Source organism: Hyphomicrobium sp. LHD-15, from assembly GCF_031157355.1.
In the GTDB taxonomy this organism is placed as follows: domain Bacteria; phylum Pseudomonadota; class Alphaproteobacteria; order Rhizobiales; family Hyphomicrobiaceae; genus Hyphomicrobium_C.
This window is the reverse complement of the sequence record NZ_JAVIFT010000005.1, coordinates 114,860-168,526: the sequence shown is the minus strand read 5'-3', so window position 1 is coordinate 168,526 and position 53,667 is coordinate 114,860. Positions and strand designations below refer to the sequence as shown.

The window sequence follows — 53,667 nt, the reverse complement described above, 5'->3', positions numbered from 1 at the left end:
TTGTGCCAGCCATGAAACAGGGCTCGGAGGCTCTGCCGGTTTGGCTCTCAAACGGCCATGGAGTCAGGGGTTTCGCGCGCTTACGCGCGGTTTTCGGGAGGGCTGCGCGACTTCGTCATTCGGCTCCTTTCGTTGCCCAAACATTGGGCCCGTGGCTTAGCTAGCGGGCATTGCAGGAAAATCGGATGGGGCGGTGGAGGAGGCCGCAGAGGAAGGATGGCCTCGCTCCACCTGGGTCGTCTCGTCTATCCCGGAAGCTGGAAGAACCAGTTCGAGATCAGCACCACGGCAAGGCCGGCGGCGAGTGTCAGGTACGGCAGGATGCCAGCCTTCTTCACCGCGAGATCGCCGGGCTTGAGGTTCAAGTCCTCCAGCATGTGAGCCGGAAACACGCCCTTGTCCTGCACGTAGTGACGGAACAGGAACACCGGAATGATTAGGGCTGCAGCGGTGAAGCCGGCCCACAGCGCGAGCGGGTTCCAGACTTTCGCGCCTGCGCCCATGAAGGCTGCGTTGACGAACGCGAACAGCGTGCCGAGGCCGAGGATCCAGGTCGGAGCGCGCCACGGACGTTCGACATGCGCGTTGTCGATGCGGTGAATCCAGCCGGCATTGAGGTTCAGGAAGTTGAAGATGATGTAGCCGACGTTCGACACGGCGAGGATGAAGAAGAAGCTCGTCGCATCGGCGCAGGCGATCGCCAGCACCACGAGGTTGACGCAGAGGTCGGTCCACATCGCGGACGTCGGAGCACCGTGTGAGTTGACGTGGCTCAGGTAGCGCGGAAGCCAGCCGTCAATCGAGCCCTGATAAAGCGTGCGCGAGGAGCCGGCCATCGCCGTCATGATCGACAGCATCAAGGCCAGGATCATCAGCATCACGAGGATGTTGGTGACGAAGCCGGAGCCGCCGACCATCGTGGCCATGGCTTCGGCAACGCCCGAGCCGTCGACGATCGGGGTCGCAAGCATGCCTTCAAGGCCGAGCACACCCTGGAACGTGAACGGCACCAGCGTGTAGAGCAGCACGCACAGGAGGCCCGAGTAGAAGATCGCCTTGAAGGTGTCAGTCTTCGGGTTGCGGAATTCGCTCGTGTAGCAGATCGCGGTCTCGAAACCGTAGGTCGACCAGGCGGCGATGAACATGCCGCCGAGGATCAGGGTCCAGCCGCCGATGTTCCAGCTACCGGGTTCGGGTGCGTAGGCGGCGGCGAGGGGGACGATGGGCGAATAGTTGGACCAGTTGATCTGGCCGGTGAGGATCGGGACGATGCCGACGATCAGCATCGGAACGATGACCAGGAGGCCGATGTACTTCTGCACGCTGGCGGTTCCGAGAATGCCGCGATGCTGGATCGCGAACACGAGCAGCATCAGAACCGCGCCGATGAAGAAGGCGACGTTGAGAGAGAACGACACGGGCCCGAGCGAATGCGTGAAGAGCGTCCAGGTGCGGGCAGCGGGCGTCAGGGCCGCGATGGCATCCTGGCTCAGCAGCGCGTCGATCGCGTCTTGCGCGGTCTTGCCGGCGTTGGCAGCCAGCCATTCGGCGATGCGCGGCGAATCCGCGGCAATGGAGCTGGCGTTGGCCTTGATCCAGGCGAGCACTTGCGGGGCGTCGGCGGCGGGGATCGGGGCGAGCGCGTTCAGAATGTAAGCCGCTGCGATCGAGCAGCCGAGCGACAGCACCGGCGTCCAGGCGACCCAGTTGCACCAGACCGAGAGTGGCGCGATGAGCTTCGAATAGCGGACCCAGGCGGCCGCACCGTAGACAGAGGCGCCGCCCGACTTGTTCGGGAACAGGCCCGCGATCTCGGCGTAGGTGAATGATTGGATGAAGCCCATGATCATGGACACAATCCAGATCAGGAACGCCACCTTGCCGGCGGTGCCGGCAATGCCGCCGATGGAAAACAGGACGAGCGCGGGAACGCCGCTCGCGACCCAGAACGCGCCGCGCCAGTCGATGGCGCGATGGAGTGTTTGGGAGCCGCTATCTGCGACTGGCGGACTGAAAGTCGTCGTCATAGGAAACATCCCCGTTTGCGAGCGTTGCTCGTTGCCTTGGCGGGCCATCGCGGCGATAGAAGATCACCGGTCGGCAGTTTCCTAAGGGGCAACTCTTGTGCCAGACATGAAACAGGCGCGAATGACGACTTCGCCACGCGCGTAAGTCTCTGCGGGGGCACGGAAAATTTTGAGCGGGGATGTGCGGAAATGCGCTTATGTAATACCACCTAGCGCTTTCTCTTAGGTGATTAAACGTAAGGCTGAGCGCTTATTCGAGTGGCACCGGTTTGCATTGGTCGTGCTGCTTTCGCTCCTGGGTTCCGCGCGGATTTCCGCGGAAGAGCGATGCGATAGAGACGGGCTAAATCTCTTCTGCTTCTTCCTCGCTCGCGGTTTCGATGACGCCTCGCTCGATCAATTCGAGAGCGATGTCGGCAATCGTGCGCTGAGCCTTCAGAGTTTCGCGGGTTCTTACGGGAGGGCCTTCGGTGAGCTCCACCACGATCGCACGGCGGGCGCGGCTCGGCACGGCTTCGAGCAGGTGCTCCTGGAACGGCTTCGGCACACCGTAGAGCGCCTTGATGACAAGGTCGGGGACAATGCTGTCGAAGACCGTGACGAGAGAAGGCTTGGGTAGCTTGATGAGGTCCTCGAACGTGAACAGCTGCTGGCGGATCAGCTCGGCGTCCTTTTCATTGTAGGTCGCCACGGCTTGCAAGCATTCCTCCATCAGCTTGCGGTCCATTTTGTTTATGACCTCGGCCAAGCGGGTGTGGGTCGGGACGTCGGAGTCGCGCCGCCGGTTGAGCAGCAGATCCTGCAGAAATGAAATCTCGAGAAGAACGAGCGGCCGCTCGCGCACGGGCCTGAGGCTCAGCATGCGGCCGACCACGTCCTTGGACAAGGCGCGCGGCAGCATCTTGAGCAGGCTGGCGGATGTTGTCGCTTCGGCGCGAGAGAGCACGAGCGCGATAATCTGCGGGTGCTCTTTCATCAGGTATTGCGTCATGGCCATTTCCGGGATTTTGCGGAGGTGTTGCCAGACGGCATGCGCCGATTTGGTGCCGGTCTGCGCCATCAGGGCCGCGATTTGATCGGGGCTCAGAACACCTTCGAGAAGTCCTTGGATTTTTTCGTTGGTCGCGGTCAGGTCCGCGCCGTTTTTGATGTCGTAGGCGAATTCCTCGATGATGGTGTCGACGGTTTCTTTCGGCACCTTGCCGAGGTCGTTGGCCGCTTGGGCGACAACCTTGACCTGCTCTTCATCGAAATGTTTGAGCACCCGAGCGGCGAGCTGCTTGTTCATCGCAAGGAGAAGCGCTGCCACTTTCGCGGTGCCGGACAATTCCGGTGCGTCCGTGCTCTCCCCCGTCCGCCTGTCTGGTGCGGGTTTCAGATCGCGTCCCCCTAAAGTCGGGTATTTTTCCTATTGGCGCGCAACCGAATCAAAAAGTTTCTGGTCTGACCATATCAGGTTGGCTGCTCCTTCGGGGTTCGATCCTGTATCAAAACGCCGTTCGTTCTCGCTGCGCTGCAGCGATATTTGGCGGTTGCAGGTTTGCTTGCTGTGGTGCGCGCGCGTGTTTTGCAGAGAGAAAAACGGGTGAATTCTCATTTCCTCTAGGGAAACTCTTGTGCCGTAGATGAAACAAGCGTTTAGTGAGTGTCGGCGTCAATCGTCATCGGACGCTTGATCGGCACTGGGGGCGGCTCGTGAAAATTCTGGTTCTGCAGCATCTCGCAGTCGAACATCCGGGCGTGTTCCGGGATTTCCTGCGGGAGGACGGTTTTACGTGGCACACCGTGGAACTTGACCAGGGCGAGCCGATCCCCGACCTCGAAGCATTCGACGTGATGATGGTCATGGGCGGCCCGCAGGACGTCTGGCAGGAAGACCTGTTTCCGTGGCTGGTTCCGGAGAAGGCTGCCATCCGCCGGTTCGTGGCCGAGCTCGGTCGGCCGTATCTCGGCATCTGCCTCGGCCATCAATTGCTCGCGGATGCGCTGGGTGGACGCGTGGGGCTGGGTGCCAAGCCGGAGGTCGGGACGCTTACGATCTCGCAAACCGATGCCGGTCGCAAAGACCCACTGTTCGCCGGTGTGCCCGATCCGATCGAGGTTTTGCAGTGGCACGGTGCGGAGGTTCAGCGGTTGCCGGATGGCGCCGTTCAGCTCGCGCACTCTGATGTTTGCGAGAACCAGGCTTTCCGCTATGGCAAGCACGCCTACGGGCTGCAATGCCATGTAGAAGTTACGAGTGAGACGGTGGCAGACTGGGCGGCCATCCCCGAATATGCGCGTGCGCTCGAAACGAGCCTCGGCGTGGGGATCGTCGATCGCCTCGCAGCGGATGTGGCGAGCCGGCTTCCGCTCTACACTTCGGTCGCGCGTCAGCTCTACACCAATTTCAAAACGCTGCTCGCGTAAGTCCCGCAGCCGTCAACTGAAGCTCCGTACGACGGAGGATGGTCACGAAACGCCATGGACAAGCTGGATGCCATGAACGTGCTTGTCAAAGTGGTGGCAAGCGGAAGCTTCTCGGAGGCCGCGCGCCGCCTCGGCGTGACGCGGTCGGCGATCAGCAAAGCGATTACGCAGCTCGAGCAGGAGCTCGGCGCGCGGCTGCTCGACCGAACCACGCGTCGCGTTGCGCCGACGGAAGCGGGGCTGGCCTACTACGAGCGCTGCCTGGCCATTCTCGCGCAGATTTCGGAAACGGAAGCGCAGATCTCGCGGCTTCATGACGAGCCCAAAGGCGTGCTCAAGGTCAATGCGCCGATGTCGTTCGGAACGCTCTACCTTGGGCGGGCGATCGCCGATTTCATGGAGCGCCACGGCGATCTCAAGGTTGAGCTGACGCTGACGGACCGCATGGTGGATCCGCTCGAGGAAGGGGTCGACGTCACGGTGCGGATCGGCGCGATGGTCGATTCAAGCCTGATCGCGCGGCGGATCTCGTCGGCGCGCGTCGTGCTGGTTGCCAGTCCGGACTACATCGCCCAGCATGGCGAGCCGAAGACGCCGCAGGATCTCATCAGTCATCGCTGCCTGCACTACGGACACTCGACGACGGTGCCGCGCTGGAGCCTGACCGAGGACGGGCAGCCGATCACGGTTCCGATCGCAGCGTGCCTCAGCTCGAACAACGGCGATACTCTGCGGGACGCGGCGGTAAAGGGGATCGGCATCGCGCGGCTGCCGAGCTTTCTTGTTAGTGGCGATCTCGATGAAGGACGCCTTGTGATCGTGCTGGCCGACTATCCGCCGCAGGACATCACGATCCACGCGCTCTATGCGCCGAACCGGTTTCTGGCCGCCAAGACGCGCCTTTTCATCGACTTTCTGGTCGAGCGTTTTGGCACGCCCGCGTGGGAGAAAACCGCCGCTGCCGTGGAGCGGGTTTAGCGGGATCTCTTTTTTGACCGGAGATCCGGAAAGATGCGCCATCAAGACGGCGCATCTTCGAGAAGGTCGTCGCGCTTCTTCAGCATGGTCTCGACCTTGGAGGGCGCAATCTCGAACTCCCAGCCCTTGGCGCGGGTTTGGATCTCGTCCGCCAGCTTCTTGGCGTCGCCTTCGCCCGACGCCTCGATGGTCGCCCAGGCTGCATCTTTTTCGCGGCTAACCTTGAACTTGATCTTGAGGCCGTCGGTGGTCTGGAAGGAGACGGAGCCGGCTTCGCCGCCAGAGGCTTGCGAAGCCTTGCGGACGCTTTCGAGATCGAGGAATGCGGACGCTTCGACGATGTTGTCGATCATGTTCACGTACTTGATCTTCTTGCCGGCCGGGATGGTTTCCAGCTCATGGGCTCCGTCGTCGGTGCGCTTGATGTCGTAGGGTTGCTCGCCCTGAACCTCGACAGTGAGGCGGGCGACCTTGGGGCCATCGACCTCGAACACGCGGGGCGTTGCCCAGTCCCGCAGCGAGGCGCCGCCTGCGATGGTCGTGCTCGCGAGCCAGCTCTGGTTTTCCGTGGGGCGGCGCACATAGGTGCCTTCTCCGGCTGCGCCCTCCTGACCCAGGCGGCGCTTTCCGGCAATGATTTCGGCGAGCGCGGTGCCGCTCGCGTCTTCGAGCTTGATCAAGCGTGCGTTGGATGTTTTTGCGGTCGGGTCATCGACTTCGAGCACAGCGAAGCGGTCCGGACGCTGGGTTTTGGGTTCGAGCAGGCTTGCCTCGGCGAGCGACACCAAAAGCGCGCGCACCTTGTCGGTCGCGGCCGGATAGCCGTCGCGGCTTTTCATGAGCCACTGGTCGCCGGACTTTTCGATGACGAGGGTTTTATCGCCCTGGGTGATCGACACGCGTGCGATCTTGGCGGCGTCGCTCTGCAGGCTCGGGAACAGCTTTCCGGCGTTCTCGGTGGGGACGGTCCAATTGGTGCGCGAGCCGTAGATGATAATTGCCGCCGCGAGCGATACGGCTGCCGTGGCCGCGAGGACTGCGAATTGTCTCGGTGTCATCGCTGGTTTCTCCAGGTTCTGTTTTTTCAGGATGCCGGGCGGTTGCGGCGGCGGTTCCGCCACAGCGACCAGCCGACGCCGCCGACCGCAATTAGCAGCGGCACCAGCGCGATGTTAGCGAACTGCAACCAGCCGTCGAGGCGATCGATGCTCTGGCGGAGCGCGAGCTTCACCTGCCGCAGCTCGCGGCGGGTCTCGATCATCTGCGTCTTGAAGCCTTCGATCGTTGCCTGTTCCTTTTCGGACATCACGATGGCGCCATCGGCGGCGGACGTCTGAAGCTTGGCAAGCTCCTGCTCGACGCCCTTGAGCCGCTCGGTCAGCACCTGCTCCTTTTCGCGGAACTTCCGCTCCGCGTCGCGGCGCAGGTCCTCGACGAGGGTGAAGGTGCGATCCTTGATGCCACGTCCGCGCAGCGCGATCAGCGCGTCGCTGCCGGTCAGGTTCTCCAGAGCGCCGACGATGAAGGCGGCGTTGCCGGCGGACGGGACTACGAACTCCTGTCCCATCATCTCGCGGCTGTCGACCCAGAAGCGGTCGGCCAAAAGATCCGTGTCGGCGATGACGATGGCGTTGACCCGGCCGGATGCCACATGGTCCGGCCCGGGCTTGGTGTCGGCGGGTTTCGCATCGGCGGGCTTTGCTTCTGCCGCCTGGGCGTCCGTAACCGGTTTTTTGTCCGGCTTGTCGGCCGTCTCGCCGGGCTTCTTGTCATCCTTTTTCGCGTCGGGCTTCGGCACGCCGGTCGGGAAAGACGATTTCGCCTCGCCCGAGATGCGCGCGGCCAGGATCAACGGCTTGCCGCCGGGCTGATAGGCGCGGATCAGGCCAAGCGGGTCGGCGCCCATGCCGACCTTGCTGCTCGGGATCTCCATCGCCTCCGAAGAGGTGGTGAGGATCGGCGTGATCGTGGCGGTTGCGCCATCGATCGGCTTCAGGATGCCGGCAGACGCGAGGTTCAAATCCTTGATCCCGTTCGAGAGCACATCGCGCTGGTCGATGTTCGATTGATCGAGGCCAAGCCAGGCGACGAACTCCGTCACCATGCCTTGATCGCCGCGACCGAACTGAACGCGGCGCGCATGGCGAATATCGGCGGCGACCTTGCTCGCGTCGAAGTCGACACCCCAGGTCTTGAGGAGCTTCGCCAATTCGGCGCGGCCCGGGCCCTGCTTCTGCATCAACTCGAACTGAGCGGCTTCAGATGCGGGATCGATCAGCACGAGAAGCTTGCCGCCCTTCAGCGTGTACTGGTCGATGGCGTAGGCGGCTTCCGGCGTCAGCGTCGTTGGTTGCGCGACGAGCAGAACGTCGATGCGGGAGGGGATCTCGGTGACGGCCTGATCGACGGTTTCAACGTCGAAGAATTCGCGGATCTGGCTCATGATCATCCACGGCGGCGTGGGCTGATCGCCCATCGGCGCCTTGCCGCCGTCGAGCGGGAGCGAGGTCATGATGCCGACGCGGCGCTTCTTAGGGTTCGCGAGCGTGTGGATCAGCTTGGTGATGTCGTATTCGACGAAGCTTTCGCGATCCGGCGAGAAGAACCCGATCACCTGGTGGTCGTCGGTGGCGTTCGAGGCGGCGAGGCCAAAATAGCCGGTCTCGCCTTCGGCGTTGAGGCGGCGGCCGGTGAGGCCGGCGGCGACGGCGCGATCCTCCGCGTCGGAGAACGGCTCAGGGTCCAGGATTTCGAGCTGGAACTTGCCGCCGGAAATGCGCTGGAATTCTTCGAGCAGCGTGCGGATGCGATCGAAGTAACGGGCGTAGGACGGGGCCAGCTCGCCAAGCTTCTTCGAGAAGTAGAGGCGCGCCTTGATCGGCTCGTCGATCGCGGAGAGCACGGTTACGGAACCGGGCGAGATCGAATAGAGGCGATCTTCGGTGAGGTCGGCCTTCCAGCCGCCCAAGGTTTCGGAGGCGATGAGGTTGATCGAAAGCAGCGTGACGGCGGCGAGCGCAAGTCCACCCCAGGCGAGGCGAGCAGGCGTGAGGCGCGAGGCGTAGGCAACCAAACCCGCGAAGGCGGAGCCGAGGTTCGAGCGCACGGAAGCGAGAACGTTTGTCATGATATGTCCCCAGACCTCAGGCGGATTTCTTCTGGCTGACGGCGATCGCGTTGGCGAGCAGCGCGAAGGCAATCAACGAGACGAAGAAGACAATGGAGCCCGCCCCGATGACGCCGCGGGTGATTTCCTCGTAGTGGGTGAGGAAACTCATGGACGCGACAGCGTCCGCCACGAGGCGCGGCGTCCAGGCGCGGAGTGCCGTCTGCACCAGCTCCATGCCGCTCGTCACGAACAGGAAGCAGACGGTCGCCGACAGGATGAAGGCGATCACCTGGTTCTTGGTCAGGGCCGAGATGAAGGAGCCGATAGCGAGGAATGCACCCGCCACCAGGAAGCTGCCGATGTAGCTCGTGAGAATGACGCCGTTATCCGGGTCGCCGAGCACGTTGACGGTGATCCACATCGGGAAAGTCAGCAGCAAGGCGAGCCCGATAAACGCCCAGGCGGCAGCAAATTTGCCGAGGATGGCTTCCAAGGGCGAAATCGGCAGCGTCATCAGCAACTCGATGGTGCCGCTCTTTCTCTCTTCGGCCCAGAGACGCATCGCGACGGCGGGGACCAGCAGCAGATAGAGCCAGGGGTGGTAGGCGAAGAAGGAATCGAGGTTCGCCTGTCCGCGATCGAAGAAGCCGCCGATGTAGAAGGCAAAGGCGCCGGTCGCGGCCACGAAAATGGTGAGGAACACGGCCGCCAGCGGTGTTGCGAAGTAGGCGGCGAACTCGCGCTTGGCGATGATGTAGGCTGTTTTCAGGGTATCTCGCATAGGTCGGGTGCCTTCGGGCTCAAGCCTGAGTGGAGGTTGTGATGTCGCGGAACACGTCGTCGAGACGGCCGTGCTCGACATAGATCTCCTCGAACGGCAATTGTTCGCGGCTCAAGCGGTCGGCGATGGCTTTGGCGGGTTGAGTGTTGGTCTTGGCGAAGGCGCGCAGGCGAATGGTGTCGCCGGTCTTGTCGAAGGTCTCGACGCCCGCCACTTCGGCAACGCCCGAAAGCGCCTTCGATACGCGTTCGGCATCTGCCAAGCGCACCTTGATGGCGATGGCGCCGTATCCGCGTCCGCGGCGCAGGAGATCCTCGGCGGTGCCGTCAGCGACGATGCGTCCTTTGTCGATGACCACGGCGCGCGTGCAGACCGCCTCGACCTCTTCGAGGATGTGGGTCGAGACGATGATCGCCTTGTGCGGCGCCATCTCGCGGATCAGCTCGCGAACATGATGCTTCTGGTTCGGGTCGAGGCCGTCGGTCGGCTCGTCCATGATCAGGACGGGTGGATCGTGGAGGATCGCCTGAGCGATGCCGACGCGGCGCTTGAAGCCTTTCGAAAGCGTTTCGATGCGCTGGTCGACGACGGCGCCGAGACCGGCGCGGGCGAGGGCTGCCGCGACGCGGCCCTTGATCTCGCTGCCTTCGAAGCCGCGAATCTCAGCGATAAAGCGCAGGAAGTTGCCGGGCGTCATGTCGCCGTAAGCGGGTGCGCCTTCCGGCAGGTAACCGAGCTGCGCTTTCGCGGCCTTCGGGTTCTCCTGCACATCGAACCCGCAGATGGCGGCTTGACCGGCATCGGGCTCGAGAAAGCCGGTGATCATCTTCATCGTGGTGGATTTGCCGGCCCCGTTGGGGCCGAGAAAACCCAGAACCTCGCCCTTCTCGACGGCGAGCGAGATGCTGCTCACGGCGGTGATCGCACCGAATGTCTTTTGCAGCCCCTTCGCTTCGATAAGCGCGGCCATGCTTCAACCTCCCCTGGGTGCCTCGCGATCGGACTGAAGGGATCGCGTCGTTCCGATCGCTCCGCCGCAGCCGTCGTTTGTGCGGCTTGCGTTAGCACAAGTTCTTCGTTTGGCGTCCGTCGCTGTCACGGGCGGGCCATTCCCTAAGGCTGCCAGGGCCTTGCGGGCGGCTACTCGTGTCCGGCGAACGCGAAGTTAGCTGGCTGGCGGATCGATTCAAGTGGGCAAAGGTCTGATAATGCTCGGCTTAACAAAAGTTCATATTGGTAAGGTGAAGGCTACGTCCGGACGCTTGCAGGACTGACAGCGAAGGTCTGTTGCGTTCGGGTTCCCATCTTGTGTGGAATACGCCGGCCAAGGACGATGCGGCCTTGTTGCGGCGTCATCTATTTGTCATGTCTTACAACACGTTCGGTATGCGTCCCTGTCGTGCTTTTCAAATGGATCGCGCTATGGCCGCCACTTCTTCTGAGCCGGGTCTCCCGCCGCCGTTGAACGTCATTCCCGCTCGCGCCTGGTCTCCGGATCGGTCGGATGCGTGGTGGTGGCTTTATCTCCCGCTCGCCGTCCTTGCGGGCGTGCTCGTGATTCATGCGACGGCACCTGCCTTCTATGAGGCGTATGTGCTGCCGGAGGGTTTCGGGTTCCTCGAACTCACGCAGTTCTTTCTCGCGGCCGCCGCGTCGGTGCTGTGCCTCACGGCCTTGCGCTTCGAGGTCGTGAAAGGCAGCACGCTGCTTTGGATCGCGGTGCTGTTCTTTGCGCTGGCGGCGTTCTACATCGCGGGCGAAGAGCACAGCTGGGGGCAGCACTTCTTCAATTGGAACACGCCGGCCTATTGGTCGGAGATCAATCGCCAGCAGGAAACCAATCTCCACAATACGTCGGTGTGGTTCAACCAGCGCCCGAAGCTCCTGTTCGACAACGCCATGTTCATCGGCGGCATTTTCGTGCCGCTCGTCCAGCTCTGGACCGGCACGTTCCGCCGCCCGCTGCTGGCGCTTTTGACACCGGTGTTGGTAATCGCCCCGGCGGCGGTAATCGCACTCGCGTTCAAGGTCGTCGACGATCTCGGGAAGGATGTTCTCGACACTCGGCTTTTCACGCGGCCGAGCGAAGTGGTCGAGACGTTCCAGTACCTCTACATGCTCTACTATGTCATCGTGCTGCGCCGGCGTCTCAGAGCGCTCGATGCGGCGGGTGTTAAGCACGTTCCCCTCTGATCCGCGCGCTTTCCTCAACTGGCTGTCCGGCCTAGAGTGCGAGGGACGCACTGGGTGCGTGTGCCCGATGCGTCCTGCACTGCATAGCCGGGCGAGGTGCGCATGGACTTCTCATCGCTGATCTTCATCGTTTTTATCGTCCTGGCGCTTCAGCCGCTGCTGATGGGGCGCTGGTTCGCGGTGCGCCGGGTGCAGGCTATCCGGGCCATCGAGAAGGCACATGGCGGCACGCGTGTCATCACGATGATCCATCGGCAGGAGCAGCGGCGCCTGTTCGGCTTCTCAGTCGCGCGGCACATCGATCTCGAGGACGCGCAGACGATCATCGCGGCGATCAAGGAAACGCCCGATACGGTTCCCATCGATCTCATTCTGCATACGCCGGGTGGTCTCGTGCTGGCCGCCATGCAAATTGCGCGTGCGGTCGAGGCGCATCCGGCGAAAGTGACCGTCTACGTGCCGGTCTATGCGATGTCCGGCGGCACGCTGATCGCGCTTGCGGCGGACGAGATCGTGCTCGGAGAATTTTCCGTGCTGGGTCCGATCGATCCGCAGATCCTCGGGTTGCCGGCCGCGAGTATCGTGAAAGCGCGCGATTCAAAGCCGGTGTCGGATGTCATGGACTTGACGCTGGTTCTCGCGGACGTCAGCGAAAAGGCGTTGGCGCAGGTGAAGCGCGGGGCGGTCGAGCTTTTGACGCCGCGTCTCGATCAGGCGGCGGCGGAAGCGATTGCGGACAAGCTTGCAGGCGGGCATTGGACGCACGACTACGCGCTGACGGCCGAAGAGGCGAAGTCGCTCGGACTGCCGGTCAAGGTCGGGATGCCGATCGACGTGATGGAGCTGATGAAGCTCTATCCGCAGCCGATCCAGCAGTCCGGTGTCGAGTTTCTGCCGATCGATCTTCCGCGTCGCGCGGGGCGGTAAACCAAATACCTCGGCGCTAGCCTGCGGCGTGGATGGGATCCGCGGTGATCGTGTTGATGGCGCCGAGTGCGAGTCGGGCAACCGCCAACCCGGACGGCGATTTTTTCGCAGCGGTTTTGAGGCCGGCCAGCTCGCGGGCGACATCCGATGGGGTTGCAGCCGGTCCGCCTGCCGGGAGATGCAACATAGCGATTGAGCAGGACAGCAGCGGGAATCGCGTCACGACGTTGTCGCGGCCAGCGCATTCGAGATAGCCGCTCAGGCGCTGCTCGGGGGCATAGAGGCTCTCGGCGGCGGAGGCGAATTTTGCTCTCACCTCGATCAAACGGCTCTGGAGGTTCTTCACGGTATTGGAGCTGCTGGTGAAGAAGTCGTCGCCCCCGATGTGGCCGAGGAACACGTCGCCGTCGTGGCCGAATTCGGCCCGCAGCAATTCAGCGAACATGATGATGGCCCGGTCTCCGACGTGGAATCCGTAGACGTCGTTGAAGGGTTTGAAAAAGTTGAAGTCGAGGTAGCAGAATGCGTGATCGACGCTGCGATCGGCGCAGGCGCGGCCGGCGCCTACGTTTCGGCATGGCCCGCCGACCGTTTGACGCGCTTCCTGAACGAAGCCGAGCTCAACGACGTGCTGCGTCCCTACGGGCTTCGCGGGCCGCTGATCACGGTTGACGACTTGCACGCGGATTAGACTATAACTTCGCCGACGCCCGCGGCGGTGCACCGGCTTGGCACGACGGATGCCGATATGAAGGGCTGGGATGAGGTTTCGAAGGGCGCGCAAGCTGCGATTAATCTGGGCGGCGGAGCGAGCGAGATCGCGATCGAGACGGATATGGGGCCGGTAACGCTGACGGGCCTGGAGTTCCAGCAGGTCCTTGTTGCGGCGACGGCCTATCGACTGTCGATCTGGCTTGCCAGTTTTGCGCTGCAGAAGCATGGTGCCGATCCCGCCCGACTACGCCGACGATAGCCGTTGGGCCTGATCGCTCAGCAATCGATGCTATGGGGCCGTTGGCCGTTATCGTTGGGGAATCAAGCGACGATGCCGTTCAGTCTCGAGTTCTTTCGAGGATGGGCGGGTAAAGAGGAGGATCCGCGATAGCCCGCGTCTGATAGCCCCCTCGGCCGCCGTCACGCCAACTGACAGAGCGGCAATCGCCACGAACGCCAGGGCCAAGGCGGAAAAGCGCTCCACTCCTGACAACACCATGTACCGGATCGCCGCCGCGCCGATGATGTCGTGCAGCAAATAAAACGGATAAGTGGCGAGACCCGCCACGGCGATTGATGGGGCGATAGGGCGGAAAATGCGCTGAACTATGCCGTCATGTTTCGCGCTCAAGTAGAGTGCGACAACGCACAGAAGCCAGACCCAAGCGGAAACGTGCGCTGCTGCGCCCCAGGACATAAAGATTGCGAGGGTCGCGCCAGTGGCGCACACGGCCGCGATCATGCCCCGCGTCCACGTCCATCGGTCGATTGCGGCATGGTAGATGACGGCGCCGAGCGCGAAGTGTGCGCCGTGCCGAAGTAGCAAGATATCCGCGGTTCGCGCGTCAATGATGCCGGCGACGGGGGATTTGATTGTGCCCGAGTAGGCCCATTGGGCAATCCACATGATCGCGATAGCACAGCCCATCGCGCCAATGATCATCTCGAGCCTCGAACGCTGATTGGCGGCAAGAGCGAGCAAAACCAGAGCGTAAAACGAAACTTCGATCGCGAGCGTCCAGTATTGCCCGTCAATGTACGGGCCGTACGGCCAGAAAGTTACGGAGCGCCAAAACCGGTTAATCAGCGCAGACAAAGGCTGCCATCCGATCAGCCACGCAACGAGCATGGTCGCGCTGGCGCAGATCATTGCGCCAGGGAACAGACGCAAAAACCTACGGCGCAGGAAATCAACGGCGGATCCGGTCGTCGCAGAGTAGGCGATGACGAAGCCGGATATGACAAAGAAAATATCGACGCCGATCCCGCCCCAGTGGGAATAGGGCACCAGTTCCGGATACGCGGCCGCGCCGAGCAGAACGCTCTTGGGGGTGCTGTTTGCTGGCGCCCATGACCAGTAGGCGAGATGAAAGAACGCTGCGAGAAATGCCGCGATTATGCGGATGATGTCGATACCGACCATTCGTGATTTCGGCATGTGTCCCCCCGTTAGGGGTAACCCTATCAACGGCCGAGCGAACCGATCAAGCGTTTCAAAAGACTACTAGCAAGGCTGGCATTCGCCGGCCTTTTTATCGGGCGTAACGATGACGACCACGGCGGTGCTGCTCCGCCTCGAAATTTTTCGAGGCTGGATCGGCGAGAAGGAGGTTCCGGGCGATCATGCGAACCCGGTCATCGCGGGCACGCCGACGAGCTGGTTTTCGCTCGTCCGCCATCCCGAGGTCACGAGCGACGAGGTTGCGAACTGTGCCGGCGCCGTCGGCGCCTCGCTCGTGCTCGAAACATTCGGCCGCGCTGGGTACGCGCTCGCCGATCTCGACAGCACCGATCCCGTGACGGCAGCGACGGCCGAGGAAGCGCTTGCCGAGGCGATCGCCCACGCGCCGTTGCCTCCGCTCGATACGCGTCTACTTGCGCGCACCTACACAAACTTCGGGATTGACGCGCGTGCCAACCCGCAGCCGGACGATATCGTCGTAGTTCCGCGCGGGGCGTCGTGGCAAGGCCACGTCATGCTGCTTGACGAGATGCAATCTGGGCTGCGCCGCTACAAGTGTGTCGGTGCCAACCAGCGCGACATGACCAGCATCGCCTATGTGTCGTTCAACGCCGAGATCGTCGGCATACGGCGGCCCGTCGCGGCGACCACCAAGGATTTGCTCGCGGCGGGATCGAAGGCCGGCGTGTTGCGGGCCAGCGCCTCGAAGCCGTGGGCGGAGCCGGAACGTATGTCGGTGATGCGCTGTAGGGCGATATCGAGCGTTGCCCGCACACGATCCAAGAAGATTTCCGGCCCCTTGCTGTCCAGGAGCAAGGGTGCAAACGCGCCAAACATCGATCACTCCGCCGTTCCGTTGGGGCACGTTTAGCAGCGAGGCGTGAATTGGCGTTTAAGCGAAACGTCATCAGGCTGTCATGCAGATGTGCGCGCGGCGGCGCGCGCTATATCGGACGAACGCGCCTTGCAACTATCGTCGGGCGACTTGCCGGCACGCCGTTGCAAACGGCTTCACATTCCACAAACTCAACATCAAATCCCATATTCGCGAAAATTCGTTTGTAGAGGCCGCGAGAAACCGCCCACCACGTATAGCTCATTTCCGGTTCCGGACTTGACCATGGGGTGACTGTTTCAAGGATAAGGCCTTCACTGGAGGAAACGGGCGTAAATCCGATGATGACGGCTTCCTTTGCTAGTGAGGCAAAAACGCCGATGGCTGTTATGGGATCGGATAAATGCTCAAGGATGGCACCTGCAATAACAACATCGAATTTCTTATCCCATAAGGTCAGTCTGTCGATTGGCGCATAAAGGACGTCAACCTCGCTTTGGTATTCGTGCCAGCTAAACCAGAACGAGTTTTTGAGGGTAATTAGCCACGGGTCCATGGCCGCGAGCCATGCGGCTTTGTTCGCGTAATGCGCTGAGTGTTGAAACGGGAGGCTTTTCATATCCAGGGCCGAGTGCGCATCGGTCGCGGTGACCGTGGCACCTCTCTTTTCGGCCTCGAAGGCGAGGAACCCCGAAGCAGTCCCTACATCAAGAACGGTCTTTCCGCGGAGCGGATAGTCGCCGATGTATTTGTCGAAACGGCCGCGAATGTCCCAGGGACCTGAAATTTCGGACCCGTCCGGCAGTGTCATCGCGTGATAGAAAGTGCAATTATTCTTTTCTGGCTTATGCCAGGGTTTTTCCTGACGATACGGAAAGTATTCATTTGGATGGGAAAATTCGGGAATTCTCCGAGTGTGCAACGAACGTAATTCGATCGCCATGCCAGCCCCCGGGTTTTGGTGACATTCAAATTTAACCCGATAAAATCAGACGGCAAATGATCTTTTGGCAGACGTTGTTCAACTTGGGGAAAACATGGTCCAATAAGTGGCTGAGGTGGGTTTGGCGTTTCTGGCGGTCGCGGATTGCGATCGCTTTTCCCGAAAACAGTGCGTGCCGACTTTTTTATGTGTCGGCCCGTTTGCAGTGTTCAGTTTGTTCGCGAGTCTTTTTGGGGGCCAACGTGCCGGCAGCGCAGTCGATTCGCAAAATATACGAAGAAAAATTGGTAGCGGGAGGCGGACTCGAACCGCCGACCTAAGGATTATGAGACCTTCGCTCTAACCACCTGAGCTATCCCGCCAAAAATCGTGCGTCCCTGTGGGGAGGCCGATCAACCTCGCCGCGGACACCGGTCGGGCCGAAGCGAGCATGGTCTATATGAATCAGCGAGCCCGGCGTCAAGCGCCGCCCGCATGGTATCGTGATTTCAATCTTGGCTGCCCAATTCCCTGGGGGTGATCGGCCGTTTTTTACTCTGCCGCGATCGGATGCAGGCTGTGCTCGGCCTTCTTCTTGAAGCGCATCATCGTAAAGATGCCCCACGGACGCAGCGCCTTGCGCTCGCTCAGGGTGAGGTTGTCGCAGACCATGACGCGCGACTGATCGAACACCGAACGCCAGCCGATGATCTCGGCGAACGGCGCCATGCGGCGCTCGACCCAGCCGCGGACGCCTTCGGTCTGGCTGAAGTGGTTGACGAGCACGACCTCGCCACCGGGCTTAGTGACGCGCGCAAGCTCGCGCATGACCTTCTCGGGTTCGGGGACGACCGTCATGACGAACATGGCGGTCACGATGTCGAATGAATTGTCCGGGAACTGGAGGTCTCCGGCGTCCATCTCGTGCAGGCCGGTCACGTGATCGAGGCCCTCGTTGGCGACGCGCTCGCGCGCCTTGTCGAGCATGTCGGGCGAAAGGTCGATGCCGACGACCTCGAGGTGACGGCCGTAGTCGCCGAGCGCCAAGCCCGTGCCGACGCCAACCTCGAGCACGCGGCCCTGATCGAGGCTCTTGTTGATCACCTGGGCGGCACTCTTGCGCCCTTCGGTCGAAACGCGGCCGAACGTATGATCGTAGATAGGTGCCCACCGGCGGTAGGCAACCTTGACGACATCCTCTTCGATGCGCCCGATACCGACGATGCGGCCGTTGGAGCGTTCAAGGTCTTCAACACGCAAACGAGGCTTCGTGTTGGGGTTCATATTTTGCACGCTCTCTCTCCCGACGAAGCCTGCTTGCCCATGATACCGCACGGGCCTCGATCGACTTCGGATCTTTGCCTCGGCCGCCCTCAAGCGGACGATTCAAGACGTTCCATTTTATCGGCCTTCACGGCCTCCGCAATCCATCCACCGCCCAAAACCCGGGCTTCCGTCGAGCCGTCGGCATAGAGAACACAGGCCTGACCGGCCGCCGCTCCATGCTCGCCGTCGCGCAGCGTCACCGTCACAGCTCCGTCGGAGCCGGTAGAAACGGTCGCCGGCTGAGGCGGTTGCGAAGACCGGATACGCGCGTAGGCATCTGCTCCCGGGCCGGAAATGGCGTCTTCCAGGGTGCCATCGCCGAGCCAGTTCACGTTCCTAAGAATGAGAGTGCGGGTGTGCAAGAAGGCACGTGGTCCCACCACCACCTCGTTGCGCTTTGCATTGAGGCTCAGCACGTAGAGCGGGTCGGCGGATGCGATCTTCAAGCCGCGGCGCTGGCCGATGGTGTAGTTCACGATGCCTTCGTGCCGGCCAAGGCGGCGGCCATCGATATGGACGATGTCGCCGGGGTGCAGGGCGCCGGGCTTCAGGCGTTCGATGACGTCGCTGTAGCGGCCTTTCTGGACGAAGCAGATGTCCTGGCTGTCCGACTTGTCAGCAACCAACAGGCCGAGATCGTGGGCGATGGCGCGTACATCGTCCTTCTGCATGCCGCCCAACGGGAACCAAAGATGGGCCAGCTGCTCCCGCGTGGTGGCGAACAGAAAGTAGCTCTGGTCGCGATCGGCGTCGCTGGCGCGGAACATGGCCGGGCCGTCACGGCCCTGGCCGCGCTGAACATAATGACCGGTTGCAAGCAGATCGGCGCCGAGCTCGCGGGCGGTGCCGAGCAGATCATGGAACTTGATCTTCTGATTGCAGGTGACGCAGGGGATGGGCGTTTCGCCGGCCACGTAGCTCTCGGCGAACGACTTCATGACCGCGTCCGAGAAGCGCTTCTCGTAGTCGAGAACATAGTGCGGGATGTCGAGCTTCTGGGCGACGCGGCGTGCGTCCTCGACGTCCTGGCCGGCGCAGCAGGAGCCCTTGCGGCCAACGGCCTCGCCGTGGTCGTACAACTGCAGCGTAATCCCGATAACCTCGTGTCCGGACTGAGCGAGAAGGCCGGCTACGACGGAGGAGTCGACGCCGCCGGACATCGCCACGACCACGCGCTTCCGCTTGCCGTCTCCGATTGGGGTCTCAAGGGAAGGCGATGACACGTTGGTATCTCGTTCAAAGGGGCGATTGTTCAATGGGCACAATTATATGGCTGCCCCATCCCTTGGCCGCCCGTCATTTCCGCGCGGCTCGGCAAGCCGCGGCCCCAAGTTTGTGGGGCGCATGATAAGGGGCACATCGTCCCCGGTGCAAGCCGGGATACAGCCATCTCTTACCAAGCGTGCCAAATTGTGGCGAAGCGTCAACCATAATGGCCGGGTTTGCGTGATTTCATACAGTGTTTTATGGTATGTTTACTCAATGGCTTAGGCCATGTTTAAGAGAATTAGGTTAGCTTGACGGCTGGTCAGTAGCAGTATCGAGTATCATGACCGAACATCAGATGAGAGCGCGCGTGCGCTATGTTATCGGCCCTGACGGTAGCCCGTTGACGGTCGCAGATCTCCCACCCCGGGATACGAAACGCTGGGTCATTCGCCGCAAGGCGGAGGTCGTGGCGGCCGTGCGCGGTGGCCTCCTCAGCATTGAAGAGGCTTGCGAGCGGTACAAGTTGACCGTGGACGAGTTTCTGTCCTGGCAACGGTCGATCGACAAGCATGGGCTTCCGGGCCTTCGTGCCACGCGAATCCAGGATTACCGGAGCTAATCTGGTCGTCCTGACAAAGCATGTGGTTTTCGCCGGCTAACCCCGATTTGTCGGGGCGTCGCTGGCGTAGACGAACATGCGAAATGCTGCAGGGCGGCCCGCGAGGCCGTGCCCTTCGGCTATTTCGTTTTTTCTTTGTTTTTCTTCGTCGCTTTGGTGTCGACGACCTGTTCGGCGGCCCAACCCGCCGTGACGGGGGTCTTGCCGCATCCTTCCTCGTCTCCGGACCAGCGCTCAACGTCCTGCTTGAGGCGCGTAGCCAGAGGCTCGGGCAGACGCACGTTTTCGATCTCGACCTTGGTTTTGCCCTCCGACGGGGCGATCGCGATCCGGTAGGCCCGGACCGAGCGCGGGTCTGCGGCTTCGGCATCGCGGGTCAGGATCTTGATCTCCGAGTTGCCCCCCTTGGACGCCGGCTCTGCATCGGCATGGTAGATGTATTCAGCTTTTAGAGGCCCGGCGGCACCGAACCAGCAGGTGAGCACGCCGCGTGCGATGCGCGTATAGACTTCGGTGGGTGTGCCCACAACCAGCTCTTTCGGCATCAAAATGGCGCTGAGGGCCGAGGTCGTATTGTTTTCACTTTGAGCATTTTGGGTATTCAGCTCGGCGGCTGTCGGAAGGCTCAGAATGGGCGACGGTCCGTCCGCGGAGCAGCCGGCAACGGCGAGTGCGACAAGCGCGAGAGATGATTGCTTCCGGCGCATCGTTTCCTGTCCGGCATTCTCTTGTCCGGCGCACACCTCGAATGGCCGATCGGCTGGGTGCGCCAAGGTTCCCTGTCGGCGGTGGGGGAGGTGGAACCTGCTGCCTCCGGTTGACGCAGCGATTGGCACGGGAAAAGGGCGAACGCAAGTCGGCGGACGAAGCGGCGCGCTTCGCAGGTGTGGATGGTGCGCGCCGACAATGCTCTCGACCCGCCGAAAACGATTTCAGGCGCTCGGTCCGAGCGGGACCTGAGCGCCTGAACGTATTGGTTCGGTGCTAAGGGCAGATGGGGTCAGCTGTTGCTCAACGAAGCGCCAGGCCGGCCGGGCGCTCGTGGCGGCGGCGCGTGCGGCTGATTTCACGCGGCTGCTCGGTTGCGGCCCGAGACAGCTGCTGCTGTGCCTCGTCGAAATCCTGCTGGGCCGCATCGAGCTTGAGGCGCAGGCCTGCGATCGAGGCGCGCAGGTTGTCCCGCCGCTGGCTCGCCGACTTGGCAAAGGTCGAATAGGCGAAATGCTTGGCGTCCTTGACGCCGGTGCGGTCTTCCTCGGCCTGGATCTGACGATCCAGATCGGATGCAATGGTCTCGAATTCACGGATCATCTGCTCGAGATCGGCCACCTTACGGGCCCTTTCATCCATCTCGAAGCGCTTCAGCTTGAGCGCAGTCTCGCGTGCTTTCATTATCAATTACCCCTACTCAAGAACACCTGATGCTCGCATTCTCAAGAAGCGTGCCACTCCGCCCGCTCCCCCAGAAATCGTCCATCCTGTCCCTTACAACTCGTCCCGCCTTACGGTGGGCATGAAAAATAACAACCGGGGGCCCGCATCCCCGAAACGTTTACTCTTCCACATTCCAATTAAGTTGCGGTAAAGCAACGCTGTACTCTTGTTTGCTAATTTTTTACGTTGCCTTGCCGTTGTAGTTGTTTTCGGGCCCTAGGGCTAGCGGGCGAATTCTGTTACCTCTTGATTCGTGCCGGTCGGGTGTCTTCGAACGCGCAGATTCGCTCCCCTCCCAGGAGGCGGGCGCTGCGCAACGAAAGTTCCGGGCGGTACCAGGGGGCGAAGACTAGTTCTGCAACTCTAGGTTTCGGGACGCACCGGCTGGTTCGGGGCGAGGGACACTTATTGTCTCGCGCGCTTAAAAATGAACCATTGCTTTGCGGGTCGTGTTTCGAAACGGAAATTAGGATTTGTTAACCTGTGATTGTTACTTTTGTAATGATAGTTCGGGCTGATTTGTTTGGGCGGCGGTAGCGTTCTTTTAAGATTTGGGCGGCGCGCCTTGTGATGGGGCAAGGAAGAGGGAATTAGCATGCGGGTCCTTCTGATTGAGGACGATAGCGCAACAGCGCAAAGCATCGAGCTGATGCTTCAGTCCGAAGGTTTCAACGTCTATACGACGGACCTCGGAGAAGAGGGCGCCGATCTCGGCAAGCTCTACGACTACGACATCATTCTTCTCGATCTCAATCTGCCGGATATGAGCGGGTACGAGGTCCTGAAAATGCTTCGCGTCGCGAAGGTACAGACCCCCATCCTCATTTTGTCCGGTCTCGCGCAGATCGAAGACAAGGTGCGGGGCTTGGGCTTCGGCGCCGACGATTACATGACCAAGCCGTTCCATAAGGACGAGCTCGTCGCACGCATTCACGCCATCGTGCGTCGCTCGAAAGGGCACGCACAGTCGGTTATCGAGACCGGAGATCTCCGGGTCAATCTCGATACCAAGACGGTCGAGGTCAACGGGCAGCGGGTGCACCTCACCGGCAAGGAATACCAGATGCTCGAGCTGCTCTCGCTGCGCAAGGGCACGACGCTCACGAAGGAGATGTTCCTCAATCATCTCTACGGCGGCATGGACGAGCCGGAACTCAAGATCATCGACGTGTTTATCTGCAAGCTTCGCAAAAAGCTGCAGGTTGCCACCGGCGGACAGCATTATATCGAAACGGTCTGGGGCCGTGGTTATGTGCTGCGCAATCCGGGCGACGACAGCATCGCTGCCGCTTAATTCCGGCGCCATCATCGAGTTTTGAAAAGAAAGGCGAACCCGTCGGGTTCGCCTTTCTTCGTTTTTAGGTTCTGTATTTTTAGCGCGGTGCCTGGAAGCGTTCCGGTTCGCTGCCGTAAAGCCCAGAGGCAAGCTTTCGCGGACGCTCGCGAGAGGCGCTCCGGATGCGGGCGTTCAGAGTTCTTTCTTTCCGTTGTCCTGCGACTGGCGGTTGCGCGCTGCCCATGCCGGGAGAGACGCAAAGCGTTTTTGCCTTTCGCTCTGCCCCCGATTCATTACACATAAATTTTCATGTTTTTCCGCGTGTGGCCGCATCGGCGTCTTTTTTAAGGGCGATCGTCTGTACTGAACGGTTGTGGACAACGCATGAAAACCTCTTTGCATCTTCTGAGATCGGTGATCCCTTCGGACGCTGGGGGTGTGTGCGTCGGGATCTGCTCAAGATGCGAAGTTCTGCGTTTGCTTGGCGGGCGTCGATGATGGCCGCGCGGGGCCATAAGTTCGTCTGGCGGGCGTTGAGCCGAGCGCTTCCGCTCGCGCTTTTGTTCGTGCCGGCCGTGCTGCTCTTCGTGCGCGCGGCGGACGCCAAGGACCGCGATTACCGCAGCGACTACAACAATTCCTATTCCCAGAAGGCGATGGCCGAATGGGAGCGCCAGCGCAAGGAACAGGAAAAGGCGCTGCAGGCTGCCATTAAGGCGATGCAAGAGGCGCAAAAGGCAGCGATGCGCGAGGCGCAAAGGGTGCAAGCTCGGCAGGCCGCGCGCCAGCAGCAGATGCAGTCCATCAAGCAGCCCAGCTATCAGCAGCCGACCTATCAAAAGCCGACATCCCAGCAACCAACGTATCAACAGCCAACGGTCTCCAAAACGCCGACGTCGGTGCAAAAGGACGACAAGTCCGCGACGAACGACAACAAGACCACGAACACTGACCGCAATAAAACGACCGATCGGGGTCGCAACGACCCGGTCGATCTCGACGATGACGACGGCGACGATGTTTTCCTGAGCGACGGCGAGCGTCAGCTGAGGGCGATCGGCCGGGAACGTCAGCGCGCGCTGGAGCAGGCTGCGCGGGAGCAGCAGATGCTGCAGGAGAGAGAGGCGGCGCGGGCGGCGCGTATCCGGGAACGGTCCTTCAAGCACCCGGTTCATATTCCCGATCGCAAACCTGAGCCTTCTCCGGTGGCCCAGCCGGGAACGGTCAAGGTCCTACCTGGACCGGTAAAGGTTCCACCGCAGACATTGCCGGTCGCTGTCGAGAAGGACAATCGGGGCCCGCCCGACGGCAAGGGCACTCCGAACGAGAAGCCGTTTGCAGAGCGCGGGTCGAAATGGCTCGAAGCCTACGAGCGCAAGGCCTCCGGTCTCGGCATGGGGCGCGATGCGGTCAAGGCCGCCATCGACCAGGCGAAGAGAGACGGCAAGGACAACGGCGGCAAAGATGACGACGCCAAGGACGGGGCGCCGCTTCCGTCAGCCGCCGACAAGGATGTCACCCCTGGCAAGCCGGCCAAGGCGGGAGATACGAAGACGGCAGGCTCGGATCGGGTGCCGGGATTGCGCGGCAAGTTCCCGGGCAAGGATCTCGGGGCGGAGCTGCCGGTCGAGATGTTCGAGGCCGAACGGGCGACCGAGCTGATCGCGACGGGGATCTCGGCCGTGGATCAGGCCAAGGCCGAGGCGCACGGGTTCATCGTCAGTCCGCCGGTCGAACTCAAGGGTTTGGGAAAAGCGGTCCAGCGCATTCGCGCGCCAGCGGGAGCCAATCGTGACGAGGCTGAGCGCGAGCTGCACAAGATCCTGCCGTTCCTGTCGGTCACGCCGAACCAGGCCCACAGCATCTTCGTCGGTTCGCTCGGTGAAAAGGATCGCTCTGCCGGAGTCACGCCGCCTGGGCAGCCCGGTGCCGACCGGCGCGGCGTGAGCCCTGCTTCATCGCAGCCGTGCCCGCACAATACCTGTTTCGGCGGCGAGCTCATCAAGTGGAAGAGCTCGCTCGGCTCGTGCGCAAAGGGCGTGCGAATCGGCATCATCGACACGTCGTTCGACGTCGGCCATCCGGCGTTGGAGCACATCACGGTCGAGCAGGGCGAGTTCCTGGATGGAAAGCCGGCGTCGCCTTACGACTGGCACGGAACGGCGGTGCTCTCTCTCTTGGCCGGCGATCCGAGAAGCGGGACGCCTGGCTTGGTGCCGGATGCGACCTTCCTGCTGGCGACGGCCTTCCGGAGCGACGCAGCCGGCAACGCTTCGACCGATACCGTGCGTCTCATTGCGGCCCTGGCCTGGCTCGAAGGGCTCGATGTCGACATCGTCAACATGAGCTTCTCGGGGCCGCGCGACGAGGCCGTCTCGCGCGCCATTGCCCGCATGAGCGAGAAGGGCATCGTGTTCATCGCGGCCGCCGGCAACGGCGGGCCGATCGCGGGGCCGAGCTATCCGGCCGCGTATCCGAATGTGATCGCTGTCACCGCCGTCAATCGCAACGGCGAAAACTATCGCAACGCCAATCGCGGCACCTACATCGACGTCGCAGCGCCGGGCGTGGACATTCTGACCGCTTTGCCGGATGCCAAGCAGGGCTATCGGACCGGCACCTCATTCGCGGCGCCTTTCGTCACGGCGATCCTTGCCACGCGCGGGGCGGAACTTGGCGGCGCGAGGGCTAAGGCGCAGCTTCTGCAGCAGGTTTCGACCCGCGATCTCGGACCGCCGGGGCGCGATCCCATTTACGGGGCGGGCCTTGCGCTTGCGCCGGCGCGCTGTCAGGGCGGAGCTGGGGCGATCGCGAAAGCTGCTCCGGTGCCGAACACTTCGCCAGTGCCGGCAGCCGCTGCCGCCGTCGAAGCCGCGCCGGAGATCGACTCGTGGTCGTCGCAGACGACGCTGATCAAAGCGGGCACAGCCGGAGCCGCGTTCGCGCCGTAACGCCGTTCCGAAACGCGCACTCGATTGCCCCAGTCACGTTTTTGTCTGCCGCGGCCGGGTGCCCGACGGCATTCTTCACTGACGGGTGAGCTGCCGTCCCGCCGATTTCATCTCGTCCCGCGAAGCCGGACAGCCTCCATTTTCCCGCGTTGCCAATTCACGCCGCGTCCGATGGGGGACGCGACGATCGGAGCGCGTGGGCCCGGAGCGATCATGGTCACCTTAGTGAGACCGACGATTCACGCTTCAGGCATTTTCTGCACTGCCGATTCACGCCGCGCCCGATAGGGGGCGCGACGATCGGAGCGCGTGGGTCCGAAGCGATCATGGCCACCTTAGTGAGGCCGACGATTCACGCTTCAGGCATTTTCTGCGCTGCCGATTCACGCCGCGCCCGATAGGGGGCGCGACGATCGGAGCGCGTGGGTCCGAAGCGATCGTGGTCATCTTAGTGAGACCGACGATTCACGCTTCAGGCTGATAGGGCCTGAAGCGATCATGGTCTAGCCGGGCCGTTTCTTACTGGCGTGGCCGCTTTTTAATGACGGGGCGTGGGCGAATGCGCCTGCCAGCCGCCCTTCATAAGCGCTGCTTCGTCGGCGATTCCGAGCGCGTCGCCCGAGATCAGCGAGTCGACGAGTGCGTCGATGGCCGGAACGTTTTGCGCCGTCGCGGTCTGGTAGCCTGGCTCGCCGGCTGCCTGCTGCTTCGGCGTTTCGGTGTGGAGCGCGACGCGCCACTGGCCGTCATCGGAACGGCACGCGACGCCTGCGAAGTCTGGATCCGAAGCCGCGAGGCCCGCAGCCTTTTGCGTCACGCGATATTCCCGGCACACGCCGTTGCCGTGCGACCGGAACGACAGCACGGGCACGATCGAGGCGCCATGCGCCTGCTCGTTGAGGGCAGTTCCGCTCGGGCTTTTTTCGAGGACCTGGGCCAAAGCGCCGGTCGCGACGAGGCCGAGATTGGCGTCGGCGGTCTCCAGAAGCGCTGTGGACGGCGCCGACGAGCGGCCTGCGACATAGCCCGCCACGGTACCGGCGCAGAGCAGGAGCGCGACGCTTGCGAGCGCGGCATGCGATAGCCCTTGCGGGAACAGCGCTGCTGCTGCGGCGTCGAGGAACTGGCGGAACCCGACGGCGGCAGACGCCGGATTCGTGCGCGCCTTCGTTACGGGGCGTGGCTTGCTTGCAGGTTGAGCGCGGGCAATCGCCGCGATGAGGCGGTCGGGGACGGGTTCGTGCAGGCTCGCCTCGAAGACGGACGCGAGGCGGGTGCGCGTTTCGACGAAGGGTTCCAGGCGCGCACGTAACGCGGAATCCTGGCCGAGCAGGTTTTCGAGAGCGTGGCTTTCCTCGGGCGTCAGTTCGCCGTCGGCATAGGCCATCAGCATTTCGTCGGGTACGGCGACCATATCAACGCTCCCGAACAGTTGAGGCGGCAATTGGCAGAGGCTCGTGAGGCGCCTCGATGAGGGCGGCGTAGAGGGATTGTCGGGCGCGCGAGAGGCGGCTCATGACGGTGCCTATGGGGATGTCGAGAATGCTCGCCGCTTCCTTGTAGGAAATCCCTTCCACGCAAACCATGGCGATGAGGACCTGCTGATCTGGCGGGAGGCGGGCAATGCCTTCGTTAACGGCCGCGAGGGTGAGGCGGCTCTCGGTGACGTTACGACCATCTTCACCGGCGATGTTCTCGGCCTCGTCGAGCTGAAACTGCTCGCCGCGCGTCTTGCGACTGCGATGGTGGTCGACCCAAATGTTTTGCGCAATACGATACATCCAACTATCGAGGCTCGTTCCGGGCTTCCATTGATCCAGGTGCGCAAGGGCGCGCTCGCACGTGTCTTGTACGAGATCATCCGCTTTGTCTTTTTCGCCGGTCAGCGCCAGTGCAAATCTGCGCAGACGCGGCAGAAGTTCGATCATCCGCGATTGGATCTCGTCCATCACGGCCCCCCTTCCGCGACTGTTGGGTACAACGCTACCTCCCCTAGCTTATTCCTGAGAGCGGTGTTTTTGGGGCGAGTGTGGCTAACGAAGCGCAATTGAGGCCGCTCAGCCCAAAAGCCGGCCCTCGAGTTGGACGATGCAGCTTTCGATATTGTGAATAATTTCATCGGTTTTCTCCAGATCGCGCTCGATGGCGTCGAGATCGGGAAGGGGGGTGCGTTTACTAAAGGCGCGGGACACCCTGCGGAGCGTCGCGAACAGTCCGCGACGACGTGATTCGCGCAGATCGGCGGCTTCGGCCCGCTCGATGGTGCGGCGAGCGCTGCCCTCCTGCTTGGCAATCCGGCGCTTCAGAAGCGTCAGCTCCTTCTTCTTGTGCCGCAGCTCCTTGATCGCTGCCTTGGCTTCCGTTGCCGACTTCACCTCGACCAGCACCTCGGTGCCGTCGATCTTGGCGAAACGCATTTCTCTCAATTGCATGGGGATCCCCAGAGCGCCACGCGGCGGAACCTACACGCTGCCGCAGGGCGCGTCAGCAGATCTGCGGAGACAGAAACCGGGTGCGTTCGTAGTGCTAGCTCCTTGATCGGAGATCTTGTTATCGCAAAACCCGGTTTCCACATTCGCGGAAGCACTCTAAACCTTCCCGAATGTTCGTTTTCAACTCAAGGCGGCCTATTTCCACATGAGCCAATCGTCAGCCGAGACCAAAAGCCTCAAGGCGGCCATCGTGCCGGTCACGCCGTTCCAGCAGAACTGTACGCTGTTGTGGGACGAGGCGAGCAAGGTTGGCGCAGTCGTCGATCCGGGCGGGGACCTGGACGAGATCAAGGGTGCCATCGCGGAACTCGGGCTCAAGATCGAGAAGATCCTGCTGACGCACGGGCACATCGATCATGCGGGCGGGGCTGCGGAGCTCAAGCAAGCGCTGGGGGTCGAGATCGAAGGCCCGCACGTGGCCGACCGGTTCCTGCTCGACAATCTCGCCAAGCAAGGTGCTGCTTACGGCATTCCCGCGCAGCCGGTGACGCCGGACCGCTGGCTCGAGGAAGGTGACACCGTCACGGTCGCCGGCCATGTGTTCGAGGTTCTGCATTGCCCGGGGCATTCGCCGGGCTCGGTGGTGCTCGTCAACCGGGCGCACAAGTTCATGATGATGGGCGACGTGCTGTTCCGGGGCTCAATCGGGCGCACGGATTTTCCGTATGGCGATCACGATGCGCTGATCAACGCCATCAAGACCAAGCTGTTGCCGATCGGAGATGATTTCGCGTTCATCTGCGGGCACGGTCCGACCAGCAGCATCGGCGAAGAGCGGCGCACCAATCCGTTCATCAGCTAGGCGGATTCACGCTTCGGACTTTTCCTGCGCTGCCGATTCACGCCGCGGCCGATAGGAGCCGCGACGATCGGAGCGCGTGGGTTCGAAGCGATCAGGATGGTCGTTAGTGAGACCGGCTTGGGCCGTGATCTAGCGCGGATAGCGGATGTCGAGGCAGCCGAAAATACCGCATTCGTTGGCGGCGGTGCCGTAGCCGGTGAGGCTGCCGTCGTTCTCGGTGAGGTCGACCGTTTCAACGCGCAATGTTTCGGAGCAGCTGCGGCGGCAGGCGACCCAGCTGCCGCTCGGAAGGCGGACCTCATATCCCGTGCTGGTCGGGCGCACCGGGCCGGTCACGGTTCCGTTTCCGAAGCGGCTGACGGCGACTGCGACGTCGCGCTCGGGCTTGCGGCGCAGGAAACCGGCCTCAGCCGGAAGGGCTGCGAGCAGGAACACGGGGGCAGCGCCGAGCAAAACCAGCGTGAAAGCGGCAAGGGCCTGTCTGCTCGTCATTCTCGGCTCTCCTTCAATTCTAGGTCGTTTGGCGTTTAGCAGAGTCAGCCGTTCTTGGCGAACTGTAGATTGACGCCCCTGAACCCGGGGCCGCCCGTCGAAATCGAAACCGTCTGGCTGCCGCCATTGGTCGAGACCGACATCGAGCCCGAAATCGCGCCGCTGAACTTGAGGCTGAAGCCAGACTCGGTCTTGACGCCCGATATGTTGCCGACCTGGTTGAACTCGCGCTCTTCCCAGGTGCCGGTGATGTTGTTTCCGGCGCTCTTGAGATTGGCGCGCATGTTGATCTTGAACGAAGCATTGCCGCAGTTGATGGCCATCCCGAGGCCGGATCCGCCCGCCTTGGGATTGTAATAGCCTTTGCACTTCAGGCGCTCGGTTTTGCCGTTCTCGAGCTTCACGCTCCCGGTGCCGCCCCAGGCGCCGGCCAGAGCCGCGAAGGTGGCATCGTTGGCGTTGGACGGTATCGTCGTCGCGACAAGCGCGATGGTCGCTGCACAAAGTGCAGCAAAACGAGTTGCAGTCACGTCGGTCTCCCCTGGGCCTTCCGCACGGCCGGCAGTATCTGCTTTGTCTCTCAAAACACTCTTAGCACTGCCGTTAAATATTGCGATGTTCCCTGGGCAACACTGAGCATCGGGTTTTTTGGGTACGATGCTCGGTCGCGGCCGAAGGCGCTGCTCACGAAAATACTAACCATATGATTAATCAGTCTTTTCCTGGATGAGTCCAGGGAGCTTGGTGCCATTGGGGCCGATCTCCCGGACGGCGTCGCGGCAACTCCAGAGGTAAGCGAGGCGGCAAGGGTTCGGACCGCCGGCGGCATGGCAAATGCTGGCCTCCCGCCAAGCCAACAGCACCTTATCGGCTTCCTGATCAAAAGCCTGCCGGTCCTTGTCTACGTAAGTCGCCGGAAGCCGGGGGACGGCGGCGGTCGTGCTCAGTCCGTAACACACGAGGGCGGCGCCGAGGGCTTGGCCGTAGCGGGCGCCAGCCTCGCGAGGCTCCAGTTTTCCCACCGTTGCGGCCGTCGCGCTCGAAATCGCGCAAAGGCCGATCGCGCATGCCACGACGATTGGCTTCATCTCCGCCTCCCTTTGCCTTTTCGATCTCTACGGGGAACCGATTGCTCTGGATCGGCATCCCCGGCGGGTTTATTGGGGGCGGCTGCCACTTCTCCTGCTCGCTTGCGGGCGGAATTCCAGTCTCGGCTTGCAACAAGCCGGCAGACGGTTATGGTCGCGGCTAGAAACGATATAACGTTATTATGGGAGGTTTTTCGGATGCGGTCGGCTTGGTTCGGTCTTTTGGGAGCGGGGGTTGGCGGACTGTGCGTGTTCGTGGGGGCTGCCGCGGCGGACGATGCCGTGCGGCTGCCGGAGCGCAAGGCGGGTCTCTGGGAGCTGACCACGACCATGGACGAAGGGCTCGGACCCAAGGACCAGACGCTGACGCTTTGCGTCGATGCGGAGATGGAAAAAAACACCGTGACGGCGAGCCATCACGAGCACGAGAAGCAGTGCTCGAAGTACGAGGTGAAGAAGGACGGCGATAAGACCTTGGTCGACATGTCGTGCCAGTTCGCGAGCCGCCACGTAACCGGCCACACCGAGATGTCCGGCGATTTCCAAAGCTCGCTCGCGGTCAAGATCGAGAGCACGACGTCGGGAGATCACAACGGTCAGACGGTCGCCGTCAAACGTACGATCACGCAGACCGGCAAGTATCTCGGCGCGAGCTGCGGAGACCTCGCCGGCGGCGAAGCCAAGGGTGCGGACGGCACCAAGGTCATGGTGCAGTAAGTCTTAGCCGCTGCCATCCGGCGTCTCGCTCATCCGAAACAAAAAAAGACAGGTGCGGCGGAAGCCGCACCTGTTTCGTTTCGAGGGATTGTCGACGTACGGACTGGCGCGCCTGGCGGCAGCCCGAGGCTTTACCAGCGTGCACAGCCGCGATTGGCGACGCAGCGATGGAAGCGCCACGAACCCCAGCCAAAACGATCGGCGCACACATGACGTGCGACCCGGCAGCGATTGAAGTGCGGGCGGTGATGGCGATCCCAGTGGCGTCGACCGACCTCCTGAAGCATCGAGCTTTCAGGCATGGCCGACTGGTGCGCGCCGGCTGCCGGCAATGCGGCGGCGGATGCCATCTGCGGAACAAGCGCTGCTCCGGTGGCGATGGCCGCGGCGACGATGAAGGCTTTGAGTTTCATGTTGTTCTCCCTGGTAGTCGTTGGCCTCCGGCATGTGATTGTTTTTTAGGCCAGGGGGCATGGCGAAAGCGCGGCGTGGAGCTAACAGTTCGTTCAGGAAAACCCCAAGGTATGGAGGGGTTTCTTGGCTCGCTCGCGGTGCCATCGCGAGCAGCGCATTCCGATCGCGAGGCGGATCAGGAAACGCGGGCGCCGCCGGATGCGTTGGAGGGCTCGAGGCTCTCGACGAGGTCTTTCGCTTCCTTGAGGCCAAGACCGAGTGCGGCGCGGGCGACCCGGATGGCTTCGATTTTCCGGTCGTCGGCGAGAAGCGTTTCGATCTCGGTGCGTAGTTCCGCCGAGGGAAGCGCGATGGTGTCGCTGCTTGCTTCTTGCGCGTGCCGCTCCCTGCGCCCGCCCGCCGTGACGCGGCCGATCACGATCCCGATCGCGAACGCCAAGAGCAACGTCAGAAGCGAATAGCCGGGTTCGATAGCGGACATGGTTTTGTACAGGGCTGTTTTTGGCCAAGGCTGTTGCCGCGGCGCGAGAGCAGCGGCGGATCGAGATCACTTTAGAGGAAAGAGGGCAGGCCCAACAATCGGCTCGGGTGATGAAACTTCCGGTCGGGTGGTTCGTAGTCCCTCAAGGCGTGTGTTTTGGGCGCATGCCGGACAAAAGCGAGATCTGGGAGAGGACGATGCAAGGGCTCGTTGCGTGGTTGATCGATATGCCGGAACGGCGCTCGGCCGTATTCCATTGGTTGCCGCCGCTCTTTGCGCGGATCGTCGTCGGCTGGGTGTTCCTATGGACCGGCTGGGCGAAGCTCAACAACCTGCCCCAGATGATCCAGAATTTCCGGGAATGGGGGATCCCGTGGCCGGAGGTCATGACGCCGTTCGTATCGGGCGTGGAGTTCTTCGGCGGCTTGCTGCTGCTCATCGGGCTCTTTACGCGGCTCGCTGCGACGCCGCTCGTGATCGTGATGATCGTCGCGATTGTTTCGGCGAAGCTCGACCAGGTGAATTCCCTCGAAACGCTGCTCGGATTCGAAGAGGTGGCCTACATGGCGCTGTTCGGATGGCTCGCGGTAGCGGGGCCGGGTCCGGTGTCGCTCGATGCGCTGCTACAGCGGCTTTATTCGCGTGAGCCGGTTGTGAGGCCGCTTCGTGCGTGATGGTGTTTTCCGTTCCCCGCGGGGGCTTGTTCACGCTCGATCACGAAGCGTGTGTTGCCTCGCACCGCCATGTGAAGGGGAGTGATTGGCGGTCGCTCCGGTTTGTCCCTATGTCTTAGTCATCGAAGGCTCGCGGATAATCTGCGGTGCCAAAGCATCCGATAAACGGAGAAAATCCATGAAAATCTGGACCGCTCCCGAAGTGCGCGAGCAGAACGTCGGCCTCGAGGTCACGAGCTATCTGCCGGCCGACATCGACATCATCTAACGCGCCGACGAACGCGTTCACAGAGTGAGGGCCAAGCTGCCTGTTTCCCTGCAGCCGGCTTGGTCTCCGCATTCTTCTCACATCTCACAAAAGGTCATTCCATGATCCGTGTTCTGTCCCTTGCCGCGGCGCTTGCCGCCGGCACGAGCTTTTCTGCGTTTGCCGCCGAGACCAATTCCGGGGCCGCACTCCATAGCCTGTTCACCGAAGTGCAGGCCCGCCAGCATCTGCTTCATCTCGGCTACACAGACGTGTCGCCGATGAGCAAGGATGCCGACGGCAAGTGGATAGGCACCGCGACCAAGGACGGCAAGGTGCGTGGCGTTGCGGTCGATATCCGCGGCCCGGTGCCCACTTCAAAGACAATCACGAACTAGCGTTTTTCCTTCCGCGTGAACATTCGATCCCAGAGTCGACTCGGCGCCCGTTGCGAGACGGGCGCTTTTTTTGTGATCTGACACTCAGATGTCGCAAGAGCGGAAACGGCGGCGACTTTACTGGGTGCAGTTGCGTTTTTGGCTCTCCCCTTGCGCCGCGTTGCATGTTGCGCGGCGGCTCCCTACATGGCGGAGCACACGATCACAGGGGATACCAACGCGATATGAGCAAGATTTCAGCGGACCTTTCGGGACGTTTTGCGATCGGCGGCGATCTGTCTGTGCGCCGTCTCGGATATGGCGCCATGCAGCTCACCGGTGAGGGGAGATGGGGCGAGCCGCCCGATCCGGCGGAAGCCATCCGCACGCTGAAACGCTTGCCTGAGATCGATGTCGATTTCATCGATACGGCCGACAGCTACGGCCCGGAAGTCAGCGAGCGGCTGATCCGTGAGGCGCTTCATCCCTACAAGAATATCGTCATCGCCACGAAGGCTGGTCTGGTCCGCCCCGGCCCGAGCACGTGGGTTCCGGTGGGGCGCCCGGAATATCTGCGCCAGCAGGTGAAGCTGAGCCTCAGGCGGCTCGGCGTCGAGCGCATCGATCTCTGGCAGCTTCACCGCATCGATCCAAAGGTGCCGCAAGCAGAGCAGTTCGGTGTGGTCCGCGACATGCAGAAGGAGGGGCTGATCCGGCACGTGGGATTGAGCCAGGTCAGCGTCGCCGAGATCAAGGCCGCGCAGGCCGTGTTCAAGGTCGCGACGGTGCAGAACCTCTACAACCTCGTGGATCGCAGCAGCGAGGATGTGCTCGACTATTGCGAAGCGCAGGGGATTGGGTTCATTCCGTGGTTTCCGCTGGCGTCGGGTTCGCTCGCAAAGTCGTCGGCGCTCGAGCGCATCTCGAAGCAGAGCGGCGCCTCGCCGAGCCAGATCGCGCTGGCGTGGCTGTTGAAGCGCAGCCCGGTGATGCTGCCCATCCCCGGCACCAGCAAGGTCAAGCATCTCGACGAGAACGTCGCGGCTGCAGGCGTGTCGCTCAGCGACAAGGATTTCGCGGAACTCGACGCGCTCGGCCGGAAGGCAGCGAACGAGAACGTTTGATCGCTTGGTTGCGACCGAGGCTTCAAGTGAGCCTCGGTCGCATTCCGCTTAAGCGTGTCTTGCTGCGGTTGCCACCGCTATGGCGGTGTAGGAAGCGCTTGCGAGGATCTCGGTCGGCACGTCCGAATAGTCGATGCGTTGCTGCGGCGGCGGAGTTGTCTCGCGCAGTGCGGACCGGCCGGCTGCTGCCGCGATCGCAACCTCTGTATAGGACGCGTTTGCCGGAGCGGCGTTACCGTTGTCGTAGCCTGCGGGTCGAGAAATCTCCAGCGGCGGGAGACCGCGCGTCGCGCGCGCGGCGTTGGCGACGGCGATCGCGGCATAGGATGCGCCTGGCGATACAGTGGCTGCCTCGTTCGCGTAGTCGATGCTTGCCGGATTAGCGGGTGCGACAGCTGCTGCTTGCGGCGGAAAGCGCGTGGCTTCGGCCAGGGCGATGGCGGTGTACGACGGTTGCGGTGCGGCCTGGATCGGGGCCGGCCGGGGCGGCGCGGTTGGCGGGAGCGGAGCGGGTTGCTGGGGGCGAAGCGTGTGGACCTCGGCGCTCGACCGGATCGGTGCCGGGACGACGGCGGCGGCCGGGGCGGCAGCTGTGACCTCGGGCTTCCTGCGACTTGCAAGGCGGCGGAAAAGGAAAACTACAAGCGCCAGCCCCAATACGGCAGAGCCCAATAAAAACATTGTTTCTTCAGGGCTTAGTTGTCCCATCGGCGTTTCCCCTCATGCTTTTTCGTGCGCTCTTCTCGGGCGGTTTCGCGGCGTCCGGAGGTGCACTTTTGTATGAGGGGATCTCACTCGAATTGTCCGCCGACCGATATTGGACTTTTGGACAGCGCTTGGTCGCCTCTTGCGGCGATAGGTAAAGCCCGCCGGTCCACGTTGCGGACCGGCGGGCTCTCGTTCATTCCAGGAATTCCAGGCGCGACGGCGCTACGCCGCTAGCTGTGCGCGGTCGTGCTTTCCTTCCTCGACCTCCTCGATGATCTTGGCGACGAAAGCATCGAGGTCGCCGGGATTGCGGCTCGTCACGATGCCCTGATCGGTGACCACCGCTTCGTCGCGCCAATCGGCACCGGCATTGAGGAGGTCGGTTTTGATCGAGGCGTAGGACGTCGTCTTGCGGCCGCGCACGGCGTTGGCTTCGATCAATAGCCATGGCGCGTGGCAGATCGCGGCGACGGGCTTGCCGGACGCCACGAAGGCCTTGATCAGTTTCATTGCTTCGGCATTTCCGCGCAGGCTATCCGGGTTCATCTGTCCGCCGGGCAGAACGAGCGCGTCGTAGAAGCTTTCCGACGCGTCGGACAGTTCGCGATCGACGGCAACGCCCGCGCCCCAGTCCTTGTTCTTCCAGCCGCGGATCTCCTTCTTGTCCTTGCGCTCCTTGGGGGCGGCCACGTGGACGAGGGCGCCGGCTTCCTTCAGCTTCGCGCACGGCACCTCGAGTTCCGATTGCTCGAAACCGTCGGTGGCGAGGATCAGGATTTTCGCTTTCGATATTTTCGGCATGAAGCCTCCTGTCGTTGCTTTGGGGACAGGACAAAAACGGGTCAATCGAGGCTGGGTTCCGAATTTTCGTCGGCTCATTTTCCGTCCGTCATTGCAGGCGCCAAGGGCCCGGGTGGGCTGCCGGGCGGACGATGCAGGAAGGTCATGGTCAGGAAGGCGCCGGCCCAGGAGCCGATGGCCGCGAAAACGATGTAAATCCAGTTGTTGGTATAGGAGATGACCGCAAACGACGAGAGTACATACCAGAGGCTGCTCCAGTTGGCGGCCCAGATGCGGCGCCGGGCAATGACGGCTGAGGTGAACAGCACGTAGACCGCATCGGTAGCCGCCGTCGCCAATGTAACGCCTGCCGCGAGCAGGAGATCGATTTCAGGAAGAGTTATTCCAGAGCTACTGGCTTGAAGAAGCATGTCCGGCCTCGCTTCCATGATTTGGAACGGGCTCAGGGTGCGGCCGCGCGCGGCCGAGATCAAGGACGGCGCTGAAACACGGCTAAATCGGTATGCTGTTTCTTTTGGGACAGATGGGGAAGGCAATATCTGGCAGCGGTCGTTCGCTTCTTCTTTTCAGGGCTTCGCTTATGTCCCCCATTCAAATCACGAAGATCACGGCTGGCGTGCATGTCGCTCTCGTCGCGGCGGGCGTCTACTACGCCGTCCGCGTGCACAACTTCACGCCGCTCTCCGAACTGCCTAACACCGATATGACCGTGTTTTCTGCGCTGGCTTTCCCGCCCGCGTTGGCGGCCTTGATCGGCTTGTGGCTCGCGCGGGGCGAGAAGGCCAGCCGGCTGCTTGCGATCGGGCAATGCGTTGGGCTTCTTGTGTTCGCGGTTGCCTTCGCGATGGTGCTCGCAAGCGACGAGCCGCTGGCGCCACTGCTGCTCGTTGTCGCCTCGTTGTGGCTGGCCGTTGGGTTCGCCGTTCTGCTGCTTTTCGTCTGGCTCGTGGGACGCTCCGCATCCGCCGGCGCAGGTTGATCGCGCGCAAAGTACGATCCGATTTCGATGCGCGCCTATTGGCCGAAAGTCGGGCCCTGGACCGATAGTCCGTGCTAAGCCGAATCGGCTATCTCGGTCGTATGATAAAGCTTCGAAGCACCTCTTCCGAACCGGCTGTCGCGAGCGAGACGGCTTCTTCCGCAGCTGCGACGGCGAACGCGCCGTCAGGCGACGCTGCCGTGCAAGGCTTCGTACGCCGGTTCGCCGAGGAGGCGACGGGCGTCGGGCATCAGATCATCGACATCGCCTGCAACATCAGAGAACTCGGCGATCGCGTCCAGGGCCAGAATGCTCAGATGCAGGAGATCGGGTCGGAGATGCGGGCGCTTGGTACCGAAAACCAGCGCATCGCGGACGGTGCGCATGCGAGCCTCGCAGTGGCGCAGCGCGCCAACGACGACGTTTCGCAATCGGCCGCGGCTGTCCGCTCGTCGCTCGACAGCATCCAGAGACTGGTCGCGACCGTCTCAGAGCAGCGCGAGCTTCTGCAGGTGTTGCAAGAGGCGCTCGGCAAGGTCTCCAAGGTTGCGGCTGGGATCGATGCCATCACGCGGCAGACGAACCTCCTCGCGCTCAATGCCACGATCGAAGCGGCCCGGGCAGGTGCTGCCGGACGCGGGTTCGGCGTCGTCGCGGCCGAGGTGAAAGCGCTTGCCGGGCAGACGGCGCAGGCGACCAGCGAGATCGCGGCGACGGTTGGCGATCTCACCTCGAAGGCCAATCTCCTGATCGAGAAGGGGCGGCACAGCGCGGAGCTGGCGCGCGCCGTCGACGAGAGCGCGTCGGTGATCTCCGGCACGTTCGACTCCATCGAAGGGACGGTCGGCAATCTCGTCGCGCAATCGTCCGATATCCAGGCGGCGGCCTCGGCGATCGACGCGCGCAGCCGGTCGCTGCTCACGGGCGTCGAGCAGGTGATGGAGGGCTTCAAGCTTTCAACCGCCAATATCGGCCGTGTCGGCACCCGCGTCGGTGAATTGCAGCTCGCGGGTGAAGCGCTGATCACGACGAGCGTGGAATCGGGTGTGAAAACCAAGGACTCGCCGTTCGTGTTCGAAGTGGTGCGCCGCGCGGAGGTGGTGTCGGAAGCCTTGCAGGCCGCACTCGATCGCGGGGTCTTTTCGATCGAGGCGTTGTTCGATCGGAATTACCAGGCGATCGCAAACTCAAATCCGCAGCAGTTCAAAACGGCCTACATCGATGCGTTCGATCGCATCGTCACGCCGATCATCGACGAAGCGTTGCAGTTCGACGGCAAGGTGGTGTTCTGCGCGCCGGTCGACGTCAACGGCTACCTGCCGACGCACAACAGCAAGTTCTCGAAGCCGCAAGGCGTGGATCCGATCTGGAACGCCGCCAACTGCCGGAACCGGCGTATCTTCAACGATCGCGTCGGGCTCGGCGCCGGCAAGAACCAGAAGCCGTTCCTGGTGCAAACCTACATGCGCGACATGGGCGGCACGTTCGTGCCAATGGTCGACGTGTCGGCCCCGATCATGATCCAGGGCCGCCACTGGGGCGGGCTGCGGTTGGCGTATTCCGCTTGATCTGCGGCGGCCGTCAATGGCTCACGCAGACTGCTTGCTGGCCGCTGTCTGTTGCGAACGGCGCGTCGAGACATAGAGAACGCTCAGCAGCAAGGCCAAGGTAATCAGAGACGCGTTTTCTCTCGGGAGGTTGAGGCCGCCTAGATCGATCGGCTTCGTGAGAAAATCGCCGAATGTCGCACCGAATGGGCGCGTGAACACGAATGCGATCCAGAACAGCAGGACGTCATTCACGCGCGTCAGATAGTGCAGCGCCGCCACGACGCCGATCACGCCCGCCGTAACCAAAGCGCCCTGAATGAAGCTCAGGCCGCCCTCGTCAACGAGGAAGTCTCCAAACGCGGTTCCGAGACTGTTCGAGAACAAGACGGCAATCCAGAACAGGATTTCTATGTCTCGGCGCAGTATTGGAGTCACGCTGAGGTTCCGGTCGCGCCAGTACCAGATCGCGAGAGTGAGCAGGAGGCCCGAGGTCAGCACGACCGAGCCCCAGAGATATCCAAGCCCCAGCGAGCGATCCATGAAATCCGAGATTTCGGTTCCTGCAGTCGTCGTGGCGACGATGGCCGTCCAGAACATCAGCGGGCGATAGTCTCGGCTGATCTGAAAATATACGATGATCGCCAATGCGGAGAAGGTGATGGCGAGCCCGGCGTAGTACCCCAGGCCGAGGGTCATCGAAATGAAGTCTCCCGCCGTTTCGCCAAGTGTGGTTGCGAGGATCTTCATGATCCAGAATGCCGGCGTGATTGCTGCCACCTTCGACGCAGTGCTCGCATCGCCGGATTCAAGTGCATCCATGCTGCAATCCTGTTTGCTATGGCCGCGACGGTCTAGCCGTCGCACGATGTCGCGGACGGAAGGAGTGACCGTGCTGCCAAAAGCTGACAGGCACCTGAACGTTTGCTGATCGGCGTTCGGACTGCGCAGGCGTGACAACGGCTTCAGGCGCTGCGTGATCTCGGGGCCCTGACGATGTTGAACAACGTCAGGTCCTGCGAACTTGCGATAGGATGCGGATCGCTGTCAGCTTGAGATGCTACCGGTGGGCTTGGCGGCGGCTGTCGTCGGTGGGGTGATGCCCATCGATACGTAAACGCTCATGAGTTCGTCGATGCCGCCTTCTGCCGGCTCGACCCATTTCGCGGGGACGTAGATCAGCGCGCCGCCGAACGGTACCGGCGCGGAGGGGACGAGCACGCCGAGATACTCCTCGCCGCCGAGGGTGATCGGCGTCTTGGATGGCAAGAGGGCGAGGACGGCTGCTCCCGGCTTGCCGCCGAAATAACACCACGCCGGGCTCATGCTCTTCAGGCTGTCGCCGTTCTTGGTGTCGACGATCGAGACGAAGCGGCTCGACATATCATAGACGTTCGAAATCAGCGGCACGCGGCGGATGATGCTGTCGAAAATGCTGGCGACCAAAGCGCCGAGGCGGGAGTGGACCAGAAGTCCCAGGGCGTAGATCGCGCCGATGATCAGCCCGAGGCCGATCAAGTAAGGCACGATCTCGGATGGCCCGATGCCGAAGCCGAGCGAGGAGAGAAACCTGCCGAAGGCGCTGGTCGGTCCCAAGTACTGGTTGAGCAGCGACAGCAGCCATGCCGTTACGAAGATCGTGAGCAGAAGTGGCAGGGCGGCCAGAAGACCCGCGATGAAGATGCGCCCGATTTTGCCCATTGTGATTCCCCAAGCTCTTTGGTCGCTTAGCGTGTGCGACGGGTCGGGTGGCGTCAAGGACTGTGCGGCGGCGGACGGTGCGGCCTCGTTGCGTTCTACGTGTCAGCGGAGCCACGGTTGCGTTCGATTCCACTGCTTGTGATGGAATCCTTTGGATCGGCGTCTGTGCGAAAATGCATTTCGGCGTAAAGAATAACCCTCGGTGAAATTACGGAGGGCTCCGCCCATGTTTCGTCTTGCGATTCTTTCGATTGCCGCAGCGGTTCTGTGCACTCAGGGCGCCGAAGCAGGCTGCCGCACCGTAGTCGGCTCGGCCGATATGGTCACGCGCGACCTCGCCAAGTTCATGGCCAATGCCGCGCTCAAGAACGCCATCGAAGCCAAAGGCTTGAAGCCGTCGGGACAAATCGCTCTGACCTGCCGCGACGATACTCTCACGACGTACTGCAAGGCCTCGCGCCCGGCCTGCGGCTGATCCCGGCATTTGGAGCGGGTGATTTGCCCGCTCCAATCCGCATCCCGATACCCTCCGAAAAGATGCTAGGCTCGCGATCGCGCCTCGGGGGGAGCGCCCGCATGCATCCCAATCGGATCACCAAGATCGCCGCGGCCCTGCACGTCGGGTTGGTGGGCGCGGCCGCCTATTACACGACGCGCGTGAACAATCACGCGACGCTGTCCGAGATTTCCGCCAAAGAACTGACCGCGATCTGCGGGATGGCGTTGCTGCCGGTGCTGTCGGCGTGGATTGGATTGCAACTCGCGCGTTCGAGCGCGTCGCGTTGGTTGCTTGCGATCGGACAGGTCGCGGCGCTGTCCCTGTTCGCAGCGACGTTCGTGCTCGTGCTTCGCAGCGTCGAGCCGATGGCCCCGCTACTCCTCTTTCTCGTCTCGTTGTGGCTTGCCGTCGGGCTTCTGGTTCTGCTGTTCGTCGTCTGGATCGTGGGGCGGCAGGGACAGTGAGGCCGCCGCTTGCGTGTCTGCGCTCTACACGAGGCGATCGAGAATTTTTTGAATTTCGGACGGCGTGAAGGCGCGCAGGGTTTGCGTGCGGACGAAACCACGTGCGGCGACGCTCATGGAAAGAGACGTGGCTGTTTCGTCGTCTGGCGCCTCGCAAATGGTCACGACGTCTGTCGGCCCAAGCGTCCAGTACATGTCCTTCACGGTGACGCCGGCCTTCTTGGCCATCTCCTTGAACTTGTCGGCCCGGCTGACGGTGTCTTTGACGTCATGGGCGCCTTTTTCGGTGAAGGAAGCGAGCACGACATAGGTTGGCATGGGAGCCTCCTCGGTTAGGTGCTCCGCCCCGCCTCGTCGCATTTTACCGGTTTCATTCTGGGAGCGGTAGCGGTCGCGCTCTCAAATCGGGTTGTTTGCAAGCGCCGCCTTCGCGCCTTCCTTGTTTTCGAACTCGAAATTGGATCCGGCCGACATACATAAATTTAGACGGCCATGCGTTGCGGCCGGAAATTCATGTTTTTCGCATAAATTCAATCCAGAGAGGTCCGCCATGAAAGTCAAAGACGCAATGCACAAAGGCGTCGAGTGGGTTGGCCCGGATACGCCGATCACCGAGATTGCAAAGTTGATGCGCGGCCGGGACATCGGCGCGGTGCCGATCGGCGATAACGACAAGCTGATCGGGATGGTGACGGACCGCGACATCGTCTGCAGCGGTCTGGCGAAGGATGGCTTCGATCCTGGACGGTCGACGGCGCGTGACGTGATGACATCCGGAATCCATTGCTGCCGGGACGACGACGATCTGACAAAGGCCGTCGCGCACATGGAATCGCTGCGGGTTCGCCGCTTGCCGGTGATCAACAAGAGCAAGCGCATGGTCGGCATTCTGAGCCTGGGCGACCTAGGCCACACGGCTCAGCGCGAGGTGGTGGCCGAGTACGTGAAGAGCGTGTCGGCGCATCATCATTGATTGTGCCGGTGCGGTGCACCTATTGGCCCCTTGGGCACGCCTAAAGACGCCTAACGCCTCGGCCGCCCGGTTTTCTTGGAGCGGCCGCGGCGGGTCAACTCTTGTCTTCTGGAGATGACGGAGAGGCGGATGTTCACGAGGATCCGATCGCGGCGTGGATCTCTGTGCAGTGCCGGACAAGGCCGGGATTGGACGAGACGAACGCTTTGAGCGGGGTGTCGATGTCATAGAAGAATATGTTTGCGGTGAAGCCGTAAATGGCGGCATCGATGCTGGCCGGCTCGGCTCCGTGGACGTAGCCGCTCGGCGGGATCAGGTTTGCCAGAACGCGCAAGTCGGCGAGCCCGCGTGCGTAGGCAGCGTCAGGGGAATAGCGGCCGATACCCTGGAAATAGTAGCGCTGGAAATTGAACTCCTGTGCCTTGCGAATTCCCTCTTCGGTGAGAGCGGGGTGTTCGCGTCTCAGGGCTGCGCTGAAGGCTGGAAAGTAGCGCTCATCCTTCCAGCGCGAATACGACATGACCCAGTAGAGGTCGTCGAGTAGGCGCGTGACCATCAGGTCGGTGTCGCGCTGGGCGCTGCTCAGTCCGTCATCGATGGTCAGGCGGTATTTGCGAACGAGATGCGCGATGATGGCGTCGCTGTCGCCGATCGTCTCTCCGTCATCGACGATGTAGGGAAGCTGGCCACGCGGCGCTTGCGACGCGTCGAAGAGGTGTTCGTGCAAGAAGGGCACGCCAGTAAGCTTGAGAAAGGCAAACACCTTGAGGCCGTAGCCGTTGTTGTCGGCAACGCCAAACAGCTCAGGGTAGGAATAGAGCGTGATCATGCTGCTTTCCACGCCCGGATCGGTGTCGGTCGTGTGGCGGTGTCAACTTCCCGGGCGGCCGGCTTTCTTGGGGCGGCCGCGGCGGGCTTTTTTTCTCGGCGTCATGCGTCGGCCTGCGTGCCGGCAAGTCCAGCTTACATTTTTTTTTGTGGGGCGTGCGCGGCAGTCAAGTGCGGCGTCGAAATTCGCCTTAAATTAAGCGCTAGCTTTCTCTGCTCCGCGCAAAAAGCATTGATAATGCTCCTGCAGGCGCGAACGATAGCAATCTATGATTGCCTCCCTAACCTCCGCCTCAACGATTTCACCAGTTTGTCCATGTCAGAATGGAATGAGCTGTGCCTTATGTCCAGTCCATTGCGAAAGGCCAGTTCCTTTAGTGGCTCCGGCAGTGTTTCCACGCGAGGCATAGGTGCTCCGCCAACGGTTATGGGAATTACTGGGATATCGCGCTGTAAGGCGGTTGATATCTCAATTCTAACGAAGTCATTTGGATTATCGAGGCGCCTCCGACCGTTCTCGTCACAGGCGTTTAGCCAATCGCGACCTATGATTGCGAGCATGACATCGGATTTGCCTACTTCGTCGCTGATGTATTTTACGAAATTTACTCCCAATGGGATGGCGTCAACATCCATAAATATTAGTTCTTTGCCGAACTCTTTCTCCAGTCTGTCGTGAACGCGTCCGGTGTGTCCTGAGCTATCCTCTCTGCGATAACTTATAAATACTTTTTTTGTCATCACGGATTTTGTTTGTGATGCGCTGTTTTTCGCTGTTTTGTGGTGTTGGATGGATTTCGGAAAATCTTTAGCCCTCTCTCGGAGAGGGTTGCTGTGTCGTGCTATGTCCAGCCGATCTAGGTTGGCCTCCTGTAAAAAATGAAATGCGTAACTTTCGTTTTCTGAAAATATTGCGATTAGAACTTCTAGTCCTGTTACCATGTCTTTTGCGGACGATTGTACCTGGACGACGGCGCGATGAATTACGCGTTGAAAGCCTGTCGTTGGCTGTGCCTCAGTTGGCGTGTTTGTTCGATGTTGTCCAAGTTCTTGATCTAGATAATTTGTAGTTTGAATGCGAAGTGCGTCTAGATTGCCATTGCATGCGCGCATGGCTTTTGCTGCGTCAGCATCATCGATCAAAGCTAGGAGAAGGTGCTCAAGTGTGGCGTACTCTTGATTGCGCTCATTTGCGTACTCAAGCGAACGGTGCAGAGTGCTTTCCAAAGTTTTCGAGAAGGACGGCATGCGTCTGAGCCTCACGGTCTGACGGAACGTGAAAGGTCGAGAATCGTATGTAAGCGTGAAAACGCTTTGTACCGCTACCGATAAAATTTTGTAGCTGGCTGTCTATTGCCCTGGTCTCCCGGTTTTCTTGGGGCGGCCGCGGCGGGCTTTCTTCTCGGCGTCGTTCTCGATGTCGCGCGTGATAGTGGGCTTAGGCACCGAGAGATCAGGTTTCTTTGGCAAAGGTCCGGCCGCCTTCTTCACGGCGAGCGACGCGTGCGGGCCCATTTCATCGAGCGTCGGCTTGTGCGGGCCGCGCACGCCTTCTCCGAATGCGCCGGCTTTGGTTCTGGGATCGACATCGGGGCGTCGCGGTAGCGGGCGATCGGTTCCGGGACCCATGTCGTCGAGCGACGGCTTCTTAATGCGAGAGGTGGACTGCGCATAAGTCGGCTGCACGGGCTCGTAGTCCGTGGCGATGCGCGATTCTGCCTCCGCATTTCCTTTGCGTGAGCTCTTGTTTTCCGCGAGCACGTTGGCATTGCCCGCGAACTTGCGGTCGCCTTCGAAGCGGCCGGCCTTGTCCTCGACGTTGGACTGGCGCGCGAGCGGGTCGTCGGCAATCGCAAGCTCGGTCTCGCGCAGGCGCTTGACCTCGTCGCGCAGACGCGCGGCGGTTTCGAATTCGAGATCGGCAGCGGCTTCCTTCATGCGCCGTTCCATGTCCTCGATGACGGCCGCGAGGTTGTGGCCCACGGTCGGGCTGTCGGCGAGGCCGGCATCGACGGTGACGTGATCCTGCTCGTAAACGGACGACAGCACGTCGGCGATGTTCTTTTTTACGCTCTCGGGCGTGATGCCGTTGGCGACGTTGTAGGCCGTTTGCTTCTCGCGGCGCCGAGTGGTTTCGGCCATGGCGCGTTCCATCGAGCCGGTGACCTGATCGGCGTAGAGGATGACGCGGCCGTCGACGTTGCGGGCGGCGCGGCCGATGGTCTGTACCAGCGAGGTTTCGCTGCGCAAAAAGCCTTCCTTGTCGGCGTCGAGAATGGCGACGAGCGCGCATTCCGGAATGTCGAGGCCCTCTCTCAGCAGGTTGATGCCGATCAACACGTCGAAGGCGCCGAGGCGCAGGTCGCGGATGATCTCAATGCGCTCCAGCGTTTCGATGTCGGAGTGCATGTAGCGCACGCGGATGCCGGCCTCGTGCATGTATTCGGTCAAGTCCTCGGCCATGCGCTTGGTCAGGGTGGTGACGAGCGAGCGGTAGCCGCGCTTCGCGACGGTGCGTACCTCGTCGAGCAGGTCGTCGACCTGGCTCTTTGCGGAGCGGATCTCGACCGGCGGATCGATGAGGCCGGTCGGCCGGATCACCTGCTCGGCGAAGCTGCCGCCGGTTTCGTTCAGTTCCCAGTCGCCGGGCGTCGCGGAAACCGCGACGGTCTGCGGGCGCATCGCATTCCACTCCTCGAAGCGGAGCGGGCGATTGTCCATGCACGAGGGAAGGCGGAAGCCGTATTCCGCGAGCGTCGCCTTGCGCCGGTAGTCGCCGCGGAACATGCCGCCGATCTGGGGCACGGTGACGTGGCTCTCATCGACGAACACGAGAGCGTTGTCGGGCAGGTATTCGAACAGCGTCGGCGGTGGGTCGCCGGGGTTGCGGCCGGTGAGGTAGCGCGAATAGTTCTCGATGCCGGCGCAGGAGCCTGTCGCCTCCATCATCTCCATGTCGAACACCGTGCGCTGCTCCAGGCGCTGGGCCTCCAAGAGCTTGCCGGTGTCGTACAACTCGTTGAGGCGCTGCTTCAGCTCAGTCTTGATTTGCTTGATCGCCTGCTGCAGCGTCGGCTTCGGCGTCACGTAGTGCGAGTTGGCGTAGATCTTCACCAGCGCGAGATCGTCGGTCTTCTGGCCGGTCAACGGGTCGAACTCGGTGATGCTTTCCACTTCGTCGCCGAACAGAGAGATGCGCCAGGAGCGGTCCTCGTAGTGGGCGGGGAAGACCTCGATCGTGTCGCCGCGCACACGGAAGTTTCCGCGCACGAAGGCGGCGTCGTTGCGACGATAGTGAAGCGCCACGAGGTCGGCGAGAAGTTGGTCGCGCGAGAGCCGCTCGCCGACCTTCACGGCGAAGGTCATGGCGGTGTAGGTCTCGACCGAGCCGATACCGTAAATGCACGAAACGGAGGCGACGATGATGACGTCGTCGCGTTCGAGCAGGGAGCGTGTCGCCGCGTGACGCATGCGGTCGATCTGCTCGTTGATGTCGGCTTCCTTCTCGATGTAGGTGTCGGTGCGCGGGACGTAAGCCTCCGGCTGGTAATAGTCGTAGTAGGAGACGAAGTACTCGACGGCGTTGTCCGGAAAGAAGCTTTTCATCTCGCCGTAGAGCTGGGCAGCGAGGGTCTTGTTGGGAGCCAGGATCAGTGCGGGGCGCTGGGTTGCGGCGATCACCTGCGCCATCGTGAAGGTTTTGCCGGAGCCGGTAACGCCGAGCAGCACCTGGGTGTGCTCGTTCTCGTTTACACCCCCCACGAGGTCGGCGATGGCGGTCGGCTGATCGCCTTTCGGTTCGAATTCGGAGACCACCTCGAAGCGGCGGCCGCCCTCGCTTTTTTCCGGGCGCTCGGGCCGGTGCGGCATGAACATCGGCATCGCGCCGGAGACCAGCGGATGCGAGGCGATCATCGGCTGGCGGGCCAGGATCTCGTTCGCCCTCTCGGAGCGCTCGTGCGGGCGCGTCAGGATCGCATTGAGGCTGTCGCCCAGGCTTTCGCCGGCGGCAGCGCGCGGCGGCAGGGGGCCCTGTTGGCGGAGGGCCGGAAGCTGCTTTTTCGTGGACGCTTCGGCTTCGAGCCGGGCCTGGTCAGCGAAATAGGCGGGCGCATACTCGCCCAACGGTCCGGATGCGGTGAATGACCCTTGCGGCGCCTCGCCGAAGCCAGGCGTTCCAGCCTGTGTCTCCACAGGCGGCGCCGCGGGCTTGCCGGAGCGGCCGCGCGAGGCGCGGGGCGCTTTCGTGGCGCCGGGGGATTTCGGGGTTTTTGCCATGGGCCGAATATGGCGCGGGGATGCGAGCAAGGGAAGGGTGGGAGCGCACCGGGCCGCAGGCATCTGGCGGGCAAGCGTGGCAGGGGCTGGGTCAATACGAAGCTGGTGTATTCGTTATCGATACCCGGCCGCCTTCCAGCGAGGGGTGATAGCGATCCGGAGGACCTAGCCCGGGTCGGGCTCACCTCAATCCGGCACCTGGTGGTCCACTTTCATACGGATCGGTGACCCGGCTTGCGCCCGGCGTTCGCGCCGCCCATCTGCTGAACAGGGTCGGTTTCAGGAGATGCGCTATGCCAAAAGTCTTTCTGATGGCGCTGACCGCGGTCGGCGTTGCCACACTGCAATTTTCCGTCATGGCCCAAACGGCCAATGCCGCCATCGTCTGCAAAGACGGTTTCCAGAATTCGGACGGCAACTGGATCTCGACGCCCTATTGCAACGATGCGCATCTGGCGCAGCTCGCACGCAATCTAGGGGTCAAGGTGTCTGACGAAGAGCTCCGCGCCAACCCGGCGAAGAAAGACGAGGTCTGCCGATTTATTGGCAATATTGGTCCGGGTTCCGAATATTGTCCCGATGAGAGTGGTGGCCGGGACGGCGGTCACTGACCCTATTCCGTTTGATACCTTCTCGGGCCGGGTGGCTGGAACTTTCGGCCGAAGATGTTCGCTGCGTCCCGCAGCGGCTGACAAGAGGGCATGGGCGGTCTGATCTGTTGCCCTGGAGTCACAGTTTTGAAGTTATGATGCGGTGTGACCGGGAAAGCGGGCGCCCTGCCCTTTGATTGCCTCGATTCCTGTACCATGTTGTTCTCAAACGATTACTGACTTGGATGGATCGGTAATGAAAGCAACTATTTCAGCGATGGCGTTCGGCGCCCTGACGCTCCTCGGATCGCAGGCGGCCTTGGCCTTTACCTATGAAAATCAGGGGACCACGCAGCCGACGACCTCGGGGCAGTCCCAGACGAAAGCGGGTTACTTGGATACCGATCCGGGTTCTCTGATGCCGCCGATCGGGCAGTCGATTGGTAGCACGGGCTACGATTTCGGACCGGGCGCCTTCAACAACGGTATGGCCCAGCAGCCGACTCGCGGCAGCTCCGTCGGACCGAGCTGGCTCTATCCGCCGGGCAACTGAGCCGCTCTGCGGTTTGGATGATCTGAATTCTAAAAGCGCGCTTTCGGGCGCGCTTTTTTGTTGTCTTTCGGGCTAGCCGGCAATCCGACCTGCAGTGGCGCGCGACGCCGCTCGAGCGATCATCAGATCCTGGTGGCGCGACATGATTTTCTTGAGCGCCTGGTCGCGCCCTTTGGCGGTGGAAAATGCGAAGCGTTTTGCCAGTGCCGCCATTTCTCCGCTGGTCATCTCCGCATCGTGTTGGAGTTGGCTGACGATTTGACGGAACCCAGGATCATCGCCGAGAGCCTCTTCCAGGCGCTTATTGTACTGTTCAACAAGATCGGTCCGTAAGGTTTTCGCTGCCTTCGTGGGCTTTGTTTTGCCGGCTACCGAATGGGCAAGAGCTTCCGTCGCTTTCGCTACGAACTGGTCAAGGCTTGCGTTCTTGTGTTTTTCGAGAAGGGCCGTGAGAGCCGCGAAGTCGGCGGCTATCGCTTTGCTTGCTATGGCGGCGGTAAATTTCTCAAGTGCGGGCAATAGACGGGCGATGGTTTCTACGCGTGCCTGCATGAATGACGCTGACGGGAAATCATGTTCCGTTAGTTTTTTGGTGACGTCTGTGACGGATTTTGCCGGCAATACTCGAAATATTGGAACGAGCGTTTTGAGTGCTGTCGATGCGCTCGTCGCTTGTCCTGCGGCGAACAATTCCGCGACTTCCTCAAGACGATCTGCGAAGGCCGTTGATTTCATTTCGCGTTGACCTGTTGCGTCGAGACGAATGGCGTGTGCGATGCCGGATCAGGTGGTAGTCCGATATGCTGCGCGATGTAGGTCGAGAGCGCTTCGATCGCTGTTCGGGCCTTCTTGCCACTGTCATTGTTGGCCATCACAAAATAGGCGATTCCGTCAGTCGCATCGCGGACGAGTTCAACGGTCTGTGGAAAGAATAATATGTTCGGAAGCATTCCGTAGCCAACTTTCATTTCCCTCAAACGATCAGCAATTCGTGCGGAGGCCCCATTTTCAGCATTAAGTCCATCACGATACTTGGAACCAACTGCGCCAAGTACTTTGAGATGTGGGCATATATTTGCAGACTTCAAGCCTTCCACTTGCTCGCAAAATCGAAGGACTGCCTCTGCGGACGGACGATCTAGGATCGTTGGCACGAGGAGATGTGAGCTGGCGCAGAGGGCTTGAATGGTGCCGGTCGTCAGACGGGGCGGACAGTCGATGATAACGAGATCGAAGGCTTCCCGAACGGCGTCAGAATGAAGGACGTCGGCTAGATTGTAGCGAACGTCGTATCGTTTGAAGAGCTTGCCGTAGAGCAGATCGCCGAGGGCTCTGCGAACGCTTTTCTCGGCGCGATTTCTGCACTTCAGCAACCATTCGATCAGCAGCCTATTGTCGGCCTGAGCGAGATCGTAGTGAGCAGTGATGATTTTCAGCCGGGGCTGATGTTGGGTTGGCTTCGCGCAGCTCACCAGCAATCCGGCATCCAGATCTCCGCTGATCATGCGGGAGGCCAGGGAGTCCTGGCCGGCTGGAGGAAGCCAGCGTTCGTCTTCAGGGAGCACCATGGAAGACAAGGATCCCTGGAAGTCGAGATCGATCAGCAGCACGCGTTTGTTCCACCGCTGGTCGTGCGAGAGAAACGCGCCGATGTTGGCAGCAAGTGTCGTTTTGCCGACGCCGCCCTTGAGGTTCGCGATGGCGAGAACTTTCGCGCCATGGAAATTGCTTTTGTAGTCGTCGGGCTGCTCTATGGGCTGGGCAATCCAGACGCCGTTTCCTTCGCGCGTGCCGTCCTTGGTGGTTGTGCGGGCTACTGCGGACAGGGTTCGATGCCGACTGTAAAGAAAGCATCCAAAACGCCGGATTTCTCGCCACACGACGCGGCCGATTACGTAGACGGCGGCACTCAGGAGCGCGACGAGGGCGAGAGCTATTCCTTTTCCAACCTGTTGCGTTACCAAGTCAAACAGCGAAGTCATATATCCCCCCACGCACACTCTTTTTGAGTAATTATGCAGTCTCAACCGTGGGATGTACAGCTTGCTAGTCTAATCGGATTGCGATTGTGAGACGCTATCGGCAGAAGGCATGTCTCGAGCAGCGAACGGCGTTAGACTTGCGTTTAAGATTCACCCTGACGCAGAGGCTTGGAGCACCACATGGCCGTGACACGAACCGCGCTCGTAACCGGCGCAAACAGAGGTATCGGGTTCGAGATCGTGCGCCAGCTCGCGCGGCTTGGCGTGCTGGCGGTGATCGGTGCGCGAGATCCCAAGGACGGCGTTGCGGCGGCCGAGAAGCTGCAATCGGAAGGGCTCGATGTTCCGGTCGTTGCGCTCGATGTGGACCGCGAGGAGAGCGCAGCCGCGGCGGTGGCCGAGGTCAAGCGGCTCTACGGTCGCCTCGACGTGCTGGTCAACAACGCGGCGGTTCTGATCGACGCGCCGGGCGGTTTCAATGCCAGCCTTTTCGAACTGACCGGAGAGACGGCGCGGCGGACGTTCGAGACCAACGTGCTTGGGCCGTTGCGGCTGATCCAGGCCGCGGCGCCACTGATGCGCGAGCAGGGCTATGGGCGGATCGTCAATCTGTCGTCGATCGCGGGACAGCTCGCGGAAATGGGCAAGGGCTATCCGGCGTACCGGATTTCGAAGACGGCGCTCAATGCGCTGACGCGTATCGCGGCCGCAGAACTCAACGGCGGCAATATCAAAGTGAATGCGATGTGCCCGGGATGGGTGCGGACCGACATGGGCGGCGCCAATGCCGAACGTTCGGTGGAGCAGGGCGCAGATACCGCGATCTGGCTTGCAACCCTATCCGACGACGGGCCGACGGGCGGCTTCTTCCGCGACCGCAAGCCGATCGCCTGGTAGGCCACGGATACCCACCGGCTCAACGCCCGGGATCGCGGGCGTTGGGTCGGCCGGGATGTCAGAAGGTCAGAGGCCGCGCACGAGGTTGCCAACCATCAGCGTGAGGTAGGCCGTGATCGACAGCCAGAACTCCTGGTGGGGCAGATAGCGCGGCACGGGGATGAAGCCCAGCTTGGTGATGAGGGCCAAAGTCGCGAGCACAAACGAGATCAGAAAGATCACGATTGTCGGGGGGTTGAGCCTCATGCCGCGCGCTCCTTGGCTGTCGGGCGTTCCTCACATGCGCGTGGCGTGAGAGCCCCGTCGCTGACCGCGGCATAATAGGGGGCTCGGCGGCGGGCGCAACGGGGGCGAGGCGCAAAACAAAACTACGCGGCGGGTGGTGGCGCCTTCGCGCCACAAGAAAGGCCCGCGCGAGGGCGGGCCTTAGCAACGGATGACGCGAGCCGGACTTACAGTGCGCGGAATTTGGCTGACGAAGCCGGGGTGGTCGGGGTGAGGAACGTCACCAGACGGCCGTCCGAAGTCGAGAGGTCGCGGCAGGTTACGGCGATATGGCGGGGGGCCGAGTTCGCTTCCGAGGTTGCCGGCTGGCCGGGCGTCGGTTCGACATCGGCCACGGCGATCACCTGAAGCACGCGCTCCGATTTGCCGCTCGAAATGGTGATGCGGTCGCCGACCGATAGGCCGCCGGTCAGCGGGACAGACCAAGCCGCCGGTTCCAGAGCGGCGCCTTGCGCATCGTGCTGGAGTTCGTGGCGCCGCTTTTCGCTGAGCCAATAGGCTTCGCTGCCGGATACGAGCGGGCCGCTGGCATTCAAGGCCACGGTCTGCTGAGGAGTTGCGGCGAGGGCCTGCGTGAAGTGGCGCGCGACGACAGCCTCCGTATTGGCGGTCGCGACCCCGAGACCGACACAGGCCAGAAGCCCGAGAACGGCGGTGGTACGTACGGCTGGCGTCAAGGCGAGAGCGAAGCGGCGGAGCGTCATGATTGCAGCCCTTTGGCGGTCTCTAACTCACGAAAACCGATAACGCTTATAACGTGGACCTGGTTCGGGGGCGAGCCCCGTAGCACGGGAAATCCCGCTTTGGTTGAAACTATTACGGATGCCCCCGATCGCCGGATCTCCGGCCCTGGCGGCCGGCCGCCTTGCGGGGCGGGGCGTAAGCCCGGCGGAGATGGCGAAAAAAGGCTAGATTAAACACCGCCATGGCCGCAAATGCGCCAGCCAGCAGGATCGCAGAGGCGTTTTTATCCATATTGGCGCCAATCGTCGTGCCATCGGCGGCCACGGCGATGCCGATGTGCCAGCCTGTCAAACCGACCATCAGGGCGAACACGGCCAAACCGGCCACGAGATCGGGCAAGTGCCTGCGGTAAATCCGAGAACTCTTGAAGCGCGTCATGCGACACTCCTTTCCGGCGAATCCCTCGCCAGCGTGATCCGATGTCATGACAACCCTGTGCTGTGGCGGGGTTTTGCCCGGAATGTGGCGATCGCAAGCTATTCCGTTACAGTGAAAATTTTGTACTTTCGGCGTGCTCGATCTGACACGAAGCGGTTTCTGGCGCTTTCGCAGGCCCGGCGGGGCCAAAAAGACGCTTTATGGCGGCCATAGCGCATATTGAACTTCGGACACGCGAGGCGTAGCGTCCGCGCCGCTTCGCTCACCCTCACGTTCAACCGAGATACGAAAGATCGTCGAAATGGGCTTTTTTGCCGACAGCCTGAACCGCATTCAACCGTCCGCGACCATCGCCGTGTCGATGAAGGCGCGCCAACTCAAGGCCCAGGGCCGGGACATCATTTCGCTTTCGGCGGGCGAGCCCGATTTCGACACGCCTGAAAACATCAAGCTCGCGGCGATCAAGGCGCTCAAGGACGGCCGGACGAAGTACACCGACGTGGACGGCATCCCTGAGCTCAAGGCTGCGATCGTCGCCAAGTTCAAGCGCGACAACAACCTCGATTATACGGCGGCACAGGTGTCGGTCGGCACCGGCGGCAAGCAGGTGCTCTACAACGCGCTGCTCGCGACCCTCAATCCCGGCGACGAGGTGGTGATTCCGGCGCCGTGTTGGGTGTCGTACGCCGATATCGTGCAACTCGGCGGCGGCAAGCCGGTGTTCGCTCAGACCCGTCTCGAGGACGGCTATCGTCTCAAGGCCGAAGCGCTCGACCGGGCGATCACGCCGCAGACCAAGTGGCTGATCCTCAACTCGCCGTCGAACCCGACGGGAGCGGCCTATTCGGAAGCCGATCTCAAGGCGCTGACCGATGTGCTCATGCTGCCGAAGAACCGGCATGTCTGGGTGCTCACCGACGACATGTACGAGCATCTCATCTATGACGGCCTCAAGTTCTTCACGCCCGCGCAGGTGGAGCCCGGCCTCTACGACCGCACGCTGACGATGAACGGCCTGTCGAAGGCCTACTGCATGACGGGCTGGCGGCTCGGCTATGCGGCGGGTCCCGAGCTGTTAATCAAGGCGATGGGCAAGCTGCAGTCGCAGTCGACCTCGAACCCGACCTCGATCACGCAGTGGGCGGGTGTCGAGGCATTGAACGGTCCGCAGGATTTCATCGCCGAGCACAACAAGGTGTTCGTCGGGCGGCGCGATCTCGTGGTGGGCATGCTCAACCAGGCGAAGGGCCTGATCTGCCCGAAGCCGGAGGGCGCGTTCTACGTCTATCCGAGCTGCGCCGGTGCGATCGGCAAAACGACGCTCAAGGGCGTCACGATCAAGACGGACGAGGATTTCGTCACGGCGCTGCTCGAGGAGGA

Annotated in this window: 59 protein-coding genes and 1 tRNA gene (1 of these 60 running past the window's edge); 24 read left to right on the top strand and 36 right to left on the bottom strand. The window is 61.8% G+C overall.

Annotated features, from left to right (window positions below; all coding sequences use genetic code 11):
* Positions 1-245 precede the first annotated feature (245 nt).
* Both RCO24_RS15640 and RCO24_RS15635 read right to left on the bottom strand, forming a co-directional pair.
* The gene (locus RCO24_RS15640) at positions 246-2,027 is read right to left on the bottom strand and encodes an APC family permease (RefSeq protein ID WP_308963423.1); all 1,782 of its coding nucleotides are present in this window, start codon (positions 2,025-2,027) and stop codon (positions 246-248) included.
* A 343-nt stretch (positions 2,028-2,370) separates the two neighbouring features.
* Entirely contained in the window at positions 2,371-3,354 is a 984-nt protein-coding gene (locus tag RCO24_RS15635; protein ID WP_308963422.1) for a FliG C-terminal domain-containing protein, read from the bottom strand.
* A gap of 368 nt (positions 3,355-3,722) precedes the next feature.
* Between RCO24_RS15635 and RCO24_RS15630 the strand changes: the two genes are divergently transcribed.
* Positions 3,723-4,436, top strand: a complete 714-nt coding sequence (locus RCO24_RS15630) for a type 1 glutamine amidotransferase (RefSeq protein ID WP_308963420.1) — start codon at positions 3,723-3,725, stop codon at positions 4,434-4,436.
* Positions 4,437-4,490: 54 nt separating this feature from the next.
* Complete coding sequence (locus RCO24_RS15625; RefSeq protein ID WP_308963419.1) at positions 4,491-5,414, top strand: LysR family transcriptional regulator; 924 nt, start codon at positions 4,491-4,493, stop codon at positions 5,412-5,414.
* Positions 5,415-5,455: 41 nt separating this feature from the next.
* Here the strand turns inward: RCO24_RS15625 and RCO24_RS15620 are convergent, their stop codons facing one another.
* Genes RCO24_RS15620 through RCO24_RS15605 form a run of 4 tightly spaced genes read right to left on the bottom strand, consistent with a single transcriptional unit; the run spans position 5,456 to position 10,274 of the window.
* Entirely contained in the window at positions 5,456-6,472 is a 1,017-nt protein-coding gene (locus tag RCO24_RS15620) for a DUF4340 domain-containing protein (RefSeq protein ID WP_308963418.1), read from the bottom strand.
* Positions 6,473-6,498: 26 nt separating this feature from the next.
* Positions 6,499-8,541 (bottom strand): Gldg family protein, encoded by a 2,043-nt coding sequence (locus RCO24_RS15615; RefSeq protein WP_308963417.1) that lies wholly within the window; start codon positions 8,539-8,541, stop codon positions 6,499-6,501.
* Between the two features lie 16 nt (positions 8,542-8,557).
* A complete protein-coding gene (locus RCO24_RS15610; RefSeq protein WP_308963415.1) occupies positions 8,558-9,304 on the bottom strand; it encodes an ABC transporter permease in 747 nt (248 codons plus the stop codon).
* A gap of 19 nt (positions 9,305-9,323) precedes the next feature.
* On the bottom strand, positions 9,324-10,274 hold the full coding sequence (locus RCO24_RS15605) for an ABC transporter ATP-binding protein (RefSeq protein ID WP_308963413.1): 951 nt from the start codon (positions 10,272-10,274) through the stop codon (positions 9,324-9,326).
* 452 nt (positions 10,275-10,726) lie between these two features.
* Between RCO24_RS15605 and RCO24_RS15600 the strand changes: the two genes are divergently transcribed.
* Together RCO24_RS15600 and RCO24_RS15595 are read left to right on the top strand one after the other, a co-directional pair.
* On the top strand, positions 10,727-11,497 hold the full coding sequence (locus RCO24_RS15600) for a hypothetical protein (protein WP_308963412.1): 771 nt from the start codon (positions 10,727-10,729) through the stop codon (positions 11,495-11,497).
* A gap of 102 nt (positions 11,498-11,599) precedes the next feature.
* A complete protein-coding gene (locus tag RCO24_RS15595) occupies positions 11,600-12,424 on the top strand; it encodes an ATP-dependent Clp protease proteolytic subunit (protein WP_308963411.1) in 825 nt (274 codons plus the stop codon).
* Between the two features lie 16 nt (positions 12,425-12,440).
* On the opposite strand, the gene RCO24_RS15590 is transcribed toward RCO24_RS15595, so the two are convergent.
* Entirely contained in the window at positions 12,441-13,106 is a 666-nt protein-coding gene (locus RCO24_RS15590; RefSeq protein ID WP_308963410.1) for a diguanylate cyclase domain-containing protein, read from the bottom strand.
* 66 nt (positions 13,107-13,172) lie between these two features.
* Here RCO24_RS15590 and RCO24_RS15585 point away from each other — a divergent pair, with 66 nt between their 5' ends.
* Complete coding sequence (locus RCO24_RS15585) at positions 13,173-13,397, top strand: hypothetical protein (protein ID WP_308963409.1); 225 nt, start codon at positions 13,173-13,175, stop codon at positions 13,395-13,397.
* Between the two features lie 48 nt (positions 13,398-13,445).
* On the opposite strand, the gene RCO24_RS15580 is transcribed toward RCO24_RS15585, so the two are convergent.
* Entirely contained in the window at positions 13,446-14,576 is a 1,131-nt protein-coding gene (locus RCO24_RS15580; RefSeq protein WP_308963407.1) for an acyltransferase, read from the bottom strand.
* Between the two features lie 109 nt (positions 14,577-14,685).
* Here RCO24_RS15580 and RCO24_RS15575 point away from each other — a divergent pair, with 109 nt between their 5' ends.
* Positions 14,686-15,471, top strand: coding sequence for a hypothetical protein (locus RCO24_RS15575; RefSeq protein WP_308963405.1), 786 nt, complete (start codon positions 14,686-14,688; stop codon positions 15,469-15,471).
* A gap of 73 nt (positions 15,472-15,544) precedes the next feature.
* Here RCO24_RS15575 and RCO24_RS15570 read toward each other — a convergent pair whose 3' ends face one another.
* The 4 genes from RCO24_RS15570 to mnmA form a co-directional block, all read right to left on the bottom strand.
* The gene (locus RCO24_RS15570) at positions 15,545-16,378 is read right to left on the bottom strand and encodes a methyltransferase domain-containing protein (protein WP_308963403.1); all 834 of its coding nucleotides are present in this window, start codon (positions 16,376-16,378) and stop codon (positions 15,545-15,547) included.
* A gap of 285 nt (positions 16,379-16,663) precedes the next feature.
* Positions 16,664-16,740, bottom strand: a tRNA-Met gene (locus tag RCO24_RS15565).
* Between the two features lie 169 nt (positions 16,741-16,909).
* Complete coding sequence (locus tag RCO24_RS15560) at positions 16,910-17,641, bottom strand: class I SAM-dependent methyltransferase (RefSeq protein ID WP_308963401.1); 732 nt, start codon at positions 17,639-17,641, stop codon at positions 16,910-16,912.
* An 89-nt stretch (positions 17,642-17,730) separates the two neighbouring features.
* Positions 17,731-18,906, bottom strand: a complete 1,176-nt coding sequence (gene mnmA, locus RCO24_RS15555; RefSeq protein WP_308963400.1) for a tRNA 2-thiouridine(34) synthase MnmA — start codon at positions 18,904-18,906, stop codon at positions 17,731-17,733.
* 326 nt (positions 18,907-19,232) lie between these two features.
* Here mnmA and RCO24_RS15550 point away from each other — a divergent pair, with 326 nt between their 5' ends.
* Positions 19,233-19,511 (top strand): DUF1153 domain-containing protein, encoded by a 279-nt coding sequence (locus tag RCO24_RS15550; protein WP_026868147.1) that lies wholly within the window; start codon positions 19,233-19,235, stop codon positions 19,509-19,511.
* Positions 19,512-19,630: 119 nt separating this feature from the next.
* Here RCO24_RS15550 and RCO24_RS15545 read toward each other — a convergent pair whose 3' ends face one another.
* Both RCO24_RS15545 and RCO24_RS15540 read right to left on the bottom strand, forming a co-directional pair.
* A complete protein-coding gene (locus tag RCO24_RS15545) occupies positions 19,631-20,218 on the bottom strand; it encodes a hypothetical protein (RefSeq protein ID WP_308963399.1) in 588 nt (195 codons plus the stop codon).
* A gap of 304 nt (positions 20,219-20,522) precedes the next feature.
* The gene (locus RCO24_RS15540) at positions 20,523-20,903 is read right to left on the bottom strand and encodes a flagellar export protein FliJ (protein WP_308963397.1); all 381 of its coding nucleotides are present in this window, start codon (positions 20,901-20,903) and stop codon (positions 20,523-20,525) included.
* Between the two features lie 637 nt (positions 20,904-21,540).
* Between RCO24_RS15540 and ctrA the strand changes: the two genes are divergently transcribed.
* Both ctrA and RCO24_RS15530 read left to right on the top strand, forming a co-directional pair.
* Positions 21,541-22,239, top strand: a complete 699-nt coding sequence (gene ctrA / locus RCO24_RS15535; protein ID WP_308963396.1) for a response regulator transcription factor CtrA — start codon at positions 21,541-21,543, stop codon at positions 22,237-22,239.
* Between the two features lie 443 nt (positions 22,240-22,682).
* Positions 22,683-25,172 (top strand): S8 family serine peptidase, encoded by a 2,490-nt coding sequence (locus RCO24_RS15530; protein ID WP_308963395.1) that lies wholly within the window; start codon positions 22,683-22,685, stop codon positions 25,170-25,172.
* A gap of 538 nt (positions 25,173-25,710) precedes the next feature.
* Here the strand turns inward: RCO24_RS15530 and RCO24_RS15525 are convergent.
* From RCO24_RS15525 to RCO24_RS15515, 3 genes are all read right to left on the bottom strand, one after another.
* The gene (locus RCO24_RS15525; protein WP_308963394.1) at positions 25,711-26,586 is read right to left on the bottom strand and encodes a hypothetical protein; all 876 of its coding nucleotides are present in this window, start codon (positions 26,584-26,586) and stop codon (positions 25,711-25,713) included.
* 1 nt (position 26,587) lies between these two features.
* Positions 26,588-27,121 (bottom strand): RNA polymerase sigma factor, encoded by a 534-nt coding sequence (locus tag RCO24_RS15520; RefSeq protein ID WP_308963393.1) that lies wholly within the window; start codon positions 27,119-27,121, stop codon positions 26,588-26,590.
* A 108-nt stretch (positions 27,122-27,229) separates the two neighbouring features.
* Positions 27,230-27,604, bottom strand: coding sequence for a hypothetical protein (locus RCO24_RS15515; protein ID WP_308963392.1), 375 nt, complete (start codon positions 27,602-27,604; stop codon positions 27,230-27,232).
* 205 nt (positions 27,605-27,809) lie between these two features.
* Here RCO24_RS15515 and RCO24_RS15510 point away from each other — a divergent pair, with 205 nt between their 5' ends.
* Complete coding sequence (locus tag RCO24_RS15510; RefSeq protein ID WP_308963391.1) at positions 27,810-28,466, top strand: MBL fold metallo-hydrolase; 657 nt, start codon at positions 27,810-27,812, stop codon at positions 28,464-28,466.
* Between the two features lie 129 nt (positions 28,467-28,595).
* On the opposite strand, the gene RCO24_RS15505 is transcribed toward RCO24_RS15510, so the two are convergent.
* The 3 genes from RCO24_RS15505 to RCO24_RS15495 form a co-directional block, all read right to left on the bottom strand.
* Positions 28,596-28,958: a hypothetical protein gene (locus RCO24_RS15505; protein ID WP_308963390.1), complete on the bottom strand. Its 363-nt coding sequence runs from the start codon at positions 28,956-28,958 to the stop codon at positions 28,596-28,598.
* A gap of 44 nt (positions 28,959-29,002) precedes the next feature.
* Positions 29,003-29,488 (bottom strand): hypothetical protein, encoded by a 486-nt coding sequence (locus RCO24_RS15500; RefSeq protein ID WP_308963388.1) that lies wholly within the window; start codon positions 29,486-29,488, stop codon positions 29,003-29,005.
* A gap of 177 nt (positions 29,489-29,665) precedes the next feature.
* The gene (locus RCO24_RS15495; RefSeq protein ID WP_308963387.1) at positions 29,666-30,046 is read right to left on the bottom strand and encodes a hypothetical protein; all 381 of its coding nucleotides are present in this window, start codon (positions 30,044-30,046) and stop codon (positions 29,666-29,668) included.
* Positions 30,047-30,244: 198 nt separating this feature from the next.
* Between RCO24_RS15495 and RCO24_RS15490 the strand changes: the two genes are divergently transcribed.
* Positions 30,245-30,763 (top strand): DUF3617 family protein, encoded by a 519-nt coding sequence (locus tag RCO24_RS15490; protein WP_308963385.1) that lies wholly within the window; start codon positions 30,245-30,247, stop codon positions 30,761-30,763.
* 131 nt (positions 30,764-30,894) lie between these two features.
* Here the strand turns inward: RCO24_RS15490 and RCO24_RS15485 are convergent, their stop codons facing one another.
* Together RCO24_RS15485 and RCO24_RS15480 are read right to left on the bottom strand one after the other, a co-directional pair.
* Positions 30,895-31,176: a hypothetical protein gene (locus RCO24_RS15485; RefSeq protein ID WP_308963383.1), complete on the bottom strand. Its 282-nt coding sequence runs from the start codon at positions 31,174-31,176 to the stop codon at positions 30,895-30,897.
* A 176-nt stretch (positions 31,177-31,352) separates the two neighbouring features.
* On the bottom strand, positions 31,353-31,658 hold the full coding sequence (locus RCO24_RS15480; protein ID WP_308963381.1) for a ribosomal protein L7/L12: 306 nt from the start codon (positions 31,656-31,658) through the stop codon (positions 31,353-31,355).
* A 197-nt stretch (positions 31,659-31,855) separates the two neighbouring features.
* Between RCO24_RS15480 and RCO24_RS15475 the strand changes: the two genes are divergently transcribed.
* The 4 genes from RCO24_RS15475 (at position 31,856) to RCO24_RS15460 (ending at position 34,080) form a co-directional block, all read left to right on the top strand.
* On the top strand, positions 31,856-32,332 hold the full coding sequence (locus RCO24_RS15475) for a DoxX family protein (RefSeq protein ID WP_308963379.1): 477 nt from the start codon (positions 31,856-31,858) through the stop codon (positions 32,330-32,332).
* A gap of 178 nt (positions 32,333-32,510) precedes the next feature.
* A complete protein-coding gene (pqqA, locus tag RCO24_RS15470; RefSeq protein ID WP_020086736.1) occupies positions 32,511-32,600 on the top strand; it encodes a pyrroloquinoline quinone precursor peptide PqqA in 90 nt (29 codons plus the stop codon).
* Between the two features lie 101 nt (positions 32,601-32,701).
* Positions 32,702-32,977 carry a hypothetical protein gene (locus tag RCO24_RS15465; RefSeq protein WP_308963377.1) on the top strand — a complete coding sequence of 92 codons (276 nt, stop codon included), beginning with the start codon at positions 32,702-32,704 and terminating at the stop codon, positions 32,975-32,977.
* A gap of 224 nt (positions 32,978-33,201) precedes the next feature.
* The gene (locus RCO24_RS15460; RefSeq protein WP_308963375.1) at positions 33,202-34,080 is read left to right on the top strand and encodes an aldo/keto reductase; all 879 of its coding nucleotides are present in this window, start codon (positions 33,202-33,204) and stop codon (positions 34,078-34,080) included.
* A 48-nt stretch (positions 34,081-34,128) separates the two neighbouring features.
* On the opposite strand, the gene RCO24_RS15455 is transcribed toward RCO24_RS15460, so the two are convergent.
* From RCO24_RS15455 to RCO24_RS15445, 3 genes are all read right to left on the bottom strand, one after another.
* Positions 34,129-34,761 (bottom strand): hypothetical protein, encoded by a 633-nt coding sequence (locus RCO24_RS15455; protein WP_308963374.1) that lies wholly within the window; start codon positions 34,759-34,761, stop codon positions 34,129-34,131.
* A gap of 249 nt (positions 34,762-35,010) precedes the next feature.
* A complete protein-coding gene (locus RCO24_RS15450; RefSeq protein ID WP_308963373.1) occupies positions 35,011-35,589 on the bottom strand; it encodes a type 1 glutamine amidotransferase domain-containing protein in 579 nt (192 codons plus the stop codon).
* A gap of 74 nt (positions 35,590-35,663) precedes the next feature.
* Positions 35,664-35,999, bottom strand: coding sequence for a hypothetical protein (locus RCO24_RS15445; RefSeq protein ID WP_308963371.1), 336 nt, complete (start codon positions 35,997-35,999; stop codon positions 35,664-35,666).
* Positions 36,000-36,169: 170 nt separating this feature from the next.
* Here RCO24_RS15445 and RCO24_RS15440 point away from each other — a divergent pair, with 170 nt between their 5' ends.
* Together RCO24_RS15440 and RCO24_RS15435 are read left to right on the top strand one after the other, a co-directional pair.
* Positions 36,170-36,568 (top strand): hypothetical protein, encoded by a 399-nt coding sequence (locus tag RCO24_RS15440; protein WP_308963370.1) that lies wholly within the window; start codon positions 36,170-36,172, stop codon positions 36,566-36,568.
* 101 nt (positions 36,569-36,669) lie between these two features.
* Complete coding sequence (locus RCO24_RS15435) at positions 36,670-38,136, top strand: methyl-accepting chemotaxis protein (protein ID WP_308963368.1); 1,467 nt, start codon at positions 36,670-36,672, stop codon at positions 38,134-38,136.
* Positions 38,137-38,157: 21 nt separating this feature from the next.
* Here the strand turns inward: RCO24_RS15435 and RCO24_RS15430 are convergent, their stop codons facing one another.
* On the bottom strand, positions 38,158-38,937 hold the full coding sequence (locus tag RCO24_RS15430) for a hypothetical protein (RefSeq protein WP_308963366.1): 780 nt from the start codon (positions 38,935-38,937) through the stop codon (positions 38,158-38,160).
* Between the two features lie 225 nt (positions 38,938-39,162).
* Positions 39,163-39,816 carry a DUF502 domain-containing protein gene (locus tag RCO24_RS15425; RefSeq protein ID WP_308963364.1) on the bottom strand — a complete coding sequence of 218 codons (654 nt, stop codon included), beginning with the start codon at positions 39,814-39,816 and terminating at the stop codon, positions 39,163-39,165.
* A gap of 226 nt (positions 39,817-40,042) precedes the next feature.
* Here RCO24_RS15425 and RCO24_RS15420 point away from each other — a divergent pair, with 226 nt between their 5' ends.
* Complete coding sequence (locus RCO24_RS15420; protein ID WP_308963363.1) at positions 40,043-40,291, top strand: hypothetical protein; 249 nt, start codon at positions 40,043-40,045, stop codon at positions 40,289-40,291.
* Positions 40,292-40,392: 101 nt separating this feature from the next.
* The gene (locus RCO24_RS15415; protein WP_308963362.1) at positions 40,393-40,779 is read left to right on the top strand and encodes a hypothetical protein; all 387 of its coding nucleotides are present in this window, start codon (positions 40,393-40,395) and stop codon (positions 40,777-40,779) included.
* Positions 40,780-40,803: 24 nt separating this feature from the next.
* Here the strand turns inward: RCO24_RS15415 and RCO24_RS15410 are convergent, their stop codons facing one another.
* The gene (locus tag RCO24_RS15410; protein ID WP_308963361.1) at positions 40,804-41,097 is read right to left on the bottom strand and encodes a GYD domain-containing protein; all 294 of its coding nucleotides are present in this window, start codon (positions 41,095-41,097) and stop codon (positions 40,804-40,806) included.
* 232 nt (positions 41,098-41,329) lie between these two features.
* On the opposite strand from RCO24_RS15410, the gene RCO24_RS15405 reads away from it, so the two are divergent.
* Positions 41,330-41,752, top strand: coding sequence for a CBS domain-containing protein (locus RCO24_RS15405; RefSeq protein ID WP_308963360.1), 423 nt, complete (start codon positions 41,330-41,332; stop codon positions 41,750-41,752).
* 133 nt (positions 41,753-41,885) lie between these two features.
* Here the strand turns inward: RCO24_RS15405 and RCO24_RS15400 are convergent, their stop codons facing one another.
* The 3 genes from RCO24_RS15400 to uvrB form a co-directional block, all read right to left on the bottom strand.
* Positions 41,886-42,581: a glutathione S-transferase family protein gene (locus RCO24_RS15400; RefSeq protein WP_308963359.1), complete on the bottom strand. Its 696-nt coding sequence runs from the start codon at positions 42,579-42,581 to the stop codon at positions 41,886-41,888.
* Positions 42,582-42,847: 266 nt separating this feature from the next.
* Complete coding sequence (locus RCO24_RS19280) at positions 42,848-43,828, bottom strand: Clp protease N-terminal domain-containing protein (protein WP_374990968.1); 981 nt, start codon at positions 43,826-43,828, stop codon at positions 42,848-42,850.
* A 102-nt stretch (positions 43,829-43,930) separates the two neighbouring features.
* Entirely contained in the window at positions 43,931-46,858 is a 2,928-nt protein-coding gene (gene uvrB, locus RCO24_RS15385; RefSeq protein ID WP_308963357.1) for an excinuclease ABC subunit UvrB, read from the bottom strand.
* Between the two features lie 293 nt (positions 46,859-47,151).
* Here uvrB and RCO24_RS15380 point away from each other — a divergent pair, with 293 nt between their 5' ends.
* Complete coding sequence (locus RCO24_RS15380; RefSeq protein ID WP_308963355.1) at positions 47,152-47,469, top strand: hypothetical protein; 318 nt, start codon at positions 47,152-47,154, stop codon at positions 47,467-47,469.
* Between the two features lie 235 nt (positions 47,470-47,704).
* Positions 47,705-48,001: a hypothetical protein gene (locus RCO24_RS15375; protein WP_308963354.1), complete on the top strand. Its 297-nt coding sequence runs from the start codon at positions 47,705-47,707 to the stop codon at positions 47,999-48,001.
* A 72-nt stretch (positions 48,002-48,073) separates the two neighbouring features.
* Here RCO24_RS15375 and RCO24_RS15370 read toward each other — a convergent pair whose 3' ends face one another.
* Complete coding sequence (locus RCO24_RS15370) at positions 48,074-48,736, bottom strand: hypothetical protein (RefSeq protein WP_308963353.1); 663 nt, start codon at positions 48,734-48,736, stop codon at positions 48,074-48,076.
* Entirely contained in the window at positions 48,733-49,983 is a 1,251-nt protein-coding gene (locus tag RCO24_RS15365) for a ParA family protein (RefSeq protein WP_308963351.1), read from the bottom strand. Before RCO24_RS15365 ends, RCO24_RS15370 begins: the two co-directional genes overlap by 4 nt.
* Before the next feature lie 180 nt (positions 49,984-50,163).
* Here RCO24_RS15365 and RCO24_RS15360 point away from each other — a divergent pair, with 180 nt between their 5' ends.
* On the top strand, positions 50,164-50,880 hold the full coding sequence (locus tag RCO24_RS15360; RefSeq protein ID WP_308963349.1) for an SDR family oxidoreductase: 717 nt from the start codon (positions 50,164-50,166) through the stop codon (positions 50,878-50,880).
* A 66-nt stretch (positions 50,881-50,946) separates the two neighbouring features.
* Here the strand turns inward: RCO24_RS15360 and RCO24_RS15355 are convergent, their stop codons facing one another.
* The 3 genes from RCO24_RS15355 to RCO24_RS15345 all read right to left on the bottom strand — a co-directional run bounded on the left by RCO24_RS15355 (position 50,947) and on the right by RCO24_RS15345 (position 52,287).
* Positions 50,947-51,126, bottom strand: coding sequence for a hypothetical protein (locus tag RCO24_RS15355; protein WP_020086719.1), 180 nt, complete (start codon positions 51,124-51,126; stop codon positions 50,947-50,949).
* A 206-nt stretch (positions 51,127-51,332) separates the two neighbouring features.
* Complete coding sequence (locus tag RCO24_RS15350) at positions 51,333-51,869, bottom strand: hypothetical protein (RefSeq protein WP_308963346.1); 537 nt, start codon at positions 51,867-51,869, stop codon at positions 51,333-51,335.
* Between the two features lie 112 nt (positions 51,870-51,981).
* Positions 51,982-52,287 carry a hypothetical protein gene (locus RCO24_RS15345; RefSeq protein ID WP_308963344.1) on the bottom strand — a complete coding sequence of 102 codons (306 nt, stop codon included), beginning with the start codon at positions 52,285-52,287 and terminating at the stop codon, positions 51,982-51,984.
* 301 nt (positions 52,288-52,588) lie between these two features.
* Here RCO24_RS15345 and RCO24_RS15340 point away from each other — a divergent pair, with 301 nt between their 5' ends.
* Positions 52,589-53,667: the 5' portion of a pyridoxal phosphate-dependent aminotransferase gene (locus RCO24_RS15340; protein WP_308963342.1), read on the top strand. The gene runs 130 nt beyond the window's last position; 1,079 of the gene's 1,209 nt are visible here — the first part of the coding sequence; the start codon lies at positions 52,589-52,591; its stop codon lies beyond the right edge, outside the window.

Excerpts from the sequence above, each read along its gene's own strand:
- RCO24_RS15420 (WP_308963363.1), top strand. The coding sequence starts at position 40,043 with ATGTTTCGTCTTGCGATTCTTTCGATTGCCGCAGCGGTTCTGTGCACT.
- RCO24_RS15465 (WP_308963377.1), top strand. The coding sequence starts at position 32,702 with ATGATCCGTGTTCTGTCCCTTGCCGCGGCGCTTGCCGCCGGCACGAGC.
- RCO24_RS15410 (WP_308963361.1), bottom strand. The coding sequence starts at position 41,097 with ATGCCAACCTATGTCGTGCTCGCTTCCTTCACCGAAAAAGGCGCCCAT.
- RCO24_RS15345 (WP_308963344.1), bottom strand. The coding sequence starts at position 52,287 with ATGACGCGCTTCAAGAGTTCTCGGATTTACCGCAGGCACTTGCCCGAT.
- RCO24_RS15580 (WP_308963407.1), bottom strand. The coding sequence starts at position 14,576 with ATGCCGAAATCACGAATGGTCGGTATCGACATCATCCGCATAATCGCG.
- RCO24_RS15520 (WP_308963393.1), bottom strand. The coding sequence starts at position 27,121 with ATGGACGAGATCCAATCGCGGATGATCGAACTTCTGCCGCGTCTGCGC.
- RCO24_RS15455 (WP_308963374.1), bottom strand. The coding sequence starts at position 34,761 with ATGTTTTTATTGGGCTCTGCCGTATTGGGGCTGGCGCTTGTAGTTTTC.
- pqqA (WP_020086736.1), top strand. The coding sequence starts at position 32,511 with ATGAAAATCTGGACCGCTCCCGAAGTGCGCGAGCAGAACGTCGGCCTC.
- RCO24_RS15575 (WP_308963405.1), top strand. The coding sequence starts at position 14,686 with ATGACGACCACGGCGGTGCTGCTCCGCCTCGAAATTTTTCGAGGCTGG.
- ctrA (WP_308963396.1), top strand. The coding sequence starts at position 21,541 with ATGCGGGTCCTTCTGATTGAGGACGATAGCGCAACAGCGCAAAGCATC.
- RCO24_RS15600 (WP_308963412.1), top strand. The coding sequence starts at position 10,727 with ATGGCCGCCACTTCTTCTGAGCCGGGTCTCCCGCCGCCGTTGAACGTC.
- RCO24_RS15620 (WP_308963418.1), bottom strand. The coding sequence starts at position 6,472 with ATGACACCGAGACAATTCGCAGTCCTCGCGGCCACGGCAGCCGTATCG.
- RCO24_RS15570 (WP_308963403.1), bottom strand. The coding sequence starts at position 16,378 with ATGGCGATCGAATTACGTTCGTTGCACACTCGGAGAATTCCCGAATTT.
- RCO24_RS15365 (WP_308963351.1), bottom strand. The coding sequence starts at position 49,983 with ATGACTTCGCTGTTTGACTTGGTAACGCAACAGGTTGGAAAAGGAATA.
- RCO24_RS15510 (WP_308963391.1), top strand. The coding sequence starts at position 27,810 with ATGAGCCAATCGTCAGCCGAGACCAAAAGCCTCAAGGCGGCCATCGTG.
- RCO24_RS15350 (WP_308963346.1), bottom strand. The coding sequence starts at position 51,869 with ATGACGCTCCGCCGCTTCGCTCTCGCCTTGACGCCAGCCGTACGTACC.
- RCO24_RS15460 (WP_308963375.1), top strand. The coding sequence starts at position 33,202 with ATGAGCAAGATTTCAGCGGACCTTTCGGGACGTTTTGCGATCGGCGGC.
- RCO24_RS15545 (WP_308963399.1), bottom strand. The coding sequence starts at position 20,218 with ATGCGCCGGAAGCAATCATCTCTCGCGCTTGTCGCACTCGCCGTTGCC.
- RCO24_RS15490 (WP_308963385.1), top strand. The coding sequence starts at position 30,245 with ATGCGGTCGGCTTGGTTCGGTCTTTTGGGAGCGGGGGTTGGCGGACTG.
- RCO24_RS15525 (WP_308963394.1), bottom strand. The coding sequence starts at position 26,586 with ATGGTCGCCGTACCCGACGAAATGCTGATGGCCTATGCCGACGGCGAA.
- RCO24_RS15540 (WP_308963397.1), bottom strand. The coding sequence starts at position 20,903 with ATGAAAGCACGCGAGACTGCGCTCAAGCTGAAGCGCTTCGAGATGGAT.
- RCO24_RS15445 (WP_308963371.1), bottom strand. The coding sequence starts at position 35,999 with ATGCTTCTTCAAGCCAGTAGCTCTGGAATAACTCTTCCTGAAATCGAT.
- RCO24_RS15380 (WP_308963355.1), top strand. The coding sequence starts at position 47,152 with ATGCCAAAAGTCTTTCTGATGGCGCTGACCGCGGTCGGCGTTGCCACA.
- RCO24_RS15370 (WP_308963353.1), bottom strand. The coding sequence starts at position 48,736 with ATGAAATCAACGGCCTTCGCAGATCGTCTTGAGGAAGTCGCGGAATTG.
- RCO24_RS15480 (WP_308963381.1), bottom strand. The coding sequence starts at position 31,658 with ATGTCCGCTATCGAACCCGGCTATTCGCTTCTGACGTTGCTCTTGGCG.
- RCO24_RS15515 (WP_308963392.1), bottom strand. The coding sequence starts at position 27,604 with ATGCAATTGAGAGAAATGCGTTTCGCCAAGATCGACGGCACCGAGGTG.
- RCO24_RS15355 (WP_020086719.1), bottom strand. The coding sequence starts at position 51,126 with ATGAGGCTCAACCCCCCGACAATCGTGATCTTTCTGATCTCGTTTGTG.
- RCO24_RS15595 (WP_308963411.1), top strand. The coding sequence starts at position 11,600 with ATGGACTTCTCATCGCTGATCTTCATCGTTTTTATCGTCCTGGCGCTT.
- RCO24_RS15360 (WP_308963349.1), top strand. The coding sequence starts at position 50,164 with ATGGCCGTGACACGAACCGCGCTCGTAACCGGCGCAAACAGAGGTATC.
- RCO24_RS15405 (WP_308963360.1), top strand. The coding sequence starts at position 41,330 with ATGAAAGTCAAAGACGCAATGCACAAAGGCGTCGAGTGGGTTGGCCCG.
- RCO24_RS15560 (WP_308963401.1), bottom strand. The coding sequence starts at position 17,641 with ATGAACCCCAACACGAAGCCTCGTTTGCGTGTTGAAGACCTTGAACGC.
- RCO24_RS15615 (WP_308963417.1), bottom strand. The coding sequence starts at position 8,541 with ATGACAAACGTTCTCGCTTCCGTGCGCTCGAACCTCGGCTCCGCCTTC.
- RCO24_RS15400 (WP_308963359.1), bottom strand. The coding sequence starts at position 42,581 with ATGATCACGCTCTATTCCTACCCTGAGCTGTTTGGCGTTGCCGACAAC.
- RCO24_RS15450 (WP_308963373.1), bottom strand. The coding sequence starts at position 35,589 with ATGCCGAAAATATCGAAAGCGAAAATCCTGATCCTCGCCACCGACGGT.
- RCO24_RS15505 (WP_308963390.1), bottom strand. The coding sequence starts at position 28,958 with ATGACGAGCAGACAGGCCCTTGCCGCTTTCACGCTGGTTTTGCTCGGC.
- RCO24_RS15640 (WP_308963423.1), bottom strand. The coding sequence starts at position 2,027 with ATGACGACGACTTTCAGTCCGCCAGTCGCAGATAGCGGCTCCCAAACA.
- RCO24_RS15550 (WP_026868147.1), top strand. The coding sequence starts at position 19,233 with ATGACCGAACATCAGATGAGAGCGCGCGTGCGCTATGTTATCGGCCCT.
- uvrB (WP_308963357.1), bottom strand. The coding sequence starts at position 46,858 with ATGGCAAAAACCCCGAAATCCCCCGGCGCCACGAAAGCGCCCCGCGCC.
- RCO24_RS15605 (WP_308963413.1), bottom strand. The coding sequence starts at position 10,274 with ATGGCCGCGCTTATCGAAGCGAAGGGGCTGCAAAAGACATTCGGTGCG.
- RCO24_RS15585 (WP_308963409.1), top strand. The coding sequence starts at position 13,173 with ATGAAGGGCTGGGATGAGGTTTCGAAGGGCGCGCAAGCTGCGATTAAT.
- RCO24_RS15375 (WP_308963354.1), top strand. The coding sequence starts at position 47,705 with ATGAAAGCAACTATTTCAGCGATGGCGTTCGGCGCCCTGACGCTCCTC.
- RCO24_RS15495 (WP_308963387.1), bottom strand. The coding sequence starts at position 30,046 with ATGAAGCCAATCGTCGTGGCATGCGCGATCGGCCTTTGCGCGATTTCG.
- RCO24_RS15475 (WP_308963379.1), top strand. The coding sequence starts at position 31,856 with ATGCAAGGGCTCGTTGCGTGGTTGATCGATATGCCGGAACGGCGCTCG.
- RCO24_RS15425 (WP_308963364.1), bottom strand. The coding sequence starts at position 39,816 with ATGGGCAAAATCGGGCGCATCTTCATCGCGGGTCTTCTGGCCGCCCTG.
- RCO24_RS15415 (WP_308963362.1), top strand. The coding sequence starts at position 40,393 with ATGCATCCCAATCGGATCACCAAGATCGCCGCGGCCCTGCACGTCGGG.
- RCO24_RS15530 (WP_308963395.1), top strand. The coding sequence starts at position 22,683 with ATGCGAAGTTCTGCGTTTGCTTGGCGGGCGTCGATGATGGCCGCGCGG.
- RCO24_RS15440 (WP_308963370.1), top strand. The coding sequence starts at position 36,170 with ATGTCCCCCATTCAAATCACGAAGATCACGGCTGGCGTGCATGTCGCT.
- RCO24_RS15435 (WP_308963368.1), top strand. The coding sequence starts at position 36,670 with ATGATAAAGCTTCGAAGCACCTCTTCCGAACCGGCTGTCGCGAGCGAG.
- RCO24_RS15485 (WP_308963383.1), bottom strand. The coding sequence starts at position 31,176 with ATGAAACTCAAAGCCTTCATCGTCGCCGCGGCCATCGCCACCGGAGCA.
- RCO24_RS15625 (WP_308963419.1), top strand. The coding sequence starts at position 4,491 with ATGGACAAGCTGGATGCCATGAACGTGCTTGTCAAAGTGGTGGCAAGC.
- RCO24_RS15430 (WP_308963366.1), bottom strand. The coding sequence starts at position 38,937 with ATGGATGCACTTGAATCCGGCGATGCGAGCACTGCGTCGAAGGTGGCA.
- RCO24_RS19280 (WP_374990968.1), bottom strand. The coding sequence starts at position 43,828 with ATGCCGTCCTTCTCGAAAACTTTGGAAAGCACTCTGCACCGTTCGCTT.
- RCO24_RS15610 (WP_308963415.1), bottom strand. The coding sequence starts at position 9,304 with ATGCGAGATACCCTGAAAACAGCCTACATCATCGCCAAGCGCGAGTTC.